Here is a 57,671-nt window from a genome sequence, read left to right as displayed (position 1 = left end):
GAGTAGAATAATTTGTGCCAGCTTGTTGCCTTTTAATTTACTTGTCAGCTTATTCATCGCTCTTCACCTACACTTTCTCAGTAACTGCTTTGCCAAACAGTCCTTCTGGTTTGAAAATTAATACGACGATTAGAATGGCGAACGCAAATACATCCTTATACTCCGCGCCAAAGATACCACCTGTTAATAGCTGCAGATTGGCAGCTGCAAACATTTCTAAAATCCCTAACATTAATCCGCCAGCCATAGCACCGCGTATATTTCCGATGCCTCCAAGAACAGCAGCTGTAAATGCTTTTAAGCCTAGTATAAAGCCAATGTACGGATCGATCGTTCCATATTGCACAGCAAACAGAACACCCGTTGCTCCACCTAGAGCTGACCCGATAAAAAAGGTCAATGAGATCACTTTGTTCACATTGATAGACATAAGTGAAGCCGTTTCACGATCTTGAGCTACTGCTCTCATCGCCATGCCCCACTTCGTCTTATTAACGAAGAAGTCGAGTCCGATCATCATGATCACAACCGCAATGATTAAAATCATTGTAGACGTTTTAAAGAACGCATCACTAAACGAAGAGGATATGCTAGAAAATTTAATGGAAAATTGCTCATTAAACATGGAGGGACCTGTTAAGATATAATTTCCTCTTTTGTATTCTGTAATAAAACGAACGAGATCCTGCAGCAAGAACGATACACCGATCGCTGAGATCAACGTAATCAGTTTAGGTGAATTTCGGAGCGGCCTGTAAGCCATACGCTCTATTCCAACACCCATGAAACCGGTTAAGATCGACGTAACAACCAAAACAAGAATTAAAGCAAGAATGGCAGGCATCGCCGCCAACCAGCCCATTCCTGTCATAAGAATCAGCATCGCAACACCGATAAAAGCTCCAGTCATAAAAATTTCACCGTGGGCGAAATTGATGAGCTCTAGTATTCCATAAACCATCGTATAACCGAGTGCAATAACGGCGTAAATCGCACCAAGAGCGATTCCATCTACAAGAACTTGTGGCAGACTTTGTAAAATTTCAGCTAACATAAATATTCCTCTCTTTCACGTCTGGGGAGTATGTAAAAAAGAAGAGGGACATGGCCGTTGGGGTCATTCCCTCTCTTGTAAACATAAGTTTACTTACTGATTTCGCCTTCTTGAACGCCTGGATATTTAGCTTCACTGAACTTGTAGATGTAGACTTTTGCAAACTTGTTGTCACCGATATCATCAAACTCGACTTTTGTTACAACACCTTGGAAATCTTGAATCTTTCGGATTTCTTCTGCTACTTTTTCACGTGCAGGAAGATCTCCGTCACTTCCTTCGATCGCCGTCTCAAGTCCTTTTAATAGTACGCTCATAGAATCATAGCCATAAGCTGAATAAGACTCTACGTTTTTGTTGAACTTCTCTTTGTATTTAGAAGAGAAATCTTTACCTTCTGTTGATTTGCTTGCATCAGCTGCTACAGAAGTATAATAAACGTCTTTTACAGAATCGCCCGCGATTTCAACTAGAGTAGACGAATCCATTCCATCTCCGCCCATGAATGGAATCTTAATTCCTTTGTCACGAGCTTGTCTGATCAACTGGCCGCCTTCTGTGTATAATCCACCAAAGAACACTAAATCAGGTTTCTTTGATAACACTTGTGTAAGTACACCATTAAAGTCTTTCTCACCAACGGTAATTCCTTCGTAACCAAGAATTTCTGCTCCAGCCTCTTCTGCTGCCTCCTTAAACGCATCAGCAAGACCTGTTCCGTACGCCGTTTTATCTTGGATAACAAAGATTTTCTTTGCTCCTAATTTATTGATTGCAAAGTCTGCACCTGCAGGGCCTTGGAAATCATCACGAGCTACGATACGGTTCACTGTTTTGAGTCCACGATCCGTTACCTCTGTCGCAGTATTTGCTGGAGAAACCATCGGCACTTTATATTTTTCATAAACTTCAGATGACGGGATGGAGACGCCTGAATTCAAGTGACCCACTACCCCAAGGATTGATTTATCTGAACCGATCAGCTGTGCATTTGCTACACCTTTTTTAGGATCTGCCTGATCATCATATGGTTGGAGCTGGAGCTTGTACCCTAAGTCTTCGAACTTCTTCTTGTTTTCTTCCAGCGCCAGTTGCGCACCAAGCTTAATAGATTCCCCTAGTGTTGCACTACCGCCAGACAGCGGAGTTTGCGTTGCAATCTTGATTACCTTTCCGCTTCCTCCCCCTCCATTGCTTCCTTCTGAACCGCCAGAAGAATTACAACCTGCCAAAAGTCCTAGTGATAATGCAGAAACCGCTAATACTTTTAACCCTCTCTTAATCCCCACCTAAAATCCCCCTTGTTTGAATATTATGATAATTTCCACTATTTAAAAAAATAGTACATGAAGAAAAGGGATTAGACAACTAAATTTTTGGAAAAATAGAATTTTTATGTTAAATTTAAAAGTTTTCCCTATTATTCAACATATTTCTTTATAGTTCGCCCATCTAGAACTTTAGTAGGAATAAAAAAAGACTCACCGTTATATACAGTGAATCTTTTATGAATATATTTATTTGTTCAAAATCTTCACATGATACTTTCGAGTTCGTGGACCATCAAACTCACAAAAATAAACACCCTGCCAAGTTCCTAAGAGGAGCTTGCCGTTCTGAATAAACACAACTTGCGAAGAACCAACGGTACTTGCTTTAAGATGTGAAGCGGAGTTTCCTTCAGCATGGCGATACTTCGGGTGTTCCCACGGATATACCTCATCCAAGCGCATTAGCATATCATGAACAACATCAGGATCAGCATTCTCGTTAATTGTTATTCCTGCTGTCGTATGCGGACAGTATATGTACATCACCCCATCGTTTACACGCTGCTCCTCCAGATAAGCCTCCAATGTACTCGTAATCTCATACATCTCATTTCTTTGATGCGTTTGTATCGTAAAAGTTTGAGTCATTCTTATCCCTCCTCATTCTCTTTATTTGATAGCCCGGTATGAAAATCCTTTTAATATTAATGTGAATATGTTTCATTTAATGTGAAATTAATTCATTTTACGTGAAATTATCGAGATTAACGTGAATATATGTGAAATAATGTGAAATTAATTTTGGGTGTGTGTTTTAAATGCACATACTATACGTTTGTGCTTTTCAAACGGACAAGCATGAAGTAATGAGGTATGAAAAAAGGAATGACTCAAAAATTAGCGTCATTCCTTATCACATCTTCTATTTACGATGAACGCGCGTGCGGTCACCGGCGATTTTTTTCCATTTTGCTCTTTCGGCATTCGCTAACTTCTGATCTTCTTTGCGTGCGAAGTAAGCTAATTCACGCTGAAGTTTTACATAACTGTTATAGCGGTCTTCTTTTAACTCACCTGTTTCAATCGCTTCCTGCACTTTGCACCCTGGTTCATTTTGATGGGTACAATCACGAAAACGGCATTGTTCCGCATATCCTTCAACATCCTGAAAGCTTTGGCTTAAGCTGCTGTCGCCTTCCCACAATTGAAGCTCTCTCATTCCTGGAGTATCGATTAAGATTCCACCACGATCAAGAACAAGCAGTTCACGATGCGTGGTCGTATGCTTTCCTTTTCCATCTTCTTCACGAATAACGTTCGTTTTCAATACCTCTGACCCGAAAAGTTTGTTTGCAAGCGTTGATTTTCCAACACCCGAGGAACCTAATAGAGCAACGGTTTCACCCTCTGTAATATATGCTGCAAGCTCATCAAGACCCGAACCTGTTTCTGCACTAACTGCAAATGTAGGAACTCCAAACGCAATGTTTTCCACTTCATCTAAGAACTTTTGAACATCGTCACAAAGATCCGCCTTGCTTAAAACGATAACTGGAGTCGCACCGCTTTCCCAAGCCATTAACAAATAGCGTTCGAGTCTACGAAGGTTGAAGTCCTGATTTAAAGCATTTACTAAAAAGACCGTATCAACGTTTGTCGCGACAATCTGTTCATCTGTTGTTAAGCCTGCTGCTTTTCGAGAAAATTTACTTTTGCGCGGCAGTATGCCGTGAACGTAAGCTTTTCCTTCTTGCGGAATTGCCTGAACAGCGACCCAATCTCCAACTGCTGGGAAATCATGACGCCCTGTTGCATTAAAGCGAATCTTCCCTGTGATTTCACCTAATAATTCACCATGCTCTGTCAGAACACTATAGAGTCCTTTATGCTCTACGCTTATTCTTCCTGGAACAAGATCTTGATTTTCATATGTTTGAAACGATTCTTCAAATGTTTGATTCCAACCTAGTGATTTTAAATTCAATGTAATACCCTCCGAATAAATGTTGTCATTTTTTTATAAAACTCTTCCTAATACATTGTTGTCCTAGTATGTGGTTGATTTCCGTTCCAGGTGCTCGCTTTCCGGGGGCGTGCGGTGAGCCACCTCGACGCTATGCGCCCTTAGGTGTCTCACCTGTCCCGCTGATCCCCCAGGAGTCTCCCACCTTACACTCCAATCACCTTTTCAATGGAGAAAATAGAACAAAAATTATTTCATAGAAACAAGGATTTTAGTAAAAAGTCTTTCTTACAATAGAAAAAGAACCTAAAGATATACTTAGGTTCTTTACCGAAAGAAAAGTACACAAATACCCCTCTTCATATAAAAAACCATGGCACTGTTGTACAGCCCATGGTTAAATGACAAATTTAAGCGAAGAAATTACACGCAAATAAACTACTAGCGATTCTTCATTGTCCCAATAGGCTGTACATAAATTACACTCTCTGAAGTCAATCCATTAAGCTGTCTCATGATACATACCTCCTTGGGTTTCATTAAGATTAGTTACTTTACTTCTACACTATAGCAGGATATGCATAAATTGTAAATAGATGCATATTTTTATTTTTGAACAGAAGTATTCTGATACCCTTCAATGATCCTTTTGATCATAGGCATATCCATATGAAGTGGTAGAGCTTCTATTTCTTCTAGCATTTGTTGAGTGTTGCTGTCATCAAACGTAATGTTTCTGTTCAAGTAGTTTTTATAAACGTCAATCACGCTGTTGAGAAGCATTTCTTCTTCATTTAAAGAAGGCTCATAATCGTACGGAGCAAGCTTAAAGAGTTCGAGTCCTGCTTTTTCCCTCATAATCTGAAAAACATCTTCACTAAGCGGAGGATTGCTATTTGTAATATGGTAGATCTTGTTTTCTCTTCCCTTTTTGAGAACAGCAGATAAAATATTTGCTACATAATCAACAGGAACAAGATTCTGCGTACTTCCCTCTTCACACAATAAGTGGAATACACGATTCCCCAAACCTTTTCTTTGAAATCTCTTCTTAAAGACTTCCAGGCTACGGAGTAATCCATACAGGGTAAACTTAGAATCTGCTTCTCCTGTTTTAGAGTCACCAATAATGATCGCCGGTCTTAAGATACTTACGTTAAAACTATCTGTAAACTCCATACATAGATGTTCAGCTTTACACTTACTTTCTTCATATGGATTATTGAATGTATTGTTCAGACTGTGCAATTCTTCTTTAGCAAATTCGTCTTTGCCAAGAGTATAGGCTGTGCTCACATAATAAAAATGCGCAACACCCATTTTCTTTGCAGCATGTAGTGCATGTTGTGTACCTGTATAATTTATTTGAAAAAGTTCATCTTTAAGGTCCAAGTCAAATTTCACAAGAGCTGCCATATGATAAAACACATCAATTTTATCTGAAAGTTCTTGCTCCGCTTCCTTCGTCATTCCTAAGTGAGGAGCGGTGATATCACCTTGAATAATATGAATAACGCCGTTCAAATCAGCTGTCTTGTGAAGAAGCTGTTCAGCTTTTTGTAAGTTTCGCGCTAACACATAAAGTGTATGACCTTCACGCGCCAAGTTTTGAATTAAGCGACCACCTAAAAAACCAGTTGCTCCGGTTAAAAATATATTCATTCAGCTGTTCCTTCCTATTCCTATATCAGCATACTTCTGCTTATATAGTACCACAACATTACTTGTATGTTGCCGGTTTCAAGAGATATGCTAAATAAAGCCCAAAAATAAAAGCTGCTAAAAAGCAGCCTTATTTTTCATCATCAGGTTTAGCAATATTAACAGCGGGCATCTCACTATTCATATAATCAGTGGGATGGCCATCAGTCTGTTGATTCTCATCATAAAAATAAGCGTTGATCTCTTGTTCTGCATGAGCAGTCGGATCTTCAATAGGTTTATGATTCTTGCGTTCTTGGTCCATAGCTAATCTCCTTTTCCACATGTTTCACAAGCTTTAAATACTTCCTCATACTGAAGTTTTTCATTCGCATCAAACGTATGGTTGCTAAATTGAACAATACCTTCTTGATCGATAACAAAACATGATCGAATGGCAGTTCCATTCTCTTCGTTAAGAACACCGAACTTTTGCGTTACTTTTTTATGCCAATCGGCTAAAAGGGGGTAAGGTAAAGTTCCTAGAGCTGCCGCAAAGACATTATGTGAGTATATGTGATCAACACTGATCGCAAGCACTTCTGTATTGGCATCTTCAAAGCGTTTGTAATCCTCTTTCCAAGAGGTTATTTCCTTAATTCAGCCAGGTGTAAAATCTAGCGGATAAAAAGCCACAAGGACATTCTTCTTCCCTTTAAAGTCTGATAATGAAATATCTTTTTTTAATGTAGAGGGTAACGTAAAATCGGGTGCAACATCACCTTTTTGTAGCAACTATCCCACCTCCTTGCGTCTTTAAGAATATACTTCCCCGAACATATAAAAGAAAACGTTGGAATATATAGTCATTGATCGAAGATTTTACTTGGATGGGTTACACTATTGAAACCTAAACAATGGATGTACGTAATTATAGTATTGAAATAGAGGAGGAATTTTCATGAGAAGTGCGAATCCTGCTTTAAAAGGCTCAACTTTTGAGAAATTCAGGGGAACGTCTTTTAGCAAGAAAATGACTTTATCAGGAACAGTAAACAAAACGTTTATTCTGCTGCTTGTTTTGATGACAACCGCCATATATACATGGTATCAATACAATCTAGGTAACCCCGTCGGTCATTTTATCGTGATCGGTTTGGTCGGAGGTCTTGTTACAGCATTAATCGTTGCATTTGTTCCTAAAACAGCACCATTACTTGCACCGGTATATGCTGCACTGGAAGGTCTTGCAGTTGGGGGAATATCAGCCAACTTCGAGGCTCAATTCAATGGCATTACATTGCAAGCTGTCGCTTTAACATTTGGAACGTTGTTTGCCTTATTGCTCGCATATATGTTTAGGATCATAAAAGTGACTCACAATTTCCGATTGATTGTTTTCTCAGCGACTATGGGAATCATGCTTGTTTATCTCACTAGCTTTATCTTAGGCTTTTTCGGAATGAGCGTACCTTATCTACACAGCACAGGTCCTATCGGGATTGGAATTTCACTGTTTATCGTTGTGATTGCCGCATTAAACTTAGTGTTAGATTTTGATTTCATAGAATATGGAGCAGATCGGGGAGCTCCTAAATATATGGAATGGTACGGTGCTTTTGGGCTCATGGTCACGTTGATTTGGCTGTACTTTGAAATTTTACATCTGCTTGCAAAATTAAGAAGAAACTAAAAAAGAGAAGCCGACAAAAAGGCTTCTCTTTTCTTACGTCAGTATGTTCATCCATCTGTAGATCGTCCAGCATCCTACGCCTATATTTACTGCATATAATGCCGCTAGCATGACTTTGTTATGATGAGTAACAAGCTGCACGAAATATAACGTTCCCCATAGGATGAGAATAAGCAATGCCCAAATAAGGCTGCTATCATTACCTTGCATGACTGCTCCATAGCTAAAGATCCATGTATATGGAAGTAACAGGCTTCCTGTAATAAAGTACATGCTATGAACACAGTGGGTTTGAAGTTTGTTAGCTAGAGGTGCTCCTTTAATCATTACCCCATAAAGCAAACAAATCCCAATGGCGATACCAAGGAAGAATCCGATCTGAAAGATTTCAAAAAAGAAAACTGGCAGTACAGAAAATGCCTCCATCCAAAACAATCTGCTAAAAAAGAGAATCGTTAATCCGAACAACGTATAAGGAATGGAATAAAGCGTGCGAATTCCCTTCCAAACTGTATGACTTAATAAGAGTAAGCCATAAATAAAAAACAAAAAACCCAGCAGTTTGCTGGAAAAAAGCATCAGGAAACTGTATAAACAGAAAAGAACGGCAAACGCAATATGATAGAAGTAATCATATTTTGTATGCCTAGCTTTTTCGAACGTATTATTTATTAAAATCATGTTGCACCTGCCAAGACTAGTCGTGTTTATACATTTATCGTCAAAGACTGGTTATTTTTCAAGTTAGTCCTTTGGCACTTTAACCACGCCTCTAATGTGCCAGAGATGAATAAGCTCTAATCGTTTTCGATATTGTTTCGCCTGAAGCCTTCCTTTTTTGTATCTTTTCTTCAATAGCTGCATATAATCTTCAATCTTGATATGATAGTCATCCATTCTTTTACCCACCCTCACCAATTATCTCATTGTCATATTCCCGAATTTAGTCGAAATGTAACATGAAATTTTAAATAAATGAGAAAAAGTAAGAAAAAAGGATTACTCTCCTAATTGCTTAATATCGTTCAATAAATCAGTGTACACTTTCACATCTTCTAACAAACCACTCTTCTCCAAGAAATCAGGGGTTAGTTCTCCGTTCTCTACCGCAGTTAAATATTTATCTATTCCATCTTGGAACGTTTGATTCTGTTCCATCACCTGATTATGAATATCTTCAAATACTGAAGGGGGTGATAGTTCATTAAATTCTTCAATCGTCGTATTCATTTCTTGGAGTGCTTTCTCTAACTCAACACGTGCATTCTGATCTGAGACAGCTTTTTCAGCTAATGAAGGAATTTCTTTAGAAAATTGTTGAACATCGTTAATGTATTCAGTTGCTTCTGGTACATAATTAATACCGTTCGTTACGTCTTCCACCGCTGAACAGCCTGTAAGAACACTGAATGATAAAAGAACTGCCAATAGTGTTTTTTTCATATGATCTCCTCATTTCGTTTGGATTTACTGTATTTGAATCTGCTTGTATTCGAATTTCCACTTATTATTTTATACGAGTTTACCGTAAATAAGTTTCGAAATAGGACATTCTAATACTAGTTCAAACAGAAAGGCTGATTAACATGGTTAAAAAAGATAAAGAAAATGAAGGTAAAAAAGATCTGTACTTAGACGTTGACCGGATGATGAACGAAGGAATGGCCGGGGGTACGGTAGCTGACGGAAAAGATTTAAATCAGATCGGCTATGATTCAGGAATAACTGAACAAGAAGAACCACCAGTAAAAGTAGACAAAAACAAGTAGAGCCGCTCATGATGAACGGCTCTACTGGTTTATGATTTTAACTTATTTATACTATGCAGTACGTCATGATATCGCTGATCGAGCTCACCTTTTTTATTGATATCTGAGCAGGTGGAAAGCTGACTGATCAGTTCCGTCATCTCGAACTGCAGCTTTAACAACTCATCACCATCGTGATTCAGATCATTTTGGGTTCCGCTCCGTTGCTTCTTAAACTCTGTATAGTCCCCTTCAAACCAGTATGCTTTAGGTGGCTCCAGCTCTAAAATGTGTGTAGCTGTCTTTTCCATTAAATGTCTGTCGTGTGTAGCCAAGATAAACGTACCAGGATAGGCTACCAAGACTTCTTCTAACGCTTCTCTTGTAAACAAATCCAAGTAGTTGGAAGGCTCATCTAACAATAATACATTGTAGTCACTCAAGAATAGTTTCGCTAAAGCGGTCTTCATCTTTTCGCCGCCACTTAATACTTCTACTCTTTTGTATACATCCTCACGTTTAAACAACATTCTAGCTAAGACTGTTCTCACCCATGTTTCATCGTAAAGACTATGTTCCATCACGTTCTCAAGAATGCTTTTTAGTGGATCTAAAATATTTAGATGCTGGTGAAAGTAGCCTACTTTGAGCTGATTGGACTTTGCGATCGCTTCATTTCCGTTATAGATTTCTTGAAGCAAGGTGGATTTCCCGGTTCCGTTCTTGCCTGTCAAAACGATCTTCATCCCCGGTTTTACGGAGAACGTAAGATTGTTAATCAGCTGCTTCCCATTAAATCCTAGAGTGAGATCTTTAACAGCTAACACTTGCTTACCATGAATTCTAGAGAATCGCTGTATGTCGAATTCAACATTTTGCTGTTTCTTTGGCTTTTCTTTTTTTTCGAGCATTTCAATTCTTTTTTCGATTACTTTTGATTTTTTCTCAAGTGAACGCTTTGCATTTTGAAGTTTTCCTTTGCCTAACTTTGCTTCACTATAAGACATGCGTGATGGTTTGTTCTTCATGTCTTTCGCTTTAACCGCTTTTTCAATAGCCGTTTTCTCTAGCCTTGTTTTTTCTTTAACATATTGTTCATATTCAAAACGCTTTCTCTTTAGCTGCTGATCTTTTTGGATCAGATAATCTGAATAGTTGCCTTGAAAGGTTGTAAACGTTTGTTGATCCAGTTCAATAATCTTTGTACAAACCATATCTAGAAATACCCGGTCATGAGAGACGAGTAATAGTGTTCCTTTATAATGTTGAAGTATATCTGCTAGCTGATCCATTCCTTCAACATCGAGATGGGAAGTAGGTTCATCTAAGATGAGGATATCAGGATCTTGTTCTAGTGCAGCAGCGATTTGAGTACGCGTTCTTTCACCACCACTCATCGTGTCATACTTTTTGCCCTTCAGATTCCATGCTGCCTCACTTTTTGAAGTAATACTTTGCTCTTCTTGTTCAAACTGACTCACGATCGCTAGTGTTCCATAATGTTGGACGGTTCCAGCATCTCTTTCCTCTGTTTCTGCCAGCAATTTGAGAAACGTTGACTTTCCAGTACCGTTCAAGCCAACTAAACCCACTCGGTCGTGAGCAAAAAGCTGAAACGGTTCTGTTTGTTTTAAAATTAAATTCCCATCATATGATTTTTCTAAATGCTTCGCTTCTAATAAAAGCATAAAAAAACCTCCCCTATTAACTAGAGAGGTCTGCCCAAACCAAAATACGTATCACAAAAAAACACGCAATAACACGTTTTTTTGCAACAAAAAAACAGGCCTGTAATGAAGTCCTAAAAATGGGCAGAGAAATCCTATCTAGCGTTCTACTTTTTTATTCAAGTAAATGGCTAAAATCAGATTAATTGCGCATTGGACGTATACACCTGTTCCTTCCGTTGTTTTCCTATATTGTAAGGTAGTTCATATCCGGCCGTCAAGAACTGCTCGCTATTCTTGCACCCAATTTAAGTTTACCTTTCGCTGATTTGCTCCAGGTCGTGTATCTTTTAATAAGCGAATGAATAATAACCCTTTTCGATAAAAAGCCTGCACAGGCTCTTGAAGAACTTTTTCGGGTAAATGAATCTCTCGATTAAAAGTACCGAGTTGAAATTCCTCCGAACTTAAGTGATAGGAATCTAACGTCAGTGATAACTTTCCTTGTACAGTCAGCTTGAACGGATCGACCATAACTTCAACATCCTCTGTGCGGTTCAAACCGGGAAGTGCCAATACACAGCATATTTCCTGTGGTGTGTCATAAATGTTGCAAAGCGGACTTTCATTATTTTGTTTAGCATTCGACCTTTGATTTTGATTTGGTGTAAAGAACTGATCACCAAAATATTCTTCGGCCATCCTTTTCCAGTCCATCATTTGTTTCCAAGTGTCCAATTCAATCACCTCTTATGAAGGCGGCCCTAAAGGAACAGAAGGAGCAGTATCCGGATCCGGAATCTGAGGGGCAGGACCTGTAAAACCGCCTGTGTTAAATGCTTGCGATATCGGCTGTATAACCCCGGCGCTTCCTATTTGGAGCACAGATGAGTTTTGTATGCCATCTACTCTTATCTGTTGAATAACGATCGTCTGACTAACAAAAAGGTTCATGTTTCCTCCTCCTCACTTTCCGGATAAGGATTCGTAAAAAAATTACGAATATGCTTTACACGTGATTGAAGCTTTATATCATTAACCGATCCAATATGAAGGATTGATGAACTGGACACTCCAAGGATATCTATTTTCCCAACTCTTATATAAGGGTTTGCATGATACGTTTGTTTTATTTTGTACACTGGACAAACTGGAACTAATACGGGCTGTGAAAAAACTTTGTATTTGCTGTATGGAACATTGAACGTCCCAAACTTTGTACTTTCTCTCTGGATAGCAAGAGCTGCAGAGTAACTATTGATCTTGTCAGTATCTCCTGTTTGTAGGACACCTGAGTTAGCAAGAGAATTTAGGATGACACAGTCTACAACGGATGTTCGATACATAGTGCACCTCTTATAGGGGAACGAGTGATGTACCTAAAACCAATGATTCAGGAGGTGTGTCGAATGCAGATCCTAGACTGATACAATCTGTATCTCCGATTAATACGACCGATGACAGCCCCACGCCTATGATGTTAATCTCTCCCACAAACAACTCATGATTGGTTACGCAAAATTTCACTTTCATCCCCTCCAGTAGACTTAGAATCTCTCAAATGCACAATAAAAGTTTCGATTCCACGATAGATGTCCTCTTTTGTTTTTTGGATGATATCTCTTCTGCCCCGCTCATCTTTGGGTTCATATTTTGTTAGATAGTGCTTGATTCTTCCTGGAACTTGCCGCTGTACATCTTCTAGTATGAAGATTCGATAAGGTTCATCTAATGGAATGTTCATTTTACTTTCAAGTGACTTTAAATATACGGGAGCTTCTTTCTCAAAAAAACCATCCATCACTTGAATCATCTCTCGGTAGTTTGGATTTTCGATCGTACTTCGTTCCATCTTTCCTGGCATCTGAAGGGTATTCTGACCAATATTGAACTGTTCGATCAAGTCTTTGCTATCAGTAGAAGACCCAAGTCCAATGTGCAGGGTGCCTTCGAGTTTTTCTATCTTTAATTGATCAAACTTATATTCAATGTTTTGAGGTTGGGACGATAGATCGCTCACTTGTTTCTTTAATGCTTTTATCTGATCTTCTAAGTCTCTTATCTTATCATTCTGATCGAGAATCATCTGTTGAAGCTTGCTCAAGTAATAGTTGCTCTCTTCATTCATACAATCAGCTCCTTAGTTAGATGTATGCCTTCTACCTAAGGAATTTGCTTGTTGTTTAAAAATTTGCTGCCGCATTGCTGTCATTTACATCAGGGTCTTGCGTAAACGTAACATTATAGCCGTTCTCTAGACGAAGATTATCCCCTGTATTGAAAGATCCCGCACCTGCATACGTTTTTGCGTAACTGACTGGGCAAATGGTCTGGACGTCTCCCACATGAAAAACGCTGCCGCTCGATATGGAGTTTACTGATACAGATCCCACAATTGCTGGCATATACGTTCATCCCCACTTTCAAGTACTTCTCACATAATATGCATCCGCCCAATCTTTTGTGCCTAAACCTTCCCATTCACCTTTAGGCTTCTACCTACATAACTTATCTGTAAAGGACGACGTCACAATCGTTTATTTTTTAGAAAAAGGGAGGTGCTAAAAGTGCCCTGTTTAATTGTAGCTCCTATCAATATTAATGCGGCAGAAGGGGTTGTAAATTTTGGTGATACGCTCGTCATCAACCCCAAATCAACAGGCAAAGGATACAACGGCTCTGGCGGAGGAAACACAGGGAATTTTATACAAACAACAAACGTAGTTAACGCAACAAACACTTTAGATCCTGATATTTTCGATTCTAATAATGCCGGCAATGCTTAGGGGGTATAAAGATGTTAGGCAAAGGTCCAATGATGCCTTTTTTTAATAACCGTTCTATGGATGACTGGCTAAATTCTTTTGAGCAATACGTCAACAAAGGGCTCAATCAGTTCGAGAAATTTGCAGACCAGATGTCGTTTGAAGTGGATACAGAAGAAACAACAGACGACTACAAGATTCGTGCAAATCTAAAAGACTATAATCCTGAAGACCTTCAGATTGAAATCCTCAATCAAGGACTTCAGATTAAAGCACAACGCGAAGAAGTACGGTCAACAAAAAATAAACGGACGGGGCACTTTCAACAAAGAAAGGCAATGAAACGAACAGAGCGATTCGTCCAACTGCCTTTCATGTTTCGAAACGAAGATGTTAAAGCACAATATACGAATGGCATCTTAACCATCTCCGTTAACAAAAATGGCGGAGAAGTTATGAATCCGACTGTACCTATACAAGTCGTGACTAATTCAAGTGATAATAGTGTTGAGAAAGACAGTAATGCCAACAATACTGCCAATGTAGTTACGAACAACGGGCAGTTTGAAGAGTAGGTGCAACATTTCGTTTTCTTACGTATATTAATGCCTATAAAAAATGCTGACAGAAAAGGTGATATGTTCATCCTTTTCTGTCAGCTTTTCTTTTATCTTCCTATTGTAGGCGCAATCCACACCTCGCCGGTTCCTTCAAAAACGTGCAAGTAACCTTCACCGCTTGTTGCAGATCCGATGATTGAAGAGGATGCTCGTTTTACAGAGAAATCGATATCCCCTTTTCTTAAGAGCGCAAAGTTCCCATCCACTTGCAGTTTTTCGTCATGAAGCTGTATCTTCATAATCTGTTGAAGCGGAACTGGACTCTGAAGCACACAAAATCCTGAGCCTCTTAATCTCGTTTGAAACAGCCCGTCCTCTCCTTTTATAGAAGATGTTAGTTTTTGTCTAGCTACACCCAATTGCACAGACGGTTCTGCCGCATAAAACATTCCGCGATCTGCAACAACTTCTTCGTCGTTTAAGTTTAACAATAAGTAATGACCATACGACGGCTCTAAGTAGATTTCTCCCGTCCCTTCATACAATGGTTTAAACAAAGATTCTTCCGTTAAAATATTGGAAGCCATCTTCTTCATGAACCCTCCAACTCCACCGGCATTGCTTTTCAATCCAAGATCACCTTTCATAAACTGCAATGCTCCCGCTTCAGCTTGAACAGCTCCTTGGCGCAATGTGATCCGAACTTGTTTTAACGATATTCCCGTTTCTTTGGCGTAGTAAGAAGAACTTGAACCTGCACTTGTTACAGGCAACTGCTTATATTCAAGGACTTCAAAGGTTGCTCGACGTCCTTCTTCTTTTTCGATAACGTTAAAAAGTGATTCATTCATAACCATCAGCCTCCTCTTTCTAGCATAACAAACTCTGACTTTGTTTAAACAAAGCGTGGTATAATTCACACAAAGATATTGGCTAACGCCAAAAGAATATGAGAGAGGCGTGATTTGACGTGCAAAACAAAATCATTCTTGTAACAACTGACTCATTTGGTACTGGCAATGATCCTGCTCTTGGAGAAAACGTAATGGAAACGTATTTTACGGTTTTGAAGCAGCAATCTGATCTTCCAGCTGCTATCTTTTTCATGAATCGTGGTGTTTATTGCCTCACAGAACAGTCTCTATGTTCGCTGCATCTTAAGGAAATTGAAGATAAGAGTGTTAAAGTATTCGCCTGCAAAACATGTGTTGATCACTATAACGTAGAAAATGAGCTTGCTGCTGGAGAAATTTCAGGAATGGCACATTTTGTAGAACTATCTGCTACATATGAAGTTATTACGATTGCATAATATTAAAGAATTTTAATAGCTTTTACCACATTCGATGTTGTGATTTGAATGTCGTTGATTTCCGCTCCAGGTTGCTCGCTTTCCATGGGGCGAACGGTGAGCCTCCTGCCGCTTTGCGCCATTAGGAGTCTCCACCTGACCGCTCGTCCCATAGGAGTCTCGCACCTTACGCTCCAATCCACTTGCAATGAAGTGAAGAAAAAATTCAAGGGCAACAATCCTCGAACAAAAAATAAGATGATTTATTTTAACGGGTTCTCTTTTGGAAGAGAAAATCGTAATTCGCAAGCCAATCAACAGCTGAATTAGCACTATAATTGGATATGTAAATGACATTAAAAACGACCAGATTTTTGTCTGGTCGTTTTCCTAAACCCTTTTTCAATTAAAGCACCCGATTATTGAATAGATTAGTTAGATTAGGTATTAAGAAAATATACCAAAACAAATACAATTGGTATGGCAATTGCGGTATAGAAAATGGTTTTACCTGTAATTCTTACCCCTACGCTCTCTTTTACCTTACCGAAAATCAAAAGAATCATACAAACAATCATTAAGCCTAATAAGAAATAAGTAAAAGGATTTCTAGCAAAAATATATTCTCCGTTAGGTAATTTTGTAGATTGGGTAAAAAGAAGTAAAACTATTACTATCATCGAAGTACCCGGACCCCAAAAGTACCAATCTATTTGTTTATTCTTCATATTTACACCTCATTAATGTTGAAAATTCCATTTAAACTATAGATTTATTATTCAACAATCCTGCCCGTTTGTTGAATAAGGAATGCATATTAATATTCTTGTTATATATTCAATTTAGCCGTGGTCTAATCCTTTTTCGCCGTAATAAGTAAGTCATTTATCAAGTGATTTAGCATACCAAAAAACAGCGAGACAATAATTATTGTCATCTTGCCAAAACGTATACGAATTAGGGTGCTAATTATGGTTATAAAAGTAGTGTGATTTTACCAAAACCCATATTTATCAAAGAAAAAAACGCAACGAATGCCATTGCGATTTATATTGCTAATTGCTAATTAATTTTATATGTTTTTTCTTGTTTTTCCCTCAAAAAGAGAACCCGTTAGATCTACTTCTCATCTTCTTTTTCTTTTAATTAACATGACATAAAAAATACGTACACCTAACGAGCGGTGTACGCTTTTTTAGTTCTATCTTTTTTCTTCTCGGATGATTCTCTTTTCTCTAGTCGTTGCCTCGTCTCGCATAACGGGTTCTTCTCTAATAACCGTTTCACGATGAACGTGCTCTGCTTTTCTCACTGAGAATAGCCTTTTCAGCAGCATGCCGACTACACCATACACAATGATTGCAACGATCGTAGACAATTCTACTATGAAACCATTGGCTAATTCGATGTTTGGGAAAATCGCTGCAAATGGTAAAAGAAGCGGTTGGCTCAGTCCGTATATGAGTTGTGCGAAAGCTGCTCCTTCATTTGCATTAAACAGTTGAAAAATAAAACGTAAAATTAAGATGAGCTGAATGATACCGACTATGAATGAAATAATTGTAGCTGGAACGGAACGCCTCATCGCAATTCCCTCATTTCATTGGATTTGCTACTAAACATACCCTTCTTTCCATAACATTATGCATTCTCGATTGGTTTACAGCACTTGTCATACTGAAGCAGCCATTCTTCAGTAAAATTCACCAGTTCTTTTTGTGGAATCAACCGGCAATCGGCCATTCCTACTTTTCCTTTTCTTACGGGATGACCAGATTCTTCGTAGGCAGCACCTATCTCCTCAAACAATTCTTCACGATAAGCGACTTGAGTAAACGACTCCCAAACCCGTATTCCGTTTCTATAGTAAGGACTCCCGTTTTGTTCCGTTTTCGGAGTTGGATTCCGATGTTCTGCTAAATGCATCGTCGTATTCGAATCATAACCCACTCCTAATAAAAGAACATGTCCGTGACTTTCATACATTTTTCCAAGAGGAGATTGTTCTCCTAAACCAAAATCTAATGAATGATCGTTTATGATCGTTTCTTTCTCTTTACCCCAAGCAGCAAACGATTCTGTCGGATGGTTACTTCTTAAAACGCCAGGAAACGTTCGAAATGCTTCTACAATCGCTCCCATAAAATATGTAGGAGTGATGTCTGGATCAAATGCAGGCATCTCTTCCCGAATTACTGGCCACCACTCATTTGGAACCGGTGGATTTATCCATCCTGATGGATCAGAATAATGAGCTGTATGTGTGGGCATAACCAACGTTCCTTCTTCTGTTAAAACATCCATTAAAGCTTGTACAACTGCCACCGGTCCTCCCACCACCCAACCTAATGATTTCAAACTAGAGTGAACAATAACGGTCATTCCTTTTTCTAACCCTATTAATCGGAGATCCTCAACTAAAGAGTTTCTCGTTTTTGGATAATCTGTATGTAATTCTGGACTACTCATGTTTCTCACACCTTCAAATTTTTATATATCTTCATTATACCAAACAAAATGGAATACTTTGGTTATGGTTGTTTTTGATTATTTTTGATTGTTTATGATTGAAAAATGTAAGGGCTTACGTTACAATGTTGTCAAGGATAGAGAACATATGGAGGTGTCAGGATGCTTACACCTGAAAGACATCGTAAAATCATTGAAGTATTAGGCGAAAAGTCAGTAGTAACTATACAAGAACTAGTTGAAGCAACAAGTTCATCTGAATCTACGATACGCAGGGATCTCAGTCAGCTGCAGAAAGAAAAGAAATTAAAACGCGTACATGGCGGAGCTTCCCTTACTCACCAAAAAAGCGAGGAATTGAGCGTATTTGAAAAATCAGATAGAAACTCTTTAGAAAAACAAAGAATTGCACAATATGCAGGCGACTTAGTTGAGACCGGAGATTGTATCTATCTCGATGCAGGTACGACAACACTAAAGATGATTCCTCATCTTAAGGATAGAGAGATCACCGTTGTAACGAATGCCATCTCACACCTTGAAGCATTAAGTGAGCACGAGATTAAGACGTACTTGATAGGTGGACTCGTTAAGTCTAAAACGAAAGCACTTGTTGGCAGCAGTGCGATTAAGAATTTGAGTTCCTACCGATTTGACAAGGTGTTTCTCGGGATGAACGGCATTCATATTGAGGCAGGCTTCACTACGCCAGATCCTGAAGAAGCAGCAGTAAAAGGTTTAGCGATCTCCCTTTCACAAAATGCATTCATACTAGCAGATCATACTAAATTTAATGAGACTTCGTTCTCAAAAGTAGCAGACTTAAGTGAGGCTATTATAATTACGAACGAAATTGATGATGACGTCATCTATGACTTTCAAGATAAGACAGAGATAAGGGTTGTGACACCATGATTTATACTTGCACACTCAATCCATCCATCGATTATGTAGCTCGAGTGGAGGATTTTAAAGAAGGACATTTAAACCGCACATCAGATACATTTGTCTACCCCGGTGGAAAAGGCATCAACGTTTCACGCGTCCTTAAGCATCTTGGGATAGACAGTACTGCACTTGGCTACACCGGTGGCTTTACTGGGGCTTTTATAAAAGACTTTTTAACAGAAGAGCAAATTCTTCATGATTTTATAAATGTTTCAGAAGTTACGAGAATTAATGTGAAGCTTAAGTCTCATAAGGAAACAGAGATTAATGGTCTAGGACCTTCTATCTCTATAGAAAATCAACAAAATTTACTTCAAAAAATTGACAACATGAGCGAAGGTGATTTCCTCCTTCTTGCTGGAAGCATTCCACCATCGATCTCAGATGATTTTTATGCAGAGATCGCTAAAAAATGTAACGGCCAAGGAATTCATGCGGTCATTGATACGGCTGGAGAAGCACTGCGGAAGACGTTATCATTTCAGCCCTTTTTAATTAAGCCAAACCACCATGAATTAGGAGAACTTTTTCAAACAGACGTTAACAGCAAAGAGGATGCTATTTTTTACGGTAAAAAGCTGTTAGAAGCAGGTGTACAGAATGTCATCGTTTCTATGGCTGGAGATGGCGCAATCTTTCTTAACAAAGATACTGTCCTAATATCAAACGTACCTGTTGGAACCGTTAAAAATTCAGTAGGAGCTGGTGATTCTGTTGTAGCAGGATTCCTTTCTCAGATCATCCAAGAACGTGACCTCTCAACCGCGTTTCAATACGGAGTTGCTGCAGGAAGTGCCACTGCCTTTTCAGAAGACTTGTGCACGCTGGAACAGGTAGAATTTTTACGTAAACAGATCGTTATAGAAGAAGTAACACGATAACGAGGAGGAATGATGATGAAAATCACGGATTTATTAACAAAAGATACAATCCTATTAAACTTACAGTCTCAATCCAAAGAAGCAGTAATAGATGAATTAATCGAGAAATTGCATACAGCTGGAAAACTAAATGATAAAAAAGGATATAAAGAAGCAATCTTAGCGAGAGAAAGTCAAAGTACAACAGGTATCGGTGAAGGAATCGCCATACCTCATGCAAAAACAAATGCTGTAAGCGAGCCTGCTATCGCTTTCGGTCGTTCAACAGATGGCATCGACTATGAATCTCTGGACGGTCAAAACGCCCATCTGTTTTTTATGATCGCCGCTTATGAAGGCGCTAACAATGACCATTTAGCAACACTCTCTAGACTTTCAAGCTTTTTGATGGATCCTAATTTCAGATCGAAACTCGAATCTGCTAGAACAGAAAAAGAAATCTTAGATGCGATTGATGCTAAAGAAAAAGAGATGGAAAAAGAAGAAAATCATACCTCTTCTTCTTCGAAACAAAAAATACTAGCCGTTACAGCCTGCCCTACAGGCATTGCTCATACGTATATGGCAGCTGATGCGCTAAAAGCAAAAGCGAAGGAAATGGACGTCAACTTAAAAGTAGAAACAAATGGTTCGAGCGGAATTAAAAACGCACTTACGAAAGAGGATATCGAAGAAGCTCATGCGATTATAGTCGCTGCAGATAAACAAGTTGAGTTGGAACGTTTCAACGGCAAACACGTGATTCAAGTTCCGGTAGCTCAAGGTATTCGAAAGCCTCAACAGCTCATTCAGCAAGCGTTAGATCAAGATGCTCCTGTTTATAAAAGTAACGGAGAAGCATCGAATGTTGATGAGAAGAAAACCGCTTCTCCAGGAAGAACTGGGTTTTATAAACACTTGATGAGCGGTGTGTCCAACATGCTTCCCTTCGTTGTTGGTGGAGGAATTCTGATTGCGATCTCGTTTATTTTCGGGATTAATGCGGCTGATCCGAAAGATCCTTCTTATCACCCGATCGCTGAAGCACTGAGCACGATAGGTGGCGGTAACGCGTTTGCTCTCATGATCCCTGTTTTAGCAGGTTTTATTGCGATGAGCATCGCAGATCGTCCAGGATTTGCGCCAGGTATGGTCGGAGGATTCATGGCCGCAACAGGCGGAGCTGGTTTCCTTGGTGGGCTGATTGCTGGTTTCTTAGCAGGATATCTAGTTCTTGGATTAAAAAAGTTGTTTAGCAGCTTACCTCAATCATTAGAAGGAATCAAACCTGTTCTTCTTTATCCATTATTCGGCATCCTTCTCACCGGTCTGATCATGATGTTCATTGTGATTGAACCCGTGAAAGCATTGAACGACGCATTAACGTTGTGGTTAAAAGGGATGGGAACTGGAAATCTCGTTTTCTTAGGTTTAATTCTAGGCGGAATGATGGCCGTCGATATGGGTGGACCTATCAATAAAGCAGCTTTTACATTCGGTATCGCGATGATCGATGCAGGTAACTTTGCACCTCATGCAGCCATTATGGCTGGTGGCATGGTTCCACCTCTAGGACTCGCACTATCAACAACATTATTTAAAAAGAAATATACAAAAGCAGAGCGAGAAGCAGGTAAGACAAATTATATTATGGGAGCTTCCTTTATTACTGAAGGTGCTATTCCATTCGCTGCTGCCGATCCTGGTCGTGTAATCCCAGCCGCTGTTATCGGTTCCGCTGTAGCTGGTGCTTTATCGATGGTATTCGGTATCGGACTACCAGCACCACATGGAGGCGCGTTCGTTATTCCAATCGTGAACGGAAATCCGTTGCTATACGTATTAGCGATTTTGATCGGTTCATTCGTTACCGCTTTTATTGCTGGTATCCTGAAAAAAGAAGTTCAAGAAAACAAAAAAGAACTCGCAGCGTGATGTGAGGGGAAAACTGAAACATAAAAAGGATAAAACTAACTCGCGATGACGAGAAGTTTTATCCTTTTTCTTATGTGATGTTTTATTAACTAGATCAATATACGGCTAGTCACTGCAACTAGACAAGGGGCTCACCGGTCGCCCCATGGAAAGCGAGCAACCTGGAGCGGAGATCAACTACTATCAGAGCTACTAAGTAAATTGAAACAGCTTTTTAGTTTGATAATTAAACTTCTCTCGGAATCCATTCACCAAGAAGCTCACCCATCTTTACCTTGCCTTTTTTGCCTGTGAACTTCAAAGCCCCTTTTGGAATACACAAAACGACAGTAGAACCAAACGAAAAATACCCAAAAGAATCTCCTCTTTTTACAACCGACTCATGATTTGTGCGTTCAATCGTATTTACATTCAAAGCACCTACCATAACATGTGCAAGAGGTTGTCCGCTTGCATTCATTCCAGTAACTAATCTGTAATTACGTGTTAAAGGTCGAAGTCCATGACGTAATCCAAGTTCGTTGACCGGGGCAGCTTCTTTTCCTAGTGTGTAGACAGACTCAACTTCAGCATCCACCGGAACATGAACTTGATGGTAATCCGTTGGACTTAAATAAAAAACAAATACTTGTCCCCCGCTGTATTTCTTCGCTTCAGATTCAGAACCTAACAATTCAGCAACCGTATATTCTTGTCCTTTTACAGTAAAACGGCTCTCTTCTGTAAGATGATCGACTACGGATAACACAGCGTCACAAGGACTAACAAATGCATGAGCTTCTGATGGAACAGGGCGAGCATCTGGTCTTAGATCACGAATAAAAACATCGTGAAGAGAATGATATTCTTTAAGCTCCCGTGTTGCTTCGTTAATGTTTATTTTATATAGTTTCACGAATGAAGGGATGAAAGGTTTACTTGCTTTAGATTGTGCAAATTTCTTTAATGAACGTGCCACAACTGGATGGCCGTTCAGTTCAAATAGATTTCTATAAAACCTGGTCATGTTCATGTTCTATCACCTAACTTTAATTTAATATGATATGAATGTTATCATTATTGATAACGGTGTTTATGTTTTGGTTTTTTTGATATACATTCAGTATAAAGCATCCTGCTAAATATATCAGCGTTTCCTCTTCTTAACTGCTCTTCTTAGGTTCAGGCACTAACATCTGAACAAGTTTAACCTTCTTTTTATGTTTTGAAGGTCTGTTTGGCACATATTTGCCGATGAGTTCCTGCATTCCCTGACTCAGTTCTTCCCACTCTTCATCATTTAAATAAAGATCCAACTGATTATAACCGAAAATTTCTGTTTTAAGATCCGTATTGCCGTTAAAGTAAGCTTCCACTTCGCCAGTTACACTGGATACAAACGTCATAAACATTTTCATATGCTCTTCTTTCGACAAATTGGCTGCCTCTTCTGCCGTTATATATGTTGAGTTTTGATTCATAGCATATGTTCGCTCTACAGCACCACGTATTTTTTTTTCTTGAACCACATAAATGATCTCATTCTTACTAAGAAGATTTAAATGCCTATATAGTGTGGCTTGCGGAACTTCAGATACCCATTCTTTTAGTTCCATTACGGTAGCCGGACCTTTTGAGAGGTGTTGTATAATCTTCATTCGAACAGGATGCAAAATAAAATCTGCTTTGCTTTGCATGATACAGAATCATCCTTTTTGTTATTGTTATTGTTATTGTTATTGTTATTGTTATTGTTATTGTTATTGTTATCGATAATGATAATAGTTTATCTTATATTTATCAAAAGAAAAGAAGCATCTAACGAGATGCTTCTCAATTGTTTTCTATATCATTATGCCGCTGTATGATCATTTTCTAATGAATTCGTTTTTTTTTGACCGATACTCCAACCTGTATAAGCAAGAAGTAAAGTGAACATTGGAGACAGCCATAAGAACAAAGCATATGGAATGTACTCGATGACCGATACACCTAATGTTGATGCAAAGAATGCACCACTCACACTCCAGGGAACGAGTGGATTCACAAGTGTACCTCCATCTTCTACCGTTCTAGATAAGTTCTTTAGTGGAACGCCTGATTTAATATAAGCGTCCTTCAACGCCTGTCCTGGCAACAGGATGGATAGGTACATTTCACCTGCCAGTAAATTGATTCCTACTGAAGATGCTAGGGTAGTTGCAATTAGCTTGCTCGCTTTTTGAGTAGTGTTCTTAACAGCTCCAAACAATAGATCAAACATCCCTAACGCTTGGATGACTCCACCTAGTCCTAATGCGATCAATACAAGTGAGATCGACCACATCATAGACATTAATCCACCTTTATTAACGATGGTATCTACTGTTTCATTCCCTGTCTGAGTTTGCAGACCATTTTGCATAGTATTAATAACTTTTTGCAGTGTCAGGTCTGGTACTAAGAAAAACCCTACGATGATTGACACCGTTACACCAGCTAAAAGGATAGGTATGATTGGCAGTTTACGAAACGCCAAAACTAGTACAACAACTGGTGAAATTAGAGTTAATAGATGAATTGGGAACTCACTTGAAAGCACTGACTGAATCTCTTTGATTTCTTGAAGATTCGCATTACCTCCGCTACCACCAAGTACGAAAAAGGCAATAGCAGTCAGGATGAACGCCGGAACCGTTGTCCACATCATGTGTCGAATGTGTTCAAACATATTTACGCCAACGACTCCTGGTGCAAAGTTCGTTGAGTCAGACAATGGGGACATTTTGTCTCCGAAACACGCTCCAGAGACAATAGCTCCTGCAGCTAATGCTGGATTGACTCCAAGCACGTGACTGATACCCATTAATGCCACACCTACTGTTCCTACAGTTGTAAAAGAACTTCCGGTAAAAGAAGAAACAATTACGGTAATGATAAGGGCACTTACTGCAAACCATTCAGGCTGAATAATATCCATCCCATAAAACAGTAAAGTTGGCACTGTTCCACTTAACATCCAGCTTGCTATAACAAGTCCTACTGTTAAAAGAATCATGATTGGCTGCAATCCAGCTATGATACCATTAAATATTCCTTTTTCTATCGTCTTCCATTGTGCTCCAAAAGCAACTCCTACTGCTCCCAACAAAATCAGGCAGGCTAACAATGGAATATGCGGTTCAACTTTTATATACACGAGACTCGTGAACATCACAGCAAAAATCATTGTAAACATTCCAAGAGCCACCGGTAATTTCATTTGTTTTTTCATGTAAATCTCTCCGTTCATCTTCTACACTTATTTACTTAAACGCTTTTACGCGTTGAAGCGTGTTAGCAACTGTTATAATACTAACGAACTTTACAGAAGCTGTCAACATTACAGACATGGTAAATTAAAGAAAAGAGCATTATGGAGGCTGATCATATGAACAGGATTAGAAGTTCGGTAAAAGCATTAATCATTCATGACCATCATGTTTTAACGATTAAAAAAGGAAATGAAGATGAAGCGAAATATGTTATACCAGGTGGAGGACAAGATTTTAACGAGACTTTATCAAACGCTGTGCTTCGAGAATGTTTAGAAGAACTTGGCGTAAAAGTAGAAGTTGGTCCATTGTTATGGGTTCGGGAGTTCATCAGCAAAAACCACGTTGAGAATCAAAAAGAAGTGAACCGAATACATATTGTAGAACATATATTTGAAGCATCCCTAGAAAAAGTTCCAATACAATTTCAGCCGCTTGCTCCAGATTCTACTCAATTAGAAATCCAGTGGCTTCCAATCGATCGGCTATCAGAATACAATTACTACCCCCGAGGGATCATTCCACTGATTCAAGAAAAAAGTCAATCGAAATACAAAGGACCTACTTATATTGGCGATATTAATTAGGATTGTGGTAAAAAACTTTTATAAAAGGGGGACGTTGCTTTGTGGTGGCTGTTATTATTCATCATTGGAATTTTAGCATTAGCATTTATCATAGATTACAGAAGAAAGAAAAGAAACGATCAACTTACCAATAGCCTTGATCCTAGTTTAAGACAAGGCGAAGTTGGTAGTCATTGGAATAGCGGTGATGGTCCTAATGGATTTTAGTCACATAAAAACCGCAGGGGATGTTAATTCCTCTGCGGTTTATGTTTAATTTTCCTGCTTCGATTAATCATCTTCCCCGCCTTGCAAAATCGACAAAACAGAAACGATCGAGTCGATGACGAGATTCTGTGTATTGAAAGAGGCTCGCATCTTCTAGATACACATAGTTTTTCACGACAACAATATGCTCAAAACGATCTAGATCTAACAATTCTTTATCTTCTTCCGTACAATCTTCAACGACAATTTCTTTTTTTGCAAAACTGATCTTCAGACCTAACTCATTCTCTAAATACGCGTAGATAGATTGTTCGGCAATTTCTTTCGTGAGCTTTGGTACGTACTTTTTTAAAAAGTAATCTTTGTCCAAAATGATTGTCTCTCCGTCAAGCTGTCGAGAACGAATCACTTTCCAAGTAAGCTCTTCAGGTTCTGTCTGGAGCTGCTGTTGAAGAAACTCATCCGGCTCGATCAAACCAAATTCATGAACAGTCGTTATACTGTTCTTTCCCATAGACTCTGACAACTCTTGAAAACTTACTAGTCCCGAAACAGGAAAGCTAAATTTGTTTGTTTCTAGAACGATTGATCCTCTACCACGGATTTTTTGTATGAAACCGTTTTGCGATAGAAGGTTGAGTGCCTTTCTAACCGTCTCCCTCGATGTTTCGTATTCATCTGCTAAATCATGTTCTGACGGAAGCTGAGTATTAGCTTTTATGACACCTTCTTGAATTTGTGCAGATATTTCCTGATAGATCTCTTGAAATTTATTTTTTCTCATCATTATTCACCATACATAGTGTAGCATTATTTTTTTAAGTGAAAAACGACAGATTCATACGGTCGTAACGAAAAGGAAGAAAGGTCTTCTGGTGAACCTTCATAATTACTGATTAATACTTCTCCTGATAGACCTGTAAGGTCGATGGATTTTGGTAGTGTAAAATCTGTGCTTTTGCCATAAAAATTATTCACGACAAGAAGTTTTTCCCCATTGTCAGCGTTACGGACATAAGCGAAAATTTCAGGATGATCTTCAAGAATCAATTGATAATCTCCATATATGATTACATCTAGTTCTTTTCTTAGTTTATTGAGCTTTTGATAATGATAGTAAATAGAGTTCTCATCATTCATGGCTGCCTCGGCATTGATTTCTTTAAAGTTAGACGCAATCGGTATCCAAGGTTCCCCTGTAGTGAAACCAGCATTTTCACTACCATTCCATTGAACAGGAGTACGAGAATTATCACGTGATTTATGTTTAAGAATCTCTAGCACTTCTTCTTCACTATTGCCTTCTTCTTTCAATAGATTGAACATGTTTAACGACTCAACATCACGGTACTGATCGATCTTCGTAAACTTTGGATTTGTCATCCCAAACTCTTCGCCTTGATAAATATAAGGTGTTCCTTGCATCATATGAATCGTAGTCGCAAGCATCTTGGCTGATTGTACACGGTATTCACCGTCATCACCGTAACGTGAAACGATTCGCGGCTGATCGTGGTTGCACCAGAATAACGCGTTCCATCCACCACCCCTATGCATCTCCACTTGCCAAGTCGAAAGTATTTCTTTTAATTTTTGAAAATCAAAATCAGCGATGCTCCATTTTTCCCCGTTCGGATAATCGACTTTTAAGTGATGAAAATTGAAAGTCATGCTTAATTCGTTTCGCTCTGAATTCGTATACTTGATGCAATTATCGATCGTTGTGGATGACATCTCACCTACTGTGAGTACATCATATTTTGAGAACACTTCCTTGTTCATCTCTTGCATAAATTCATGAACGCGCGGACCATCTGTGTAAAATTTCCGTCCGTCTCCTGGTGCTATAGAGCCATCATCATTAGGGAAATCTTGATTTTTTGAAATCAGATTAATAACATCTAGACGGAAGCCATCTACCCCTTTTTCAAACCAATAATTCATCATCTCATAAACTCTTTGACGAACTTCAGTGTTTTCCCAGTTCAGATCCGCTTGTGTCACATCAAATAAGTGGAGGTAGTATTGACCGGTTTCTTCATCAAGCTTCCAAGCGGATCCACCAAATTTCGAAACCCAATTTGAAGGCTCTCCATCTTCAACAGAATCTTTCCAGATATAATAATTACGATAAGGATTATCTTTTGACAGACGTGATTGTTGAAACCATTCATGCTCTGTACTTGTATGGTTCACTACGATATCCATGATGATCTTCAGATCTCTCTGGTGTGCCTCTTGAAGCAGACGATCAAAGTCATCCATCGTTCCATAATCTTCAAAGATTTTGTAATAATCCCGGATGTCATACCCGTTGTCTCGTTGAGGAGAGTCATAGATCGGAGTTAGCCATAGAACGTCTACTCCTAAGTCTTTAAGATAATCTAACTTCTCTATGATTCCGTCAATATCTCCTGTTCCATTCCCTGTCGTATCGTTAAAGCTCTTTGGATAGATCTGATACACAACGGATCGTTTCCACCATGGTTCCTTCTTCATACTTTCACCGCCATATTTGTTTTAGTAATGAAAACAACCGGAAATAAAATAGTGCCATTCCGGTCGTTTTTGTTTAATTGTCTTACTTCGATTTTTTAACTTTTGCATAAAGGTACGTTAATACAAATGGTACGACAAGTGCGATTCCCATTCCGATAAAGAAAGATCCCCAGCTTCCTGGCAAGATGGAAAGGAATCCAGGAATTCCGCCTACTCCAATGGATGACGCACGAACGCCGGCAACTGTGATCACGATCCCGGCGATAGCAGAACCAATCATCGCGAAGATGAACGGATAACGGAAGCGTAAGTTCACTCCGAACATCGCTGGCTCAGTGATTCCAAGATATGCTGATAATGCTGACGTTCCAGCGAGTCCTTTAAGCTTTTCATCACGTGTTGCCATAAACATCGCAAGTGCTGCAGAACCTTGTGCAATGTTTGATAGTGCAAGCATCGGCCATAGAAAAGTACCACCTGTGTTAGAAATAAGCTGCAGGTCGACTGCTAAGAACGTATGATGCATTCCTGTAACAACGAGCAGGGAATAGAATCCACCATAGATCAACCCGCCTAACCATGCAAAGTTATCAAAGATTGATACGAAAAAGTCCGTAATGCTATTACCGATCGTAAACGTGATCGGTCCGATAACGATAAACGCTAAAAAACCTGTTACTAATAATGTGATTGGAGCTACTAATAATAGCTGTAAGGCATCAGGAATACGCTTTTTCAAGAAAAGCTCTATTTTCGCTAAAAAGTAAGAAGCGATTAGAACCGGCAACACCTGACCTTGATAACCTACTTTTTCAATGGGTAGACCGAACAGATTCCACGTTGGAATATCCTTTGTCTTACCATAATCCCATGCGTTCAAAAGATCTGGATGGACAAGCATCAGTCCTAGAACAATACCAAGTAATGGACTTCCACCAAACTTTTTAACCGCTGACCAACCGATCAGTCCAGGTAAGAACACGAAAGCAGTATTCGCGATCAAGTTAATCATTCCTGCGAAATCCGCCCAGTTCTGGTGAACATCAATAAAAGATTTCTTATCATAAAAAATATCCGGGCCAGTTAGGATGTTGTTGATTCCCATCAATAGACCTGCCGTTACGATTGCAGGAAGTATCGGGATAAAAATATCTGCTAACGCTTTAATCGCTCTTTGTAGTGGATTTAACTTCTTACTCGCCTCATCCTTGATATCTTCTTTTGACGCTCGCCCTGTACCTGTAATATCAATGAACTCGTTATAAACCTTGTCAACCGTTCCTTGCCCGATCACGACTTGATATTGGCCGTTTGTAGAAAAAGAACCTTTTACGAGATCAATATTCTCTAGAGCCTCCTCGTTTACTTTTCCTTCATCTTTAAGAGCAAGACGAAGGCGTGTCACGCAGTGAGTGGCTGCTGATATATTTTCTTTACCGCCGAGAGCTTCGACGATTTGTTCAGCTGATTCGCGTATTTTACTCATTCTGTTCCCTCCTAGAAACCGTTTCCATTTCACATGATAAAAAAGCCATATATCTCTATACCCTTAACTATCATTCATTGAAAACTTGTTCACCCGTATAATGTGTTTAAGCGTTTTCATAAAAAACTAAACTTGTATATACATAACACAAAAATAATTTAACCTGTATATACAAATATGTCAATCACTTTGATCACTTGGTTAAATTTACCTTAGTCAGCTACTTTTTCTTTTCTCCTTATTTTTTGCTATAATCTGTTACATATAGAGAAACGAGAATAAAGGAGATTTTATGATGTCACCTAAAAAAGCACTTACGATTGCAGGTTCAGATACAAGCGGTGGAGCTGGTATTCAAGCTGATTTAAAAACTTTTCAAGAGCTAGGCGTTTACGGTATGACTGCTCTGAATGTCGTGGTCGCACAAGACCCACATCGCGAATGGTTTCATGAAGTATTCTTGCTTCCTAACGATCTATTCAAAGCACAATTAGAAACAGTTGTTTCTGGAATTGGTGTTGATGCATTAAAAACTGGCATGCTTGCATCAGTTGAGGCTATCCAGATAACAGCAGATCTCATCGAAAAACACGATCTTCAAAACGTTGTAGTAGACCCTGTTATGGTTTGTAAAGGCGCAGAACCTCTACACCCTGAGCTTGCTAGTACCCTTCAAAATGTTTTGGTACCTAAAGCGACGGTTGTAACTCCCAACCTATTTGAAGCTGCACAACTTGCTGGTATGGAACCGATTACGACAGTTGAACAGATGATGGAAGCTGCTCATAAGATTCAAGCTAATGGCGCTAAATATGTAATCGTTAAAGGCGGCGCTAAACTTGAACACGAAAATGCCGTTGATGTTCTTTATGATGGACAAGAATTTGAAGTTTTAGAATCTGAAAGAATTGAAACAACGTGGACGCATGGTGCAGGCTGCACGTTCTCAGCAGCGATAACAGCAGAACTTGCTAAAGGAAAGCCAGTACGAGAAGCCATCTTAACAGCAAAAGATTTCATTACAGAAGCCATCGCAGCAGGATTTGAAATCAACCAATACGTAGGACCAACTTGGCATGGTGCTTACCGTGATAAATTAAACAAATAATTTGTAGTGAAGACTGATCATCTTTGATCGGTCTTTTTTTATTCTATAAATATTTTGGGCCTGCTAATCGGATTTCTACATCATGTGTGCACCGACCAACGTTGTTCAAGTCTTTAAAACAAACTAACCAAATGATTTATGTTTTTATTTTGCTTCAATGCCAAAGTGATTGGAGCGCAAGGAGCGAGACTCCTGTGGGACGAGCGGTCAGGTGAGACACTTAATGGCGCAAAGCGGCAAGTGGCTCACCGCCTGCCCCACGGAAAGCGAAGCACCTGGAGCGGAGATCAACTACTTCCACAGACGTGCATATCAGCTTTCTAAAATTGATAGGCATATCATACACGTTATTTAAGAATTTGAATTATAATAAGTACATCTATTCAGCACTGGAGTGTGAAGATATGCAGCTCATACAAACCAACGAAGTCCAACAAACACTGGACCAGCTTATTGGAAAAGAACTTTATCTACATTTGGAAACAACAAATGGCGCATATGCCAATCATAATAATGAGAGTGTACTTACCGTTAACGCATATATTCGAAATGGTAAAGTAACACCTTTATCAGGAAAAATCATGGGGAGCGGTCCCTACCGTGTTGGCTTGAAGATTGAGCTAGGATGGATTTATGCAGAAGGTTTAACACATTGGGAAATCGACAATGAGGGAAGATTACTGATGGCAGGTCATGATTCGGAAGGCCGCCTTGCAGTAGCTCTTCAACTGAGCTCTTCCCCATTTGATGTATAAGGAGGTTATATAATTGGATGATCATTTACTCGTGATCTTCCCCCACCCAGACGATGAAGCGTTCGGGGTTTCAGGGACGATTGCTCAACACACAAAAAAAGGATTACCCGTTACTTATATCTGCTTAACGCTCGGTCAGATGGGCAGAAATATGGGAAATCCACCATTTGCTACTCGTGAATCGCTTCCACTTATTCGCCAAAAAGAGCTTAAAGATGCCTGTGACGCAGTAGGTATCCAAGATCTTCGGCAGTTTGGATTACGCGACAAAACGGTAGAGTTTGAAGATGAAAAATTATTAGCTGATCAATTCTTAGCTGTCATTGAAGAGGTGAAACCAACACGTCTCATCACTTTTTATCCAGGGTATAGCGTACACCCTGATCATGAAGCTACTGCGAGAGCGGTTGTACGTGCAGTAGGAAGCATGCCTGAAATGGATCGTCCGGAACTCTTATGTGTTGCTTTTGCAAAAAATTCTGAAGAAGACTTAGGGGCTCCACATGTAGTGACAGATATTTCTGATGTTTTTGAGGAAAAAATGAACTGCATCAAAGCACACCGATCTCAAACACAATGGCTTGTTGATAGTGTTGATAAAGATCCTGCCATGCTGGCTTGGGTAAAAAATGAGAGATTTTGGCGTTATCCCTTATAAAATCATAGACTAAGAACCCGCTGTCTTACTGAGGCTTCGGGTTCTTTTTTAATACTAATACTTGAATTTTCAAAAAAATGTACAAATCCATGTAGCATTTTCCTTCTATTGTGGTATACTAATTGTAACAAATCGTTCACAATTTAGACGCTAAACCGTCAAAATTGTAAGCGTAAACAATACTGCAAGGGGTTGATTAGTAATGGATGTTTTTATGGTTTACTTATTCGTAGCGACTGCCACGCCATTATTTTTATGGAATGATAGTCGTAAGTTAGCCTTATGGCAAACGCCGTTCATCGCCCTTTTATGGACTTACGTTGTATTATTCATGGCTAATGATAGCTTAAGCTTATTCGTACACAGTTTCTTCATCACCGTATTCATCGCAAATGTTATTTTTGCTCATTATGCAGCATACATCGTATGGGGCCGTCCATATTTGGCGAAACGAAAGATGGAAAAAGCAAAATATTAATTTAAACTTTCATCCCCTCTATTATTAGAGGGGATTTTGCATTTATTGGGAATTTTTTTCATTCGAATTTTCCGATATATATTTCCATATCACGTCCTCACATCCCCTCATCTCCTATGACCTAATTATCCCGCTTTTCTTCTGTTTTCTTCACTTTTTGCTTGTTTTCTACACTATCTCACCAATACCTGTTGTGTTTAAATCTCACCATGTTATAATCGTTACCGTTGAAATTTTGACCGGAAAATGAGTTGTTATAACTTACAAAACAGGAGTGATTTTTAACAGATATGATATTAAACGAATTAAAAAACAAACGCATTGTAATTAAAATTGGATCTAGTTCTTTAACAAGCAGACTTGGCGATATCAGCAGACATAAATTAGAGCGACTCGTTGATGAGGTCGTTAAATTGAAAGATGAGGGACACGAGGTGTTGCTCGTATCTTCAGGCGCAGTTGCCGCAGGGTATAGACGTTTAGGTTGTTTGAACCGTCCGACTTCCCTAGCAGAAAAACAGGCAGCTGCATCGATTGGACAAGGTTTATTAATGGAATCTTATTCGGAGCGTTTTATCTCTCACGGTTATACCGCTTCACAGATCTTAATTACGAGAAGCGACTTTTCCGATCGTGATCGGTATCATAACGCTCGAAATACGATCAACGTTCTTTTAGATCGCGGAATCATACCCATCGTAAATGAAAATGACACAGTTACAGTAGAGAGACTTAAGTTCGGTGACAATGACACGCTTTCTGCTAAAGTGGCAGGACTTGTGGATGCCGATCAGCTCATCATTCTTTCTGATATCGATGGGCTTTACACGGATGATCCTCGAAAAAATCCTGATGCAAAACTTTTAACGAAAGTTAGTGAAATTACACCAGAAATCGAGGAATCTGCAGGAGAACCTGGAAGTGCGGTAGGTACTGGAGGCATGCGTTCTAAGATTGATGCTGTAAAAATCGCAATGGCTTCTGGAATTTCATCTTTCCTTGGCAACGCAACATCACCAGATATCATTCACAAAGCCGTTATCCGCAAGGCCAGAGGAACGTATTTTGTTCCAGGTAAAAATGAATTTAATCTTGATACAAAGCGTCAATGGATTGCTTTTCACTCTGGTCCAGAAGGTGAGATCGTGGTCTCGAATAAAGCGAAGCAAGGTATCGATGAGCTCAAAAGTCTTTATCCTACAGGCATTCGCTACGTAAGTGGTCACTTTAAAAAAGGTTCAGTTGTTCGCATCAAGGATTTAGACGGCAATGAAGTGGGGCTTGGCGTTTCGAATTATTCTTCTAAACAATTAATTAAGATTAAGGGTATCTCGCGTGACGAGCTAGCTGAAGTCGGCCCTGAAGAAGCCATTAATAACAATGATTTAGTCTGCCATACACGTTTGGCAGTACCTATTCACTAATATAAGATGTGACGAAAATATAAAGAATGTACATTTTTCAAATAACAAGGAGGCGTTGGATGAGTACTTTTAAAAGTACAACCAAAAATATTGATGTGAAAGACCAAGCAAAGTTAGCACAGGAAGCTTCAAAAAAGCTTGCACTGCTTAGTGAAAAAGAAAAGAATGAAGCTTTACTGGTGATTGCTGATACGTTAGAAAGAGAAACAAACTTTATCTTAGAACAAAACAAAAAGGATCTAGTTAATGGTGAAAACAATGATTTCTCTGAAGCTTTAATGGATCGTTTGCGCTTAACAGAAGACCGCGTTAAAGAGTTTGCAAACGGACTACGCGAGGTTGTTGAGTTAAAGGATCCTGTAGGTGAGATTCTGTCTGACTGGACACTTGATAACGGATTAAACGTTGAACAAGTTCGTGTACCATTAGGTGTGATCGGTATGATTTATGAAGCACGACCAAACGTAACAGTGGATGCGACAGGACTTGCATTAAAGTCCGGAAACGCCATTGTACTAAAAGGCGGATCGAACGCTATACATTCAAACTCAGCGATTGTCTCTGTGATTCATAAAGCATTAAGAGCAACAAAAATTCCAGAGGATGCTGTACAATTTATTGCGTCTACAGATCGCGAAGCAGCGGGTCAATTGTTTACGATGAAAGAGCATATTGACGTGTTAATTCCTCGCGGTGGCGGAAATCTGATTAAAACGGTTGTCGAGAATGCTACAGTTCCAGTCTTAGAGACCGGTGTCGGCAATTGTCACATCTATATCGATCAGTTCGCTGATGTTAATAAAGCTCTCGCAATCATGGAGAATGCTAAAACAGATCGACCCGCTGTTTGTAATGCCGCAGAGACGTTCATTTTTCATGAAGCATGGCTGAATGATCATGCTGAACAAGTTACAGCTCTTTTTGAAAAGTACGATATTGAAGTGCATGGCGACGAAAAAGCAGCAGAGTTATTGCCGGATGTAATGCCTGCTAATGAAAAGGATTGGGCTGAAGAGTATTTAAGTTTGGCTGTAGCTGTTAAAGTAGTTAGCTCTATCGAAGAAGCTGTTGCCCATATTGAACGTTATGGCACAAAGCATTCAGAAGCGATCGTGACGGAAAATGCAGAGAATGCCGTCGCTTTCTTAAACAGTGTTGACGCAGCTGCCGTTTACCATAACGCATCTACTCGCTTCACTGATGGATCAGCGCTTGGATTCGGAGCTGAGATTGGTATTTCCACGCAAAAATTACATGCACGCGGTCCAATGGGTCTACCAGCACTTACGACAATCAAGTATCGCATGACTGGTGACGGACAGGTTAGGTAATTATATTGTAAACAGTCCCTTAGTCGGGGCTGTTTTTTTTGTAGAAATAAAGAAGGTGAAGCTAGGATGGTGAGAGAATGTTTTAAAAAAAGGAGGTCGTTTATGTTAGTTAAAGATCGTGGAAAGTCTATAAGGATAAGAAAGCTTGAAGTTATGCAACGACGAGTGATTAAGCTTCACCCCAAATATTTAACCATGGAAGATGAATTAAGCGGTAGGTTAGCCGGACATTTTGGTGAGCAGTCGAATGACTACTTTTTAAAACCTTTCCGGGACTTTTCTGTAATGCATGACCTGAGGCTTACAGCGCATGAAAGTTATTTTCAGATTGACACCCTGCTTCTCTCCCCTCGTTATCTCTTAAACCTCGAAGTGAAATACATTACCGGAACTTTGGTTTTTGACCATCTCAACCAAGTCATCAGAGTAAAGGATGATGGATCAGAAGAAGCTTTTCGGAATCCTATTTTCCAAGTAAAGCGCCAACAGTCACATTTAATCGAATGGATGACAAAGAACCGTATACCTCCTATTCCCGTTCACTCACTGGTTGTGATGAGCAATCCGAGAACCATTATTAAAGCCCCTCCCTCAAATAAAAATGTCCTTCATTATATTACCCATAGTCCCTATATGCAGGAGAAAATTAAGGTGATTGATAAGATGTACTCGGTGGAGAAGCTGACGACAAAAGAAGTCAGTAAACTATCCAAGTTGCTTGTTCGACATCATGTGCCTGAAAACCCTGATCTACTAAAAAGGTATGGGATTGAAGACAAAGATATTATCAAGGGTGTTTATTGTACCGAGTGCTCTTATTTGCCAGTGGTGCGGAGGAAAGCTATCTGGCTTTGTCCCAAATGTTCGTATAAAAGTAAAAACCTTCACCTTTCTTCACTTTCTGATTATGTCCTTTTGTTTGGAAGTAGTATAACTAATAAACAGCTATGTGAGTTCCTATGTCTTTCATCTAGGCATACAGGAAAGCGACTACTTAATGATATGAACTTACCCCATACTGGTGGAAAGAAAGGAAGAGTTTACACACTACCTGATCCGTCTTGAGATGATGCTTAAGAACTCGATGACAAATTTTTCGAATCGCTCACAAACTTCTCGAATCGCTCATAAACCTCTCGAATCGCTCATAAGCTTCTCGAATCGCTCATAAACTTATCGAATCGCTCACAAACTTCTCGAATCGCTCACATACCTCTCGAATCGCTCACAAACTTCTCGAATCGCTCACAAACTTCTCGAATCGCTCATAAACTTCTCGAATCGCTCATAAACCTCTCGAATCGCTCATAAACTTCTCGAATCGCTCACAAACCTCTCGAATCGCTCACATACCTCTCGAATCGCTCATAAATCCACAGTTTACTTAATACAATCCGTGTAAAGGCCACCAATAAATACAAAAAAGCCTCCTGCTAAAGAAATAATCCTTAGCAAGAGGCTTTAACATACTATTAATTCTTATTCATGATTCCCATGATCACCGTGATCACCTGAATCATGCTCACTGCCGCCACCATGAGAACCGTGGTCTTCGTGGTTTTCAGTGTTCGGTGAGTGCTGGTGCTTATCGTGCTTCGCGTGACCTGCTGTCATGACCCAAACAGAACCGATTACGATAACAATCGCAACGAATGCTGCAAATAGGATGTTACCGATCTGTACACGGCTCGTTAAGTTACTCTTCGTCGAGTTCTCTGTTACGTGCATGAACATCAAGAGCTGAAGAGCAGCTTGTAGAATCGCAAAACCGAAAATGATAATTAAGATCCAAGTCATCGATAGATCTAGATCTGTTTCAAGCGCAATCCATAGTGCGAATAGTGTTAGCACGATGGATAACACAAAACCGATTAAATGTTTCCACGGAAAGCCGTGGTGTTCATTAGCTACAGTTTTATTAGCCATTATGCGTCACCATCCCCATCAGATAAACGGCTGTGAAGATAAAGATCCACACTACGTCTAAGAAGTGCCAGTATAGACTGGTGATGAAAACTTTTGCAGATGTAGCTGGCGTTAGACCGCGCTTAGCTACTTGAATCAAGACCATCGTTACCCAAAAGATACCGAACGTTACGTGGGCACCGTGAGTACCGACAAGAACGAAGAATCCTGACCATGCTGCACTTGTACCGATGTTAGCACCTTCATGAATGAAGTGTAAGAACTCTTCAATCTCAAAATAAAGGAATCCAAGACCAAGACCCAAAGTTATGGCCATCCACGTGATCAAACCTTTTACATTTTGACGGCGCATCTCATGAACCGCAAGTCCACAGGTAAAACTACTTGTTAAGAGCAAGAAGGTTTGGATTAACAAACTCTTTACTTCAAAAAGTTCACCAGGTGATGGACCATCAGCGATACGATGTTCTAAAACCATATAAGTTGCAAATAATGTCGCGAACAACGCAATTTCTGCCCCGAGGAAAATCCAGAAACCGAGAATATTTAAACGCCCAGTCTCCGAACGATACTCTAAAGGCGTGTTGGGGTCGTGTGTTTCTGCATGTGCCATTTTTTCACGCCTCCTTATTTAGATATCTTTTCTGTTTCGATTACTTCTTCAACACTTACATAATAACCATCATCATACTCAAATGAACGATAGAACAATGTTCCAAACACACCGATTATTCCAGCGATCGCCATCCACATCCAATCGAATACCATTCCGAATCCGGCAACAAAGAAGAAGGATGCCATGATGAATGGAACACCAGAGTTACTTGGCATATGAATCGGTTTAATATCTTCAGCTTTTAGCTTCTCAACTTTTCCAGCCTGCTTCTGTCTCCAGAAGTGATCAAGACCTGTTACTTCAGGAATCTTAGCAAAGTTATAGAATGGAGGCATTGCTGTAGGCGTAGACCATTCTAAAGTACGGCCATCCCAAGCATCTCCTGTTGTTTCACGCTTCGCGTAACGGAAGCTGTAGTACATGTTGTAAACAAGGATTAAGAACGCGATCCCCATCATGAATCCACCGATCGTAGATACCATGTTCAATGGACCCCAGCCAGACTCTTCGCTGTACGTGTAAACACGACGAGGCATACCGTCTAGACCAAGGAAGTATTGTGGGAAGAAACATACGTTAAATCCAATTGTGAATACCCAGAATACCCATTTACCGATACGTTCGTTCAGTTTGTAACCAAACATCTTCGGATACCAGTAGATTAAACCAGCAAAACAAGCAAATACTGTACCCGCGATCAACACATAGTGGAAGTGAGATACTAGGAAGTATGTGTTGTGGTACTGATAGTCAGCAGCTGCCATGGCTAGCATGACACCCGTAACCCCACCGATTACGAAGTTCACTATAAACCCGAGTGACCAAAGCATCGGCGTCGTAAATTGAATCTTACCTCTGTACATGGTAAACAACCAGTTAAAGATCTTAACGCCGGTCGGAATACCGATCGCCATCGTTGTGATGGAGAATACAGAGTTAACAAGTGCTCCTGAACCCATCGTAAAGAAGTGATGGACCCATACCAAGAAACTGTATCCTGCGATTAAAAGCATAGACCAGATCATGGCTTTGTAACCAAATAGCGTTTTTCTAGAGAACGTAGAGATGATCTCTGAGAACATACCGAATGCCGGTAGAATTACGATATATACCTCTGGGTGACCCCATAGCCAGAAAAGGTTCGCCCAAAGCATATCCATTCCTGCTCCTTGCAGAGTGAAGAAATGGCTGCCGAATAGACGGTCAAATGTCATAAGTGCCAGTGCAACAGTAAGGATCGGGAAAGCGAAAATAATGATAACCATTGTTACAAGTGATGACCAAGTAAACATCGGCATACGGAACAATGTCATTCCCGGTGCACGCATCTTAAGGATTGTAACTAAGAAGTTAATACCCGTTAAGAGCGTACCAATACCTGCGATCTGCAGCCCGAGCAGATAATAGTTCTGTCCAGGTCCTGGACTGAGCTCGTTACTCGCAAGCGGCATGTAACTCGTCCAACCTGCTGATGGAGATCCACCAATAACAAATGAGATGTTGAACAACATCGCACCAATAAAGAACGTCCAGAAACTAACTGCGTTTAAATAAGGATAAGCTACGTCACGTGCTCCAATTTGTAATGGAACAACAACGTTAATCAAACCAATCAAGAACGGCATCGCCATGAAGATGATCATGATCGTACCGTGTGTTGTAAAGATTTCGTTATAGTGCTGCGAATCGAGGAACTTAGCCTCTGGAACTGCAAGCTGTGTACGCATTAAGAGGGCATCTACCCCACCGCGGAACAGCATTAATACAGCGGAAACGATATACATGATACCAAGTTTTTTATGGTCAACTGTTGTAAGCCATTCGTCCCACAACCATTTCCACTTTTTATATTTAGTAAGATAGAACAGGATACCCACCATCGTTAGTACGATGGATACGTCAGCACCATAAATCATCGGGTCGCCTGTTACGAAAAATTCATCCCATTTCATATTGAAATGCCTCCTCTGTTAATGGGCATGAGAATCCCCATGAGACTCTGATTCAGATTCTTCTAGCTTCTTCATCTCTTCTTCACGCTTCTTCTTTTCTTCCTTCGCTGCTCTTGAGTGAGGAAGCTTCTCTTCATAACCTAAACGGTCGCGAGCATCTAACGCGTATTCGGCGTTTGTAGCATGGTCTACCCAATCTAAGTGAGTAGAAGAGAAAGTCATTTCTTTTACGTGACCAGGAAGCATCAGCTTGTCATACTGCCCCTTCGAAAGTTCAGGAGCATCAGCTTTCGTTTCACTCGCCCATTTTTCAAACTCTGCATCAGACATAGCCATTACATCAAACGTATGATTAGTGAATCCTTCTCCTGTAAAGTTGGAGTTACGACCTTCATACGTGCCTTGCTCGTCAGCTTGCAGATAAAGCTCTGTCTCCATGCCAGCCATCGCATATTTCTGACCACCTAATTGAGGTACCCAGAACGATGCCATCGAATCGGCAGAAGTCAGCTTGAACAATACAGGTCGATCTTCAGGTATATGAAGATAGTTAACTGTTTCAATATCTTGCTCTGGATAAGAGAATACCCATTTCCAGTTTACAGATGTTGCATGGATCACCAATGGCTTTTGATCTTTTGACTTTTCAGGAGGTCCTTCAAGAGAATAGATACTCTTTACCGTTGGAATCGCTAATGCAATAACGATGATGATAGGAACAATCCACCAAATCGTTTCAAGAAGATGACTTCCTTCATTATCAGGATCATAGCCTTTATGGTTTTTGCGATCACGATATTTATAAACAATAAAAGCAGTAAGTGCGTAAACAACTATTAGGATAAATAACATAAACCAGATGGAATACATGATCAGATCCCTCTGTTCTGCTCCTACAGGTCCTTTTGGATCTAAAACAATCATATCGCTGCAGCCGCTAAGCATAAATACGGCCATCAATAACCCGAATGTAAAAAACGGCTTAAACCGTCGCATCACCAGGTCCACCTTCCTTTCTCTATTTACAAGCATTTACTTTTGCCTAATAAAAAACGAACCAAGAGTGATTATAGAGCATTGTGAATTAAATCACAATGTAAAACATAGGCAAAAATTCAAATGACAAAAACCTTTGCTTTCATAGTACCAGAATCCTAATAAATGTGACTCTATCCACAACAAATGTCACGATTACTTCAAATAAAGCTCACAACTTTATCACAGTTTTGACATAGAATGTTCACGATTTTGGAAGAGACTTCTTTCATTGGTAAAGAGTCTTGAGCTTTTTAAAAGTTCAGTTTTTACTTTTTACCCTAAATACAGCCAACATACACCTGCCTATGTAAATTTTTCAAATAAAAAACGACCTTGTCTATTTAAGACAAGATCGTTATTCCTTAAACGTTTATGCACTCACTTCAACTTGATTTTCTGTGTCATTGTAAACATTTGTATCAAGCTGATTTTGAACTTTACTTGTTAATAGTCCTGATGTCATCGAACCACTTACGTTAACAGCGGTACGACCCATGTCGATCAATGGCTCAACTGAGATCAATAGACCTGCTAAAGCGATAGGAAGATCCATTGCGGAAAGTACAAGTATCGCCGCGAACGTTGCTCCACCACCAACACCTGCTACACCGAACGAACTTAGTGCTACGACTACTACCAATGTCAACAAGAATGATGGAGACAATGGATCGATTCCGACCGTAGGAGCAATCATTACGGCTAGCATCGCTGGATAGATTCCAGCACAACCGTTTTGTCCGATCGAAAGGCCGAATGAACCTGAGAAGTTTGCGATTCCGTCAGGCACACCCATGCTCTTTTGCGTACGAATATTTAATGGAAGTGCACCTGCACTCGTACGAGAAGTGAAAGCAAAGGATAGTACCGGGAAAGATTTTTTCATATAAGTAATCGGGTTTAAACCTGCAAATGTTAAAAGTAATAAGTGAATGCCGAACATGATCAGCAAAGCTACATATGAAGCAATTACGAACTTACCTAGCTTTGCGATTGCATCCATATCACTTAGTGCAACTGTTTTCGTCATTAGCGCAAGAACCCCATATGGAGTTAGACGAAGAATCAACGTTACTACTCGCATGATAACCGCATAAAACGCATCAACAATTTTAGCAAAAAGTTCTGCATGCTCCTCTTGCTTGCGTTTGACTCCAAGATAAGCCACGCCTAGGAATGCAGCAAAGATAACTACAGCGATCGTAGAAGTCGGTCGAGCTCCTGTAAAATCTAAGAATGGGTTAGCAGGTAATAATGAGAGAACCTGTTGCGGAAGCGTCAGATCTTTTACCTCTGCAAACGTACCTTCCATCTGCTCACCACGAGCCGTCTCTGCATCTCCTTGCTCGATCTGTACCGCTTCGAGATCGAAAACAGTAGAAGTTGCAATTCCGACAACCGCTGCAATTGCAGTCGTACCTATTAAGATTCCTATGATCAATCCACTAAGTTTTCCAATGTTTCCTTTTAAGTTCAGACGCGTAAACGCTGAAAGGATAGAAATAAACACGAGTGGTACAACGATCATTTTTAAGAACGTTACATAACCACCGCCGACTAGATTGAACCAGTCAGTCGATTTAGCAGCGACCTCAGAGTCCGCTCCATATCCGTACTGAAGTCCGAGTCCGAACAAAATCCCGAGACCGAGCCCCGTAAAAACACGCTTCGAGAAAGAAACGTGCTTTTTTTGCATGTAATACAAAACACCCAATAATATAAGCATAATAGCAATATTCGATAAAACTAAACCAGTAGTCACCTACAAGCCCCCCTTTAGTTAACTAAATTAAATTAATACAATTAAACCCATCTGTCAAGTAGGGATTACCAGTAGAAAGTTTTTGGCTGCCACCTCCTCACACAAAAAAAGACAAGCTTTTAATCAAAGTAAGCGCGTCATTAGTGTGTATATGCTTTAGTCACAGATGAAATATTTAGTTGTGATACAGATATATTCAACTTAAAACTAAGATATGCTTGTTTTTGTAACAAATTCTTATGACTTGGTACCAAATTGAATCTCGACGCTTGTCATATCAGTGATGAAATGATTCATAAATACATGTGTATGTGGGCAAAATACCTTTAAAGAGATGAGGAGTGAAAAATATGGCACGCGGAAAATCGTTCGGACATAAAAAACAAGGTCATCCGGGAAGATTTCCTGATAACACCCTTCAAAATCGACTGGTTGAAAAGTCGGATGAAACAGATTCAGTGAACCTTGTAACAAAAGAAGCATTTAAGAACCGAACTGGTGAACAGGAATAGATAAAATTACGGGCGCTCTTGGAAAATCTTCCATGGGTGCTTTTTCTTTTTTAAGATTACGTATGCACCTATTGAGTTCCTTCCCCATTCAATACTATAATCAAGAGGGTACAAATTACTGACAGAAAAGGTGTTATATAGATGAGTATTTTAACGGTGCAAGGCTTAAGCCATGGTTTCGGCGATCGTGCCATATTTAATAATGTTTCTTTCCGCCTGCTTAAAGGTGAGCACATCGGTTTGATCGGTGCAAACGGTGAAGGTAAATCAACGTTTATGAATATTATTACAGGTAAATTAAAGCCTGACGAAGGTAAAGTAGAGTGGGCTAAAAAGGTGCGTGTCGGCTATCTTGATCAGCACACGGTTCTCCAAAAAGGCATGTCGATCCGCGATGTGTTGAAGAGCGCGTTTCAATACTTGCTCGACATGGAAAACGAAATGAACAGCATGTACGAAAAAATGGGTGAAGCAACACCTGAAGAGCTTGAAAAGATGCTTGAAGATGTTGGTGTCATTCAAGATACATTAACAAACAACGATTTTTACGTGATCGATGCTAAAGTTGAAGAAATCGCGCGTGGACTTGGTCTTGATGATATCGGTTTAGACCGTGACGTACATGATTTAAGTGGTGGACAGCGTACGAAAGTATTGCTTGCTAAGCTTTTATTAGAAAAACCAGAGATTTTATTGCTGGATGAGCCGACAAACTATCTGGATGAGCAGCATATTGAGTGGCTGAAGCGTTATCTGCAGGAGTACGAAAATGCGTTCATCTTGATCTCGCATGATATTCCATTCTTAAACAGCGTTATCAACTTGATCTATCACATGGAAAATCAAGAGTTGAACCGTTATGTAGGAGATTACGATCACTTCAAATCTGTTCATGAGATGAAAAAATCTCAGTTGGAGGCAGCATTTAAGCGTCAACAGCAAGAGATTGCAGGATTGAAGGATTTCGTTGCACGTAATAAAGCACGTGTTTCCACTCGAAACATGGCAATGTCTCGACAAAAGAAACTCGATAAAATGGATGTTATTGAACTCGCTAAAGAAAAGCCAAAGCCAGAGTTCAATTTTAAAGAAGCACGCACACCAAGCAAGCTGATCTTTGAAACGAAAGACCTAGTTATCGGATATGACGAGCCACTTTCTAAACCATTGAACCTTCGAATGGAACGTGGTCAAAAAATTGCTTTAGTCGGTGCGAACGGTATAGGTAAAACAACGTTACTTCGCAGTATTCTTGGTGAAATCACGCCTGTTTCAGGTTCCGTTGAGCGCGGTGAAAACCTAGAGATCGGTTATTTCGAGCAAGAAGTGAAGTCAGCGAACTATAATACATGTATCGATGAGATCTGGAGCGAATTCCCTGGTTTCTCTCATCATGAAGTCCGTGCTGCTCTTGCGAAGTGTGGTCTAACGACAAAGCACATCGAGAGTAAAGTAGAAGTGCTGAGTGGTGGAGAAAAAGCGAAGGTTCGTCTTTGTAAACTCATCAACCACGAAAACAATGTACTGGTTCTCGATGAGCCGACAAACCATTTAGACGTAGAAGCAAAAGACGAGTTAATGCGTGCCTTGAAGGCTTTCAAAGGCAGTGTGCTGTTGATTTCCCATGAACCTGAATTTTATAAAGAAGTTGCAAATGACGTCTGGAACTGTGAAAGCTGGACGACGAAGGTGTTTTAAGTAAATCTGTTGGCTAGCCCTCATCTTTGGATGGGGGTTTTTTATTTGGGAGTTTATTTTGGTAAAGGGATGGTATAGGTTGCGGCTTTTCTTGAGCCAGTCGGCTTCAGTTTCATACTATAGAGGAGTTTTTTTACGGATGACTGTGATTGCATGTGGAGAAACAAGCGTACATCTTTGTTTTTGACCACAGGACTAAACAAAAGTGCATAATCAATGATTGCTTTTTTATGAGCATCCATATAAGTTTTGGAGCACCTTGTACACAACCAGTTTCGTTTTATTCTAATTAATGTGATTTGAGTACAGTTCGGACAAAAAACACCTGTTAAAATTTCATTGCGATGAATATTGAACAATTTTAGAATGTCAGGATTATGCGAAGTATGTTCTTTTAAAAGCAGAGAAGAAATTCTTTTTATATCTCGCTTTTGAAGAATAACTTCAGATTCTAACTTTTCAATTTCTTTGATTTTGCTAGGTAAGGTCCTACCTCTTATAATTTTTTGTGCGTTTGATCCGTACTTTGGGGAGATTCGAATATAAGATTTTGGATTCGTGATTACAACTAGGGTATGAATCGGTATTAAAGGACATTTGTGTCTAAATAGCCAATGAGACAAATGTTTCTTTTGTATTCCAACTTGATTTACAGGGTCTGGAAAAGTTTCATCTAGCCCTTCTCTAGTACGCACAATCTGATCATATTGATGATCAAAATATAAATTCCCTATTAAGTTCTTAACTTCAATTATGATACAAAATCTTGGGTGGAGAATTAATGCGTCTAGTTGGAAAAAAAGTTGATTGTTATCGTATCTGGGGATTCGCAAATCGTGGAAAATGTGGTAATTATCCTTTTGTAGTTCAGAAAGGTAATAATCTAGCGTTAACTCTCCTCTAAAGCCTGCTAAGTATTTTCTATAGTTGCTTTCAATATTTTGTATTTGAGAATGGCTTGGGAGAATTCTTTCTAATAAAACTTCAAATTTTAATAGTTTAAGCGGTTTGGTTCTAGTTTTTTTAATCACTTTATCACTTCCTCTTATACTTGGACATGAACAGTTGATTCGCTAACTATGGTGTAGAATCCTTTTTTAGTAATAGATATTTTTATAGGCCCTAAATTTGTTTTTATAGGCCCTAAATTTCTATTTATGGGCCTTAAAAAAATTTTATGGTCCTTCAAGTAATTTTATAGGCCATCAACATCATTTATAGGCTTTTCGACAAATAACGGCAACCGCCTCTCCCCACAAAGAAACACCCCCTGCTAACGCAAGAGGTGTCCACCCAATCAACTATTCAGCTCTTCCACTAACAGAGAGAGCTCTTCCCATCGCTCCATCGCGGCTTCAAGCTCGTTCTCTACTTTTTTCTGCTCAGCCATAAGCTCGCTGATTTTGCCAAAATCGCTTCCTGCGGCAACAATTTCTGCTTCATAATGCTCTTTTTTCTCTTCTAAGTTCATGATTCGTTCTTCAATCGTATCCCAATCTTGCTGATCTTTGTATGACAGCTTTTTCTTCTTTTCTTTCCGATGCTGTGTAGGAAGTTCCGTCACTTCTACAGAAGAAGTCTCTTTCTTCACCGCAGCGGCCCGTTCATCACGTTCTTTCTTCTCGTCCATATAGTCCGAATAGCTGCCTTGAAACCTTACAACTTTTGCATTCCCTTCAAATGCCAGAAGATGATCGACTACACGGTCTAAAAAGTAGCGGTCATGGGAAACAGTCAATACTACGCCAGGAAAGTTTTCTAGATACTCTTCTAAAATCCCTAGCGTTTGAATGTCCAGGTCGTTTGTCGGCTCATCCAAAAACAGCACGTTCGGCTCTTCCATTAACACTTTTAGCATGTACAAGCGGCGTTTCTCTCCACCAGATAACTTGCGAATATACGTATACTGCATATAGCGAGGAAACAGGAACCGTTCGAGCATCTGTTCAGCCGTAATCGTCTGGCCATCTACTGTTGTGATGACCTGTGCCGTTTCTTTAATATAATCGACTACGCGCAAGTTGCCGTCGAGCTCTTCATGATCTTGTGTGTAGTAGCCGATCTTAACCGTTTCCCCTACTTCAACGGAACCTGAATCAGGAGTCATTCTGCCTGCTAACATATTTAACAAAGTAGTCTTCCCGCTTCCGTTCGGCCCGATGATCCCAAGTCGTTCACCCGGAACAATTAAATAATCCAGGTCTTTAACTAGCTCTTTTCCGTCTAAACTTTTACTCAACCCTTCAACTTCGATCACTTTTTTCCCAAGTCGTTGAGATCCGATCGCAAACTCAACAGAGCCTTTCACTCCTGGACCTGTTTCTTCTTGCAAAGTTTCAACTCGTTGAATTCTAGCTTTCTGTTTTGTAGTTCGGGCTTTTGCACCACGGCGTAACCACGCTAATTCACGGCGAAGTGTGTTTTGTCGCTTATCTTCGTTCTGAAGGGCGATTTCTTCACGTTCAGCCTTTTTCTCTAAGTACGTTTCGTAATTTCCCTCATAGACATAAAGTTTTCCATTATCGAGCTCAAAGATGTTGTTAGTTACGCGGTTTAGGAAATAACGGTCATGGGTAACCATTAATAAGGCGCCTTTATAGTTTCCTAAGAACGTTTCCAGCCATTCGACCGTTTCATTATCAAGATGGTTTGTAGGCTCATCCAAAATCAGCAGATCTGCAGGTTGAATGAGTGCTTTTGCGATCGCCACACGCTTCTTTTGCCCACCGCTTAAATGCTTCACTTGACGAGAAAAGTCACGAAGACCAAGCTTTGTGAGCACCGTTTTTGCGATAGTGTTTGCTTCCCATGCCTCATTTTCATCCATCTTTTGCTGACTGTTCATCAAACGCTTCAGTTTCTTTTCGTTTGACGGATCAGATTCTAGATCAAGTAAGGCTTGTTCATATTCACGCATCGTCTTCATGATGAGAGAATCTCCGAAATAAATTTGATCTAAAACGGATAACTCTTCGTCTAGTTTAGGTTCTTGTGCCACATACTCGATCTGAAAAGTATTTGCATGTGATAGTGTTCCTCGTTCGGCTGGCTCGAACCCAGCTATTGCTTTCAATAATGAGGACTTACCTGTGCCATTCGGTCCGATGAGCCCGATTCTTTGCTTGTCGCTGATCGAAAATGTGATATCGTCGAACAGCGTTTTTTCACCATATGTTTTATATAAATTTTCAACTAATAAAATACTCAAAACCATATCATTCCTTAGGCTAATGTCTTTGCATTCTATTGTAGCTTAACCCTGTCAGAATAGCATCTTTCGGTTATGATTTGCATTCTTTTTGGAATTTTTGTTATAGTGTTAAACATGTTCTGAAAAGAAGTGGGCACGTTTTTTGCTCAAAACGGATGCCACCTATTTTCAATTCACACATCGGCTTTGCTTTTTTCTTGTAGTTGATGCTGGGTTCTCAATTAATCCGGCAAGTTTTTAATGCGTTTATTCACCGCGCTTTTGACTTCAAGTTTTTTTCTGCTATTCCTCGCAAGCTCTTTTTGCAAATAAAAAGCTCTAAGAAACAACCTGCCAACTTTTTCATAAACAAGTCATCCGTTGAGCAAACTAACATGACCCATTTCATGAAAAAAGAAAAGGAGAGAAATTTTTACATGCAAACAGGAGTTATTATTTCTTTAGTTATTTACATGGCCGGTATGCTTTATATCGGGTACTGGGCTTACAAAAAAACATCTGATTTAAATGACTACATGTTGGGTGGAAGAGGATTAGGTCCTGCAGTTACTGCACTTTCAGCCGGAGCATCAGATATGAGTGGTTGGATGATGATGGGTATTCCAGGTGCGATGTTCACTGACGGGATCAGTTCAATTTGGATCTCTGTAGGACTCGCTGTCGGTGCTTATCTAAACTACATTCTTGTAGCACCTCGTCTTCGTACGTATACGGAAGTCGCAGATGATTCCATTACCATTCCTGATTATCTTGAAAATCGTTTTAACGATACACAAAAGATCCTACGTATCGTTTCAGGACTCGTAATTATTATCTTCTTCACACTTTACGCATCTGCTGGACTTGTATCTGGCGGTAAGCTGTTTGAAAGTGCATTCGGTACAACTTATCTAACTGGTATGTTGATTACGGTTGGGGTAGTTGTAGCTTATACACTATTTGGTGGTTTCCTTGCAGTAAGTTGGACGGATTTTGTTCAAGGGTGTATCATGTTTGTCGCATTGATCTTAGTGCCCATCGTTGCATTTACAGATATCGGTGACACGCAAACAGTTATTGATACGGTTCGCGGGGTTGACCCTTCGCTTCTTCAAGCAACAAAAGGTTTGACCACTCTTGGGTTGATATCGTTTTTAGCTTGGGGATTAGGTTACTTTGGACAACCTCATATCATTGTTCGTTTTATGGCGATCACATCTGTAAAAGAAATTAAAACAGCAAGAAGAATCGGTATGAGCTGGATGATTGTGTCTCTTATCGGTGCATCTCTCACAGGATTGATTGGTGTTGCTTGGTTTGCAAGAGAAGGAAGAGAACTTGCTGATCCTGAAACAGTATTTATCGAATTTGCGAACCTGTTGTTCCACCCGCTAATTACTGGTTTCTTATTAGCAGCGATTCTAGCTGCAATCATGAGTACGATCTCTTCTCAGTTATTAGTAACATCCTCTTCTGTAACAGAAGACTTTTATAAGCAATTCTTAAAGAAAGATGCTTCTCAGAAGGAACTCGTTATGATCGGCCGTATTGCGGTACTTATTGTAGCCGTAATCGCTGTATTGTTGTCATTGAACCCTAGTGATACCATTCTTAGCCTTGTAGGTTATGCATGGGCAGGATTTGGTTCGGCATTCGGACCACTTATTCTGTTAAGTCTCTTCTGGAAGAAGATGACGAAGTGGGGTGCTTTAGCGGGTATCATCGTTGGTGCTGTTACAGTTCTTACGTGGGTACAGTTCCCAGACCTTAAAGAACAAGTGTATGAGATGATTCCTGGATTCTTCTTAAGCTTAATCGCAATTCTTATTGTGAGCTCATTAACGAAAAATCCATCTAAAAAGGTTCAAAACCAATTTGATGACATGGAAGAAACACTTGATGATCTAAAATAATGTAAACTAAAAGCGTTCCTGAATACAGGAGCGCTTTTTTTATACCTTCTTAAGAAGTCGATCTGAATGTGCGAGTTCTTCTATACGACCTGCACCTATACCAAACATGGCCGCACGCATCTCAAATTCGATTCGTTCCATCTGTACGAGGAGCGCCTCAACATCATTTTCTACAGCTGATGGCAGAAGAAGTCTACCAAAGCCAGCAAGATTAGCACCTAGAGCAATCGATTTTGCCGCATCAACACCGTTTTTGAGCCCCCCACTTGCAATCAATGGAGTGGAAAAATTATTCTTCCTAACCGCGAGGATGCTTTCAGCAGTCGGCAGTCCCCAGTCTAGAAAAGCTTCCGCTGCTTCTTTTCGAATGCTGTCGTTTGAACGATAGCTCTCTACCTGTATCCATGACGTTCCACCTGCACCAGCTACATCAATAAATTGAATTCCTGCGGATGTAAGGCGGTCAGCCGTTTTTTCGTCAATTCCCATTCCTACTTCTTTCACACCGACTGGCACATGGAGAGAATTTGCGATTTCTTCAATCTTAGAAAGCAAATGAGAAAAGTTCGTATCTCCTTCTGGCTGAAACACTTCTTGCAATGTGTTTAAGTGGAGTACAAGCATATCTGCTTCAGCCATCTCAACTGCCTGTCTACACTGATCGATCCCAAAATCATAATTGAGCTGAACCGCTCCAATATTTGCGATGATCGGAATATCAGAAGCATACTTCCGAATCTGAAACGTATAAGCAAGATCCTCGTTCTCAACCGCAGCCCTCATTGAACCTAGGCCGAGCGCCCATCCTTTTTCTTGAGCTGCCATCGCTAACTGTTGATTTATTTGATAGGCAGTTTCTGTTCCACCTGTCATGGAAGAAATCAAAAAAGGTGTCCGCATCTGTTTATTTAATAATGTGGTTGAAAGTGAAATTTCATCAAATGATAGTTCGGGCAATGCGTTAGGTATGAATCGATAGTTTTCAAGCCCCGTCGTAATGTTCTTACCTTCAACGTCTTCATTTAAACTAATTCTAATATGTTCAGTTTTCCGCTTTTCCGTAAGGTCCTTCGAAATATCCAACAATTTTCCTCCTCTTTCGTTCTAGTGTCTTATTCTTGAGATCCAGTATTCGATTCAGCCTGAACCTGTTATATCTCTGGATAAATATAAAAGGAAGATTAAACAGAACGGCATACGCGATCATGATGTTGCCGATCCAAACAGGGTTCCACAAGAAAAACAATAGAGCTGGTGGCATAGACAGCCAATGTGTTAGTTCTGCACGACGTGTTTCTGCTAAAAAACGGGATAAATACTCTAGGGAATCTCCTTCTAGTGTTTTCTTCGCGAATCCTCCCCTATAAAAATCACCACCATCTGGCAGTATGGTTTTCCACTTACGTATTCCTATTTTTTCATACCATCCTCCACTGTTTTCCCAACCAAAAGCTGAATCCCATCTGCTCTCTTTTGTAAAGTTAGAAAAAGGAATTCGATGAATGATATAAGCCACAGTTAAGTGAAAGATGAGCCAGGCAAGTATATTAATCACTACCGTCCAAAACGGAGAAAGTTCAATCAGCATTTACGCATCTCCTTTTTCAGAAACCGAGATTTCTCTACCTTTCCACTTTACTTCTTTTTTGATCATACTCAAAATGAAAGACCAGATGTACACTACAGAAAAAAACAAGAAGTGCAGCGGGTGTGATAGAACTGAAAGTATTGAATTCGTTCCTATTTTCTTCATTAAGGTCTTAATCTGAATCGCATAAAGCAGATAGAAGACTCCCCACATCAAAACTTCGTAAGATTCTTGAACCAACAAGAAAGGAAGCTGAATGGCTAGACTTATTCCTCCTGTAATCCATGCCACTGTCAACACTAAGGGCATGAGTGGCGTTTTCGCTGAACCAAGTGCGAAGCTTTTACACCATCCTAAAAATAGTGCAGTTAGTCCTTCTGAATACATTCTGAAATAAACCGCATTGTATCCTGAGAAACAAGTAACGTTTACATCTTGTTTCATAGCTACTCTGCCCATTTCCATATGTTCAAGAACTTGATGTCTAATCCCTTCATGACCACCTATCTCTGTATACGTTTCTCGGTCGACCATAAGACACGGCCCAAACGCACCAGCAGGTTTCTTATTGAATAGCGTAAAACATTGCATGGCGGCCATTACGATCATGTTAAATAGAGAAGAAAATTTCTCTGAAACACTCTTCATCTGATGAAAAGGTTGAACACTAATCAATCCCCCGCTTCTTTCCCATTCACCACACAAGCGTTCAATTCCGTCTTTCTCTATTTCTAGATCTGCATCTAAAAATAACAATAAAGAGCCTGTAGCATGTTCTGCTCCATTCCAGCATGCCCATGGTTTTCCTAGCCAACCGCTTGGAAGACGTTCGGGCTTTACAACGGTAACACCAAATTCACGAGCGACTTCTTCTGTTCGATCCTCAGAATCATCGTTAACAACAATTACTTCATGAAGCTTCATACTTTGGTTGCTCAATGTAGGCAATAATTTTTTTAAGTTTGCTTCCTCATTCCTTGCGGGAATAATAACTGAAACAGAATGTGGTTCATGAGGACCTTTAGAACTTAGAGTGCGTATATGCCATAGCATGAACCATCCACAAAGCCACATGATTGATAGATACAAAATGGTAGAAAGCATGTCGACTGTCTCCTTTAGAAAAAAGTTGTAGTTACAGCTTGGGCTTTGTATTCTTTTTTCAAACAATTCTTAAAAAAAGAGGAGTTTTTATATTCAGTCAAGAACTGAAAATAAAGAATGACTTTATGAATATGTTGAAAAAGCGTTCAATAATTTTACAATGGTTGTACATAAACTATACAATACAGAGGAACAGTCGTACAGCAACAGCTAAGAAACAACCTTAACCTTTCATTCCCAATACCGAGGAGGATTTTGATGAAGAAAAAAGTGTTAGTTGTAGGCGGCGGACTTGGCGGCCTATCAGCAGCTCTTCGATTAGCAGCTGATGGACACGAAGTAACTGTACTCGAAAAAAATGAACGTATCGGCGGCAAATTGAATCAGCGTTCTGGAAAAGGCTATACCTTTGATACAGGGCCATCTATCTTAACAATGCCATGGGTGCTTGAACAGCTGTTTGAATCTGCAGGAAAGAATATCCACGATTACATAAACATCCAGCGTATCGAGCCACAGTGGAGAACGTTCTTTGAAGATGGCACGGTTATTGATGTGACGAGTGACCTGCCAGAGATGCTGAAAGAAATCAGTAAAGTAAATCCGCAAGACGCTGCTTCATTCTTTAAATATCTAGATTATTGCAGCCAAATGTACGAACTTAGCATGAAGAGTTTCTATAAGAAAAGTTTAACTGGATTAAACGATCTGCGCACTCTTCACAGCTTTAAAGAACTTCTCGCAATGGATCCTGTAAAATCAATGGACCAAGCAACGAAAAAGTTCATTAAAGACAAACACCTTCAACAACTATTTAATTTCTTCATCATGTATATCGGTTCCTCCCCTTATCAGGCACCAGCTGTTCTTTCTCAGCTGATACACGTTCAGCTCGGCCTTGGTATTTATTATGTGGAAGGCGGAATGTACAAAATTGCTGAATCGATCTTAAGTGTTTTAAACGAATATAACGTTGTTGTTCGAACGAATCAAAAAGTAGTAGGTATCTTAACAGAAGGTACTACGGCTAAAGGGGTAAAACTTGAGAACGGCGAAGAGATGTATGCAGATATCGTTGTTTCTAACTTAGAAGCCATCCCAGCATACAAGACGCTTCTCTCAAATCATCCGCAGGCTAAAAAAGCGGCTGAAGATCTCAGTAAATACGAACCTACTGTTTCAGGTCTTGTCTTATTGCTTGGAGTTGATAAGAAGTACGATGAGTTTGCGCATCACAATTTCTTCTTCTCACAAAGTCAGGAAAGAGAATTCGATCAGATCTTTAACACTGGTATTCTTGCAGACGACCCAACCGTTTATGTGGGAATTTCTTCAAAAACCGATCCAACTCAAGCACCTGAAGGTAAGGATAACTGGTTCGTCCTGACGCATGTACCACCCCTTAAAGAAGGCGAAACGTGGGAAAGCAACCTTGAGAGCTATCGTGAGCTTGTCTTGAACAAACTTGAGCGCATGGGAGCTAAGGACCTACGCCAGCACGTGGAGTGGGAATACACGTTTACACCTGACACTTTAAAAGAACTGTACGGACCGAACGGAGGCTCTATCTACGGCATTCGAACAGACCGCAAGATGAACGGCGGATTTAAGATTCCGAGCAGAAGCAATCAGTTTACAAATCTATATTTCGTTGGCGGCTCTACACACCCTGGCGGCGGCGTTCCAATGGTAACTCTATCAGGACAGCTGACTGCTGATTTAATAGGAGAAGATTTAAAAAATGTTTCAAAGGAGATCGGGTAATATTGCAACCAGCACAGAAGCATGGAACCATCGATAAAGTACTTTTTCGGTTCTTTATCTTTTGGTACAGCGTAGGATTAATACTTCTTGTTTTTGATATTCTCCCTCCGGCTCTTGAGTGGGCAAACAGTGTGTTTTTAATCGCATGCGGTGTTCTTGGAGGATTTTACTTTTATCGAACGTACGGTAACTTTGGCGCTATCTTTACTTTATTCGTTCTGTTCGGAAGTATCGTAGCAGAGAGTATCGGCGTCAAGACCGGTCTAATTTTTGGTCAGTATAATTATAGCGACCAGCTCGGTCTACAATGGTTAGGCGTCCCAGTTGCCATCGGATTCGCGTGGGTGATGATTTTAGCCGTCTCTCACGCGATCGCTGGTGGAATCGTTAAACCATTTAAAGGTCAAACAGCTATAAAAGTACCACTCTATGTTGTTACAGGTGGCCTGATCGCTGTTGTCATGGATGGGATAATCGATCCTGTCGCTTACCTTGTTAAAGGTTACTGGTTCTGGGATGGCTCAGGGATATATTACGGAATACCGTTGCAAAACTTTGTTGGCTGGTTTCTTTTGGCTAGCTTCTTTCATATCACTTTAGTAACAGGATTGAATATAACGAAAAAAACGGAGACAACACCGCATCCTTATTGGCATTTTCGCACGATCGCTGTGTTTTTGATGGTCACGAGCATGTTTGTCTTACTAGGATTAACATCAGAGCTGTATCTGGCGTCAATCGGTGTGTCTTTCGCTAGTATCATCCTGTTGAGTTTATATCGCTACAATAATCAATCAGTCTCTGTTAATAGTGATATGGCTTACAGCCCAGGAAAAAGGTGATATTCATGGTTCTCATTTTTATTACAGCTGCCCTACTTTTTTTAGCAGCTACTATAATGAATAGTTTCTTTTTACCCTCTCTAAAAAAGCCCTCTCCAGGGGCTTCTCATACAGAGAGGGTTGCTGTTTTTGTACCGATGCGCAATGAAGAAAAAAATGTAGCTGGACTGGTTGCCACCTTAAAAGAACTGTCGTATCGTCATATATCCTTTTCTATTTTAGATGATCATTCAGATGATGATACATATAACTCTTTGTTGAAGCACATAGATGGCGACAGCCGTTTTACCGTTCTACAAGGAAGGAAGCTTCCTGCTGGTTGGGCTGGTAAAGTTCATGCCTGTCACCAGCTTAGCCAAAGTACAACAGGTGATTATCTCTTATTTATCGATGCGGACGTTCGCCTCCATCCTAATACGATCGAGACTTCACTGACACTATTGAAAAAGCGGAAAGCTAGTCTTTTATCTGGGTTCCCAAATTTTCCTGTAACTTTATTTTTTGAAAAACTGATTGTCCCGATGCAGCACTTTGTTATTTTATTTCATCTTCCGCTTCTTTTTGCAAACTTTACAAAATGGCCGCCAGCAACAGCGGCACACGGTGCATTCATGTTGTTTAAGAGTAAGGAATACCACGCCATTGGTGGTCATGCTAGCATAAAAAACTCTTTAGTTGATGATGTGGATTTGGCTAAAGCTATGAAGCGAGGGCGTCATGAGGTTGTACTCGCTAACGTAACGAAATATGTATCGTGTTTCATGTATCACAGTAATAAAGAAGTGTGGAACGGATTTACAAAGAACCTGTTTCCTGGATTAGGTCGTTCCATCTTTCTCGTTGTTTTTTTATCTTTTTTTTACACCGTATTTTACATAGCACCTTTGTTTTTATTCATATATGGCATACTCACTGAGCAATTGCTATGGATGCTGCCCTATTTGATCACGGTCATCCAAAAAGCATATGTCGACCTCTTAACGGGACAAAAAGCTTACCTTGCCTTCACTATGCCGTTATCTGCGATCGGTTTGGTCGTGCTTGTGAATGCATCGATGTGGAAAGGACTTAAAAAGCAAGGCTACGAATGGAAAGGACGTTCTTATCAATGAGAAAAATAGCAATTGTCGGCGGCGGCCTTGGCGGATTATCTGCAAGTATCTCTCTTGCTAGTAATGGTTGTGAAGTGCACATATATGAAAAAAACGAACATTTTGGCGGGAAGCTGATGCCTGTTTCTTTAGGTTCTCACACGTTTGATTTCGGACCGAACACCATTACGATGCCTCAAATATTTGACGGGGTATTTCAGGATGCCGGTGAGGATCCTAGAGACTATTTTGAGTGGATCAAATTAGATACGCATACTCGTAATATTAGCAGCAATGGCGAAATTTTTGAGATGTCGACCGATGTGGATCATGTGATGAATCAATTAAAGGAACTCGACCCATATGCGGCACAACGATATTCAGATTATCTTGCAGAAGTGACTCGTTTGTATCATCTAGCAGAGAAAGAATTTTTCCCTAGGACTTTTACGAGTATGAAAGATTATCTTTCTCCCTCACTGTTTAATGCTTTTACGAAAGTGAGACCGCTGCAATCCATGGACAGCTTTCATCGTAAATATTTTAATCATCCGCTATTGCTGCAAACCTTTAATCGCTATGCAACTTACATAGGGTCATCCCCCTTTCAAGCACCTGCTACGTTCTCTTTGATCGCTTATCTAGAGATGATTCAAGGCGTATATTACGTAAAAGGCGGCAACGTAAAGATTGCTGAAAGTATGGTTCGCCTAGCAAAAAAGCTTGGGGTACATATGCATTTAGGTGTTGAAGTGAAAAAAATTAACGTTAGTAACGCTGAAGCGAAATCTCTGAGCCTTTCAAATGGAGATGAAGTAGAGTTCGATGCTGTCGTGATGAATGGAGATCTGCTCGAAGCGTACCCTAAACTCGTAGAAGAACGCTACAGACCATCTATGAAAAATAAAAAGGTCGAGAGCTACTCTCCTTCGATTTCTGCGTTTGTTCTTTTAGTCGGACTAAACAAACGCTTAGATAATCTGTTGCATCATCAAGTGTATTTCTCGA

General features: G+C 39.9%; 62 protein-coding genes (2 of these 62 running past the window's edge). 24 read left to right on the top strand and 38 right to left on the bottom strand.

Annotated features, from left to right (window positions below; translation table 11 throughout):
- From H9648_RS14845 to H9648_RS14810, 8 genes are all read right to left on the bottom strand, one after another.
- On the bottom strand, positions 1-57 hold the 5' portion of the coding sequence (locus H9648_RS14845; protein WP_191754574.1) for a branched-chain amino acid ABC transporter permease. It extends 1,233 nt beyond the left edge of the window; 57 of the gene's 1,290 nt are visible here — the first part of the coding sequence; it begins with the start codon at positions 55-57; its stop codon lies beyond the left edge, outside the window.
- A gap of 10 nt (positions 58-67) precedes the next feature.
- Complete coding sequence (locus H9648_RS14840) at positions 68-1,054, bottom strand: branched-chain amino acid ABC transporter permease (RefSeq protein ID WP_191754573.1); 987 nt, start codon at positions 1,052-1,054, stop codon at positions 68-70.
- Positions 1,055-1,143: 89 nt separating this feature from the next.
- Complete coding sequence (locus tag H9648_RS14835) at positions 1,144-2,343, bottom strand: branched-chain amino acid ABC transporter substrate-binding protein (protein WP_191754572.1); 1,200 nt, start codon at positions 2,341-2,343, stop codon at positions 1,144-1,146.
- Between the two features lie 228 nt (positions 2,344-2,571).
- Entirely contained in the window at positions 2,572-2,973 is a 402-nt protein-coding gene (locus tag H9648_RS14830; protein ID WP_191754571.1) for a secondary thiamine-phosphate synthase enzyme YjbQ, read from the bottom strand.
- A gap of 274 nt (positions 2,974-3,247) precedes the next feature.
- Entirely contained in the window at positions 3,248-4,309 is a 1,062-nt protein-coding gene (gene rsgA, locus H9648_RS14825; protein WP_191754570.1) for a ribosome small subunit-dependent GTPase A, read from the bottom strand.
- 585 nt (positions 4,310-4,894) lie between these two features.
- Positions 4,895-5,950 (bottom strand): SDR family oxidoreductase, encoded by a 1,056-nt coding sequence (locus H9648_RS14820; protein WP_191754569.1) that lies wholly within the window; start codon positions 5,948-5,950, stop codon positions 4,895-4,897.
- A 130-nt stretch (positions 5,951-6,080) separates the two neighbouring features.
- Complete coding sequence (locus H9648_RS14815; RefSeq protein WP_191754568.1) at positions 6,081-6,254, bottom strand: hypothetical protein; 174 nt, start codon at positions 6,252-6,254, stop codon at positions 6,081-6,083.
- Positions 6,255-6,256: 2 nt separating this feature from the next.
- Complete coding sequence (locus H9648_RS14810; protein WP_225218910.1) at positions 6,257-6,724, bottom strand: redoxin domain-containing protein; 468 nt, start codon at positions 6,722-6,724, stop codon at positions 6,257-6,259.
- A 166-nt stretch (positions 6,725-6,890) separates the two neighbouring features.
- Between H9648_RS14810 and H9648_RS14800 the strand changes: the two genes are divergently transcribed.
- Positions 6,891-7,622, top strand: a complete 732-nt coding sequence (locus tag H9648_RS14800) for a Bax inhibitor-1/YccA family protein (protein ID WP_191754567.1) — start codon at positions 6,891-6,893, stop codon at positions 7,620-7,622.
- 33 nt (positions 7,623-7,655) lie between these two features.
- Here H9648_RS14800 and H9648_RS14795 read toward each other — a convergent pair whose 3' ends face one another.
- From H9648_RS14795 to H9648_RS14785, 3 genes are all read right to left on the bottom strand, one after another.
- On the bottom strand, positions 7,656-8,303 hold the full coding sequence (locus H9648_RS14795; RefSeq protein WP_191754566.1) for a hypothetical protein: 648 nt from the start codon (positions 8,301-8,303) through the stop codon (positions 7,656-7,658).
- A 63-nt stretch (positions 8,304-8,366) separates the two neighbouring features.
- Positions 8,367-8,519, bottom strand: coding sequence for a hypothetical protein (locus tag H9648_RS14790; protein ID WP_191754565.1), 153 nt, complete (start codon positions 8,517-8,519; stop codon positions 8,367-8,369).
- A 102-nt stretch (positions 8,520-8,621) separates the two neighbouring features.
- The gene (locus tag H9648_RS14785) at positions 8,622-9,065 is read right to left on the bottom strand and encodes a DUF6376 family protein (protein ID WP_191754564.1); all 444 of its coding nucleotides are present in this window, start codon (positions 9,063-9,065) and stop codon (positions 8,622-8,624) included.
- 143 nt (positions 9,066-9,208) lie between these two features.
- On the opposite strand from H9648_RS14785, the gene H9648_RS14780 reads away from it, so the two are divergent.
- The gene (locus tag H9648_RS14780) at positions 9,209-9,391 is read left to right on the top strand and encodes a hypothetical protein (protein WP_191754617.1); all 183 of its coding nucleotides are present in this window, start codon (positions 9,209-9,211) and stop codon (positions 9,389-9,391) included.
- Between the two features lie 29 nt (positions 9,392-9,420).
- Here H9648_RS14780 and abc-f read toward each other — a convergent pair whose 3' ends face one another.
- From abc-f to H9648_RS14745, 7 genes are all read right to left on the bottom strand, one after another.
- The gene (gene abc-f, locus H9648_RS14775; RefSeq protein ID WP_191754563.1) at positions 9,421-11,058 is read right to left on the bottom strand and encodes a ribosomal protection-like ABC-F family protein; all 1,638 of its coding nucleotides are present in this window, start codon (positions 11,056-11,058) and stop codon (positions 9,421-9,423) included.
- Between the two features lie 270 nt (positions 11,059-11,328).
- Complete coding sequence (locus H9648_RS14770; protein WP_191754562.1) at positions 11,329-11,775, bottom strand: Hsp20/alpha crystallin family protein; 447 nt, start codon at positions 11,773-11,775, stop codon at positions 11,329-11,331.
- Positions 11,776-11,787: 12 nt separating this feature from the next.
- Positions 11,788-11,991, bottom strand: coding sequence for a spore germination protein GerPB (locus tag H9648_RS14765; RefSeq protein WP_191754561.1), 204 nt, complete (start codon positions 11,989-11,991; stop codon positions 11,788-11,790).
- On the bottom strand, positions 11,988-12,383 hold the full coding sequence (locus H9648_RS14760) for a spore germination protein GerPE (RefSeq protein ID WP_191754560.1): 396 nt from the start codon (positions 12,381-12,383) through the stop codon (positions 11,988-11,990). Before H9648_RS14760 ends, H9648_RS14765 begins: the two co-directional genes overlap by 4 nt.
- Before the next feature lie 10 nt (positions 12,384-12,393).
- Complete coding sequence (locus H9648_RS14755) at positions 12,394-12,564, bottom strand: spore gernimation protein GerPD (protein ID WP_370568727.1); 171 nt, start codon at positions 12,562-12,564, stop codon at positions 12,394-12,396.
- Positions 12,539-13,165, bottom strand: a complete 627-nt coding sequence (gene gerPC / locus H9648_RS14750) for a spore germination protein GerPC (RefSeq protein WP_191754558.1) — start codon at positions 13,163-13,165, stop codon at positions 12,539-12,541. The genes H9648_RS14755 and gerPC overlap by 26 nt, the downstream gene beginning before the upstream one ends.
- Before the next feature lie 55 nt (positions 13,166-13,220).
- Positions 13,221-13,442 carry a spore germination protein gene (locus tag H9648_RS14745; protein ID WP_066391062.1) on the bottom strand — a complete coding sequence of 74 codons (222 nt, stop codon included), beginning with the start codon at positions 13,440-13,442 and terminating at the stop codon, positions 13,221-13,223.
- Between the two features lie 162 nt (positions 13,443-13,604).
- Here H9648_RS14745 and H9648_RS14740 point away from each other — a divergent pair, with 162 nt between their 5' ends.
- On the top strand, positions 13,605-13,823 hold the full coding sequence (locus H9648_RS14740) for a spore germination protein (RefSeq protein ID WP_066391061.1): 219 nt from the start codon (positions 13,605-13,607) through the stop codon (positions 13,821-13,823).
- An 11-nt stretch (positions 13,824-13,834) separates the two neighbouring features.
- The gene (locus H9648_RS14735; protein ID WP_191754557.1) at positions 13,835-14,377 is read left to right on the top strand and encodes an Hsp20/alpha crystallin family protein; all 543 of its coding nucleotides are present in this window, start codon (positions 13,835-13,837) and stop codon (positions 14,375-14,377) included.
- Positions 14,378-14,469: 92 nt separating this feature from the next.
- On the opposite strand, the gene H9648_RS14730 is transcribed toward H9648_RS14735, so the two are convergent.
- Positions 14,470-15,213, bottom strand: a complete 744-nt coding sequence (locus H9648_RS14730) for an AIM24 family protein (RefSeq protein WP_191754556.1) — start codon at positions 15,211-15,213, stop codon at positions 14,470-14,472.
- 119 nt (positions 15,214-15,332) lie between these two features.
- Here H9648_RS14730 and H9648_RS14725 point away from each other — a divergent pair, with 119 nt between their 5' ends.
- Positions 15,333-15,674: a DsrE family protein gene (locus H9648_RS14725; RefSeq protein WP_191754555.1), complete on the top strand. Its 342-nt coding sequence runs from the start codon at positions 15,333-15,335 to the stop codon at positions 15,672-15,674.
- 419 nt (positions 15,675-16,093) lie between these two features.
- Here the strand turns inward: H9648_RS14725 and H9648_RS14720 are convergent, their stop codons facing one another.
- The 3 genes from H9648_RS14720 to H9648_RS14710 all read right to left on the bottom strand — a co-directional run bounded on the left by H9648_RS14720 (position 16,094) and on the right by H9648_RS14710 (position 18,122).
- Entirely contained in the window at positions 16,094-16,381 is a 288-nt protein-coding gene (locus H9648_RS14720) for a hypothetical protein (protein ID WP_191754554.1), read from the bottom strand.
- Positions 16,382-16,854: 473 nt separating this feature from the next.
- Positions 16,855-17,238, bottom strand: a complete 384-nt coding sequence (locus H9648_RS14715) for a YggT family protein (protein ID WP_191754553.1) — start codon at positions 17,236-17,238, stop codon at positions 16,855-16,857.
- Between the two features lie 56 nt (positions 17,239-17,294).
- Positions 17,295-18,122, bottom strand: a complete 828-nt coding sequence (locus H9648_RS14710) for an AAC(3) family N-acetyltransferase (protein WP_191754552.1) — start codon at positions 18,120-18,122, stop codon at positions 17,295-17,297.
- 162 nt (positions 18,123-18,284) lie between these two features.
- Between H9648_RS14710 and H9648_RS14705 the strand changes: the two genes are divergently transcribed.
- Genes H9648_RS14705 through H9648_RS14695 form a run of 3 tightly spaced genes read left to right on the top strand, consistent with a single transcriptional unit; the run spans position 18,285 to position 21,865 of the window.
- Positions 18,285-19,037 (top strand): DeoR/GlpR family DNA-binding transcription regulator, encoded by a 753-nt coding sequence (locus tag H9648_RS14705; RefSeq protein ID WP_191754551.1) that lies wholly within the window; start codon positions 18,285-18,287, stop codon positions 19,035-19,037.
- Positions 19,034-19,951, top strand: coding sequence for a 1-phosphofructokinase (gene pfkB / locus H9648_RS14700; RefSeq protein WP_191754550.1), 918 nt, complete (start codon positions 19,034-19,036; stop codon positions 19,949-19,951). The genes H9648_RS14705 and pfkB overlap by 4 nt, the downstream gene beginning before the upstream one ends.
- A gap of 15 nt (positions 19,952-19,966) precedes the next feature.
- Positions 19,967-21,865 carry a PTS fructose transporter subunit IIABC gene (locus H9648_RS14695; protein ID WP_191754549.1) on the top strand — a complete coding sequence of 633 codons (1,899 nt, stop codon included), beginning with the start codon at positions 19,967-19,969 and terminating at the stop codon, positions 21,863-21,865.
- A gap of 226 nt (positions 21,866-22,091) precedes the next feature.
- Here H9648_RS14695 and H9648_RS14690 read toward each other — a convergent pair whose 3' ends face one another.
- From H9648_RS14690 to nhaC, 3 genes are all read right to left on the bottom strand, one after another.
- Positions 22,092-22,877, bottom strand: a complete 786-nt coding sequence (locus tag H9648_RS14690; RefSeq protein WP_191754548.1) for a phosphatidylserine decarboxylase — start codon at positions 22,875-22,877, stop codon at positions 22,092-22,094.
- A 130-nt stretch (positions 22,878-23,007) separates the two neighbouring features.
- Complete coding sequence (locus H9648_RS14685; RefSeq protein WP_191754547.1) at positions 23,008-23,541, bottom strand: helix-turn-helix domain-containing protein; 534 nt, start codon at positions 23,539-23,541, stop codon at positions 23,008-23,010.
- A gap of 155 nt (positions 23,542-23,696) precedes the next feature.
- Positions 23,697-25,097, bottom strand: coding sequence for a Na+/H+ antiporter NhaC (gene nhaC, locus H9648_RS14680; protein ID WP_191754546.1), 1,401 nt, complete (start codon positions 25,095-25,097; stop codon positions 23,697-23,699).
- Between the two features lie 156 nt (positions 25,098-25,253).
- Between nhaC and H9648_RS14675 the strand changes: the two genes are divergently transcribed.
- Positions 25,254-25,724, top strand: a complete 471-nt coding sequence (locus H9648_RS14675; RefSeq protein ID WP_191754545.1) for an NUDIX domain-containing protein — start codon at positions 25,254-25,256, stop codon at positions 25,722-25,724.
- A 39-nt stretch (positions 25,725-25,763) separates the two neighbouring features.
- Positions 25,764-25,931 (top strand): hypothetical protein, encoded by a 168-nt coding sequence (locus H9648_RS14670; RefSeq protein WP_191754544.1) that lies wholly within the window; start codon positions 25,764-25,766, stop codon positions 25,929-25,931.
- 67 nt (positions 25,932-25,998) lie between these two features.
- Here the strand turns inward: H9648_RS14670 and treR are convergent, their stop codons facing one another.
- The 3 genes from treR to treP all read right to left on the bottom strand — a co-directional run bounded on the left by treR (position 25,999) and on the right by treP (position 29,916).
- Positions 25,999-26,715 carry a trehalose operon repressor gene (gene treR, locus H9648_RS14665; protein WP_191754543.1) on the bottom strand — a complete coding sequence of 239 codons (717 nt, stop codon included), beginning with the start codon at positions 26,713-26,715 and terminating at the stop codon, positions 25,999-26,001.
- 26 nt (positions 26,716-26,741) lie between these two features.
- Positions 26,742-28,430 carry an alpha,alpha-phosphotrehalase gene (gene treC / locus H9648_RS14660; RefSeq protein WP_191754542.1) on the bottom strand — a complete coding sequence of 563 codons (1,689 nt, stop codon included), beginning with the start codon at positions 28,428-28,430 and terminating at the stop codon, positions 26,742-26,744.
- Between the two features lie 82 nt (positions 28,431-28,512).
- A complete protein-coding gene (treP, locus tag H9648_RS14655; RefSeq protein ID WP_191754541.1) occupies positions 28,513-29,916 on the bottom strand; it encodes a PTS system trehalose-specific EIIBC component in 1,404 nt (467 codons plus the stop codon).
- A gap of 295 nt (positions 29,917-30,211) precedes the next feature.
- Here treP and pdxK point away from each other — a divergent pair, with 295 nt between their 5' ends.
- The 7 genes from pdxK to H9648_RS14620 all read left to right on the top strand — a co-directional run bounded on the left by pdxK (position 30,212) and on the right by H9648_RS14620 (position 36,735).
- Complete coding sequence (pdxK, locus tag H9648_RS14650) at positions 30,212-31,024, top strand: pyridoxine/pyridoxal/pyridoxamine kinase (RefSeq protein ID WP_137791524.1); 813 nt, start codon at positions 30,212-30,214, stop codon at positions 31,022-31,024.
- A 404-nt stretch (positions 31,025-31,428) separates the two neighbouring features.
- Positions 31,429-31,779, top strand: coding sequence for a YojF family protein (locus H9648_RS14645; RefSeq protein ID WP_191754540.1), 351 nt, complete (start codon positions 31,429-31,431; stop codon positions 31,777-31,779).
- 13 nt (positions 31,780-31,792) lie between these two features.
- Complete coding sequence (gene bshB2 / locus H9648_RS14640; RefSeq protein ID WP_191754539.1) at positions 31,793-32,437, top strand: bacillithiol biosynthesis deacetylase BshB2; 645 nt, start codon at positions 31,793-31,795, stop codon at positions 32,435-32,437.
- 202 nt (positions 32,438-32,639) lie between these two features.
- Positions 32,640-32,915: a spore morphogenesis/germination protein YwcE gene (locus H9648_RS14635; protein WP_191754538.1), complete on the top strand. Its 276-nt coding sequence runs from the start codon at positions 32,640-32,642 to the stop codon at positions 32,913-32,915.
- Positions 32,916-33,205: 290 nt separating this feature from the next.
- The gene (gene proB, locus H9648_RS14630; RefSeq protein WP_191754537.1) at positions 33,206-34,339 is read left to right on the top strand and encodes a glutamate 5-kinase; all 1,134 of its coding nucleotides are present in this window, start codon (positions 33,206-33,208) and stop codon (positions 34,337-34,339) included.
- A gap of 59 nt (positions 34,340-34,398) precedes the next feature.
- Positions 34,399-35,670, top strand: a complete 1,272-nt coding sequence (locus H9648_RS14625) for a glutamate-5-semialdehyde dehydrogenase (RefSeq protein ID WP_191754536.1) — start codon at positions 34,399-34,401, stop codon at positions 35,668-35,670.
- Positions 35,671-35,772: 102 nt separating this feature from the next.
- Positions 35,773-36,735: an NERD domain-containing protein gene (locus tag H9648_RS14620; protein ID WP_191754535.1), complete on the top strand. Its 963-nt coding sequence runs from the start codon at positions 35,773-35,775 to the stop codon at positions 36,733-36,735.
- Positions 36,736-37,149: 414 nt separating this feature from the next.
- On the opposite strand, the gene qoxD is transcribed toward H9648_RS14620, so the two are convergent.
- From qoxD to H9648_RS14595, 5 genes are all read right to left on the bottom strand, one after another.
- Positions 37,150-37,596, bottom strand: a complete 447-nt coding sequence (gene qoxD, locus H9648_RS14615) for a cytochrome aa3 quinol oxidase subunit IV (RefSeq protein ID WP_191754534.1) — start codon at positions 37,594-37,596, stop codon at positions 37,150-37,152.
- The gene (gene qoxC / locus H9648_RS14610) at positions 37,589-38,209 is read right to left on the bottom strand and encodes a cytochrome aa3 quinol oxidase subunit III (RefSeq protein WP_191754533.1); all 621 of its coding nucleotides are present in this window, start codon (positions 38,207-38,209) and stop codon (positions 37,589-37,591) included. Before qoxC ends, qoxD begins: the two co-directional genes overlap by 8 nt.
- A gap of 14 nt (positions 38,210-38,223) precedes the next feature.
- On the bottom strand, positions 38,224-40,164 hold the full coding sequence (gene qoxB / locus H9648_RS14605) for a cytochrome aa3 quinol oxidase subunit I (RefSeq protein ID WP_191754532.1): 1,941 nt from the start codon (positions 40,162-40,164) through the stop codon (positions 38,224-38,226).
- An 18-nt stretch (positions 40,165-40,182) separates the two neighbouring features.
- A complete protein-coding gene (gene qoxA, locus H9648_RS14600; protein WP_404825752.1) occupies positions 40,183-41,163 on the bottom strand; it encodes a cytochrome aa3 quinol oxidase subunit II in 981 nt (326 codons plus the stop codon).
- 409 nt (positions 41,164-41,572) lie between these two features.
- Positions 41,573-42,925 carry an L-cystine transporter gene (locus tag H9648_RS14595; protein WP_186320657.1) on the bottom strand — a complete coding sequence of 451 codons (1,353 nt, stop codon included), beginning with the start codon at positions 42,923-42,925 and terminating at the stop codon, positions 41,573-41,575.
- 386 nt (positions 42,926-43,311) lie between these two features.
- On the opposite strand from H9648_RS14595, the gene H9648_RS14590 reads away from it, so the two are divergent.
- Both H9648_RS14590 and H9648_RS14585 read left to right on the top strand, forming a co-directional pair.
- Entirely contained in the window at positions 43,312-43,473 is a 162-nt protein-coding gene (locus H9648_RS14590; protein ID WP_191754530.1) for a hypothetical protein, read from the top strand.
- 141 nt (positions 43,474-43,614) lie between these two features.
- Positions 43,615-45,171 (top strand): ABC-F family ATP-binding cassette domain-containing protein, encoded by a 1,557-nt coding sequence (locus H9648_RS14585; protein ID WP_191754529.1) that lies wholly within the window; start codon positions 43,615-43,617, stop codon positions 45,169-45,171.
- 53 nt (positions 45,172-45,224) lie between these two features.
- On the opposite strand, the gene H9648_RS14580 is transcribed toward H9648_RS14585, so the two are convergent.
- Together H9648_RS14580 and H9648_RS14575 are read right to left on the bottom strand one after the other, a co-directional pair.
- Positions 45,225-46,202, bottom strand: a complete 978-nt coding sequence (locus H9648_RS14580; RefSeq protein ID WP_191754528.1) for a nuclease-related domain-containing protein — start codon at positions 46,200-46,202, stop codon at positions 45,225-45,227.
- A gap of 266 nt (positions 46,203-46,468) precedes the next feature.
- Positions 46,469-48,379 carry an ABC-F family ATP-binding cassette domain-containing protein gene (locus H9648_RS14575; protein WP_191754527.1) on the bottom strand — a complete coding sequence of 637 codons (1,911 nt, stop codon included), beginning with the start codon at positions 48,377-48,379 and terminating at the stop codon, positions 46,469-46,471.
- A 419-nt stretch (positions 48,380-48,798) separates the two neighbouring features.
- On the opposite strand from H9648_RS14575, the gene putP reads away from it, so the two are divergent.
- Positions 48,799-50,274 carry a sodium/proline symporter PutP gene (putP, locus tag H9648_RS14570; protein WP_191754526.1) on the top strand — a complete coding sequence of 492 codons (1,476 nt, stop codon included), beginning with the start codon at positions 48,799-48,801 and terminating at the stop codon, positions 50,272-50,274.
- 39 nt (positions 50,275-50,313) lie between these two features.
- On the opposite strand, the gene fni is transcribed toward putP, so the two are convergent.
- The 3 genes from fni to H9648_RS14555 are packed head-to-tail and all read right to left on the bottom strand — an operon-like array spanning position 50,314 to position 52,966.
- The gene (gene fni / locus H9648_RS14565; RefSeq protein ID WP_225218909.1) at positions 50,314-51,357 is read right to left on the bottom strand and encodes a type 2 isopentenyl-diphosphate Delta-isomerase; all 1,044 of its coding nucleotides are present in this window, start codon (positions 51,355-51,357) and stop codon (positions 50,314-50,316) included.
- Positions 51,317-51,862 (bottom strand): glycosyl-4,4'-diaponeurosporenoate acyltransferase CrtO family protein, encoded by a 546-nt coding sequence (locus H9648_RS14560; RefSeq protein WP_191754524.1) that lies wholly within the window; start codon positions 51,860-51,862, stop codon positions 51,317-51,319. The genes fni and H9648_RS14560 overlap by 41 nt, the downstream gene beginning before the upstream one ends.
- Entirely contained in the window at positions 51,863-52,966 is a 1,104-nt protein-coding gene (locus tag H9648_RS14555; RefSeq protein WP_191754523.1) for a glycosyltransferase family 2 protein, read from the bottom strand.
- Positions 52,967-53,224: 258 nt separating this feature from the next.
- Here H9648_RS14555 and H9648_RS14550 point away from each other — a divergent pair, with 258 nt between their 5' ends.
- The 4 genes in view from H9648_RS14550 to H9648_RS14535 are tightly spaced (at most 5 nt apart) and all read left to right on the top strand, a layout consistent with a single transcriptional unit that may run on beyond the window.
- Positions 53,225-54,730 carry a phytoene desaturase family protein gene (locus H9648_RS14550; protein ID WP_191754522.1) on the top strand — a complete coding sequence of 502 codons (1,506 nt, stop codon included), beginning with the start codon at positions 53,225-53,227 and terminating at the stop codon, positions 54,728-54,730.
- 2 nt (positions 54,731-54,732) lie between these two features.
- A complete protein-coding gene (locus H9648_RS14545; RefSeq protein WP_191754521.1) occupies positions 54,733-55,572 on the top strand; it encodes a carotenoid biosynthesis protein in 840 nt (279 codons plus the stop codon).
- 5 nt (positions 55,573-55,577) lie between these two features.
- Positions 55,578-56,684: a glycosyltransferase family 2 protein gene (locus tag H9648_RS14540; protein ID WP_191754520.1), complete on the top strand. Its 1,107-nt coding sequence runs from the start codon at positions 55,578-55,580 to the stop codon at positions 56,682-56,684.
- On the top strand, positions 56,681-57,671 hold the 5' portion of the coding sequence (locus H9648_RS14535) for a phytoene desaturase family protein (RefSeq protein ID WP_191754519.1). Its footprint extends 500 nt past the window's final position; 991 of the gene's 1,491 nt are visible here — the first part of the coding sequence; its start codon is at positions 56,681-56,683; its stop codon lies beyond the right edge, outside the window. Before H9648_RS14540 ends, H9648_RS14535 begins: the two co-directional genes overlap by 4 nt.

Origin of the sequence: Fictibacillus norfolkensis, assembly GCF_014836645.1 — a bacterium.
GTDB classification, from domain to species: Bacteria; Bacillota; Bacilli; order Bacillales; family Fictibacillaceae; genus Fictibacillus; species Fictibacillus norfolkensis.
Note: the sequence above shows the minus strand (reverse complement) of the source record. Positions and strands in the feature narration are given on the sequence as shown.

What these genes read in the sequence shown, in the direction of transcription:
- H9648_RS14840 (WP_191754573.1), bottom strand. Translation starts at nt 1,054, where the DNA reads ATGTTAGCTGAAATTTTACAAAGTCTGCCACAAGTTCTTGTAGATGGA.
- H9648_RS14830 (WP_191754571.1), bottom strand. Translation starts at nt 2,973, where the DNA reads ATGACTCAAACTTTTACGATACAAACGCATCAAAGAAATGAGATGTAT.
- H9648_RS14820 (WP_191754569.1), bottom strand. Translation starts at nt 5,950, where the DNA reads ATGAATATATTTTTAACCGGAGCAACTGGTTTTTTAGGTGGTCGCTTA.
- H9648_RS14815 (WP_191754568.1), bottom strand. Translation starts at nt 6,254, where the DNA reads ATGGACCAAGAACGCAAGAATCATAAACCTATTGAAGATCCGACTGCT.
- H9648_RS14800 (WP_191754567.1), top strand. Translation starts at nt 6,891, where the DNA reads ATGAGAAGTGCGAATCCTGCTTTAAAAGGCTCAACTTTTGAGAAATTC.
- H9648_RS14795 (WP_191754566.1), bottom strand. Translation starts at nt 8,303, where the DNA reads ATGATTTTAATAAATAATACGTTCGAAAAAGCTAGGCATACAAAATAT.
- H9648_RS14790 (WP_191754565.1), bottom strand. Translation starts at nt 8,519, where the DNA reads ATGGATGACTATCATATCAAGATTGAAGATTATATGCAGCTATTGAAG.
- H9648_RS14785 (WP_191754564.1), bottom strand. Translation starts at nt 9,065, where the DNA reads ATGAAAAAAACACTATTGGCAGTTCTTTTATCATTCAGTGTTCTTACA.
- H9648_RS14780 (WP_191754617.1), top strand. Translation starts at nt 9,209, where the DNA reads ATGGTTAAAAAAGATAAAGAAAATGAAGGTAAAAAAGATCTGTACTTA.
- abc-f (WP_191754563.1), bottom strand. Translation starts at nt 11,058, where the DNA reads ATGCTTTTATTAGAAGCGAAGCATTTAGAAAAATCATATGATGGGAAT.
- H9648_RS14765 (WP_191754561.1), bottom strand. Translation starts at nt 11,991, where the DNA reads ATGAACCTTTTTGTTAGTCAGACGATCGTTATTCAACAGATAAGAGTA.
- H9648_RS14760 (WP_191754560.1), bottom strand. Translation starts at nt 12,383, where the DNA reads ATGTATCGAACATCCGTTGTAGACTGTGTCATCCTAAATTCTCTTGCT.
- gerPC (WP_191754558.1), bottom strand. Translation starts at nt 13,165, where the DNA reads ATGAATGAAGAGAGCAACTATTACTTGAGCAAGCTTCAACAGATGATT.
- H9648_RS14745 (WP_066391062.1), bottom strand. Translation starts at nt 13,442, where the DNA reads ATGCCAGCAATTGTGGGATCTGTATCAGTAAACTCCATATCGAGCGGC.
- H9648_RS14735 (WP_191754557.1), top strand. Translation starts at nt 13,835, where the DNA reads ATGTTAGGCAAAGGTCCAATGATGCCTTTTTTTAATAACCGTTCTATG.
- H9648_RS14730 (WP_191754556.1), bottom strand. Translation starts at nt 15,213, where the DNA reads ATGAATGAATCACTTTTTAACGTTATCGAAAAAGAAGAAGGACGTCGA.
- H9648_RS14720 (WP_191754554.1), bottom strand. Translation starts at nt 16,381, where the DNA reads ATGAAGAATAAACAAATAGATTGGTACTTTTGGGGTCCGGGTACTTCG.
- H9648_RS14715 (WP_191754553.1), bottom strand. Translation starts at nt 17,238, where the DNA reads ATGAGGCGTTCCGTTCCAGCTACAATTATTTCATTCATAGTCGGTATC.
- H9648_RS14710 (WP_191754552.1), bottom strand. Translation starts at nt 18,122, where the DNA reads ATGAGTAGTCCAGAATTACATACAGATTATCCAAAAACGAGAAACTCT.
- H9648_RS14705 (WP_191754551.1), top strand. Translation starts at nt 18,285, where the DNA reads ATGCTTACACCTGAAAGACATCGTAAAATCATTGAAGTATTAGGCGAA.
- pfkB (WP_191754550.1), top strand. Translation starts at nt 19,034, where the DNA reads ATGATTTATACTTGCACACTCAATCCATCCATCGATTATGTAGCTCGA.
- H9648_RS14695 (WP_191754549.1), top strand. Translation starts at nt 19,967, where the DNA reads ATGAAAATCACGGATTTATTAACAAAAGATACAATCCTATTAAACTTA.
- H9648_RS14690 (WP_191754548.1), bottom strand. Translation starts at nt 22,877, where the DNA reads ATGAACATGACCAGGTTTTATAGAAATCTATTTGAACTGAACGGCCAT.
- H9648_RS14685 (WP_191754547.1), bottom strand. Translation starts at nt 23,541, where the DNA reads ATGCAAAGCAAAGCAGATTTTATTTTGCATCCTGTTCGAATGAAGATT.
- nhaC (WP_191754546.1), bottom strand. Translation starts at nt 25,097, where the DNA reads ATGAAAAAACAAATGAAATTACCGGTGGCTCTTGGAATGTTTACAATG.
- H9648_RS14675 (WP_191754545.1), top strand. Translation starts at nt 25,254, where the DNA reads ATGAACAGGATTAGAAGTTCGGTAAAAGCATTAATCATTCATGACCAT.
- treR (WP_191754543.1), bottom strand. Translation starts at nt 26,715, where the DNA reads ATGAGAAAAAATAAATTTCAAGAGATCTATCAGGAAATATCTGCACAA.
- treC (WP_191754542.1), bottom strand. Translation starts at nt 28,430, where the DNA reads ATGAAGAAGGAACCATGGTGGAAACGATCCGTTGTGTATCAGATCTAT.
- treP (WP_191754541.1), bottom strand. Translation starts at nt 29,916, where the DNA reads ATGAGTAAAATACGCGAATCAGCTGAACAAATCGTCGAAGCTCTCGGC.
- pdxK (WP_137791524.1), top strand. Translation starts at nt 30,212, where the DNA reads ATGTCACCTAAAAAAGCACTTACGATTGCAGGTTCAGATACAAGCGGT.
- H9648_RS14645 (WP_191754540.1), top strand. Translation starts at nt 31,429, where the DNA reads ATGCAGCTCATACAAACCAACGAAGTCCAACAAACACTGGACCAGCTT.
- H9648_RS14635 (WP_191754538.1), top strand. Translation starts at nt 32,640, where the DNA reads ATGGATGTTTTTATGGTTTACTTATTCGTAGCGACTGCCACGCCATTA.
- proB (WP_191754537.1), top strand. Translation starts at nt 33,206, where the DNA reads ATGATATTAAACGAATTAAAAAACAAACGCATTGTAATTAAAATTGGA.
- H9648_RS14625 (WP_191754536.1), top strand. Translation starts at nt 34,399, where the DNA reads ATGAGTACTTTTAAAAGTACAACCAAAAATATTGATGTGAAAGACCAA.
- H9648_RS14620 (WP_191754535.1), top strand. Translation starts at nt 35,773, where the DNA reads ATGTTAGTTAAAGATCGTGGAAAGTCTATAAGGATAAGAAAGCTTGAA.
- qoxD (WP_191754534.1), bottom strand. Translation starts at nt 37,596, where the DNA reads ATGGCTAATAAAACTGTAGCTAATGAACACCACGGCTTTCCGTGGAAA.
- qoxC (WP_191754533.1), bottom strand. Translation starts at nt 38,209, where the DNA reads ATGGCACATGCAGAAACACACGACCCCAACACGCCTTTAGAGTATCGT.
- qoxB (WP_191754532.1), bottom strand. Translation starts at nt 40,164, where the DNA reads ATGAAATGGGATGAATTTTTCGTAACAGGCGACCCGATGATTTATGGT.
- H9648_RS14595 (WP_186320657.1), bottom strand. Translation starts at nt 42,925, where the DNA reads ATGCTTATATTATTGGGTGTTTTGTATTACATGCAAAAAAAGCACGTT.
- H9648_RS14590 (WP_191754530.1), top strand. Translation starts at nt 43,312, where the DNA reads ATGGCACGCGGAAAATCGTTCGGACATAAAAAACAAGGTCATCCGGGA.
- H9648_RS14585 (WP_191754529.1), top strand. Translation starts at nt 43,615, where the DNA reads ATGAGTATTTTAACGGTGCAAGGCTTAAGCCATGGTTTCGGCGATCGT.
- putP (WP_191754526.1), top strand. Translation starts at nt 48,799, where the DNA reads ATGCAAACAGGAGTTATTATTTCTTTAGTTATTTACATGGCCGGTATG.
- H9648_RS14560 (WP_191754524.1), bottom strand. Translation starts at nt 51,862, where the DNA reads ATGCTGATTGAACTTTCTCCGTTTTGGACGGTAGTGATTAATATACTT.
- H9648_RS14555 (WP_191754523.1), bottom strand. Translation starts at nt 52,966, where the DNA reads ATGCTTTCTACCATTTTGTATCTATCAATCATGTGGCTTTGTGGATGG.
- H9648_RS14550 (WP_191754522.1), top strand. Translation starts at nt 53,225, where the DNA reads ATGAAGAAAAAAGTGTTAGTTGTAGGCGGCGGACTTGGCGGCCTATCA.
- H9648_RS14540 (WP_191754520.1), top strand. Translation starts at nt 55,578, where the DNA reads ATGGTTCTCATTTTTATTACAGCTGCCCTACTTTTTTTAGCAGCTACT.